This window comes from Streptomyces sp. F001 (genome assembly GCF_004187715.1).
GTDB classification, from domain to species: domain Bacteria; phylum Actinomycetota; class Actinomycetes; order Streptomycetales; family Streptomycetaceae; genus Streptomyces; species Streptomyces flavusporus.
On record NZ_QZWF01000010.1, the window covers coordinates 171,985 to 229,655 of the forward strand.

Sequence of the window (57,671 nt, forward strand, 5' to 3'; positions counted from 1 at the left end):
CGCCGACCCGGGTGCCGTGCGCACCGCACGGCACAACGTCCGCCGCCAGTTGCACGGCTGGGGTCTCGACAGCGTCGGTGACCTCACGGCCCTGCTGGTCAGCGAACTCGTGACCAACGCCCTGCGGCACGCCACCGGCCCCATCGGCGTCCGCCTGGTACGCCCCCCGGACCTGCCCGACGTGCTGCTGGTGGAGGTCTCCGACCCGTTGCCCGACCCGCCCCGCGAACGGGCCGCCCGGCCCGAGGACGAGCACGGGCGCGGCCTGCAACTGGTGGCCTCCTCCTCGCGCCGCTGGGGCACCCGGCCCGGGGAGTCCGGCAAGACGGTGTGGTTCGAGCTCGCCGTACCGACCTGAATCCGGACCGGACTTGCCGGAAGGCGTGATTCGAGGGCGTGTCCCCTGGTTAGAAGAGTGGAAGTGTTCTCGCAGGACGGTCCGAAAACCAACTGGACCGTTCTGTGATCGTGAACACCGTGTTGTGCGGCACCGTAGTGCTGGATACTGCGGGCAGCCGCCCCCGGTGACCGGTGCCGGGCGCGGTGAGCTGGAGGGGACGGTTCGCGTGAGCGAGATACCAGCGAAGGCCACGGAGTCCGAGGACCCGTCGGACGGCGCGAGGACGGAGGCCGCGGGTGCCTCCGGTGAGGTGCGGCCCGGCGACCCCATGTGGCAGAGCAGTCCGCCCGGCTCGATGTACGACTACATCAAGGTCGCGTCCTTCTCCATCGGCCCCGACGGGCTCGTCGACCAGTGGAGCCTGCGCGCCGAGCACCTCTTCGGCATCCCGGCGGAGCGGGCCGTCGGCATGGACCCCATCGCGGCCTTCATCGACCCCGATCTGCTGGAGCAGGGCCACCGGAAGATGGCCGAGATTCTCGACGGGCGGGAGTGGACCGGCGTGGTCCCCTTCCGGCTGCCGGAGACGGCGGACGGCGGCGGGGGCGAGGGTCTCGCCGAGGTCTATGTGATGCCGACGCGCACCGAGGACGGCGAGAAGGCGGCCGTCTGCATAGTCGTCGACGTCCGGGTGCTGCGGCGCATCGAGACGGATCTCGCCGCCTCACAGGCCATTTTCGGTCAATCACCGTTCGGGTTCCTGCTGATCGACGCCGAACTGCGGGTGCGGCGCGCCAACCAGCGGTTCGCCTCGATCTTCGGCGGCACACCCGACGACCACCGCGGCAAGGGCGTCCACGACTATCTGCTGCGTGGCGAGGCCGAGCGGGTCGCCGCGACGCTGCGCCGGGTCCTGGAGACCGGCGACAGCATCACGGACATGCACGTCACGGGCTTCGTGCCCGGTTCCGAGGACCGCCGTCACTGGTCGGTCAACCTCTACCGCGTGCACAGCGGAAGCGGGCGCCCCATCGGGATCGCCTGGCTCGGAACCGACATCACCGCCCGCCGCGCCGCCGCCCGCGAAGCAGCCGCCGCCCGGCGCAATCTCGCCCTTCTGAACGAGGCCGGCGCCCGCATCGGCAACTCCCTCGACCTGGAGACCACCGCCCGCGAACTCCTCGACGTCGTCGTCCCCGGCTTCTGCGACCTGGCCACCGTCGACCTCTACCAGGGCCTCCTGGCCGGCGACGAGACTCCGCCCGGCCTCGCCGACGGCAGCGCCGAACTGCGCCGCGTCGCCTTCGCCAGCGCCGTCTCCGACATCCCCTTCGCGGGCACCGGCACGCCGGTCAAGGTCGGCGCGGTCCACCACTACCCCTTCAACTCGCCCTGCGCGGACGCCCTGCGCACCGCTCGCCCGCAGACCGTCCCCGCCGAGGAGGGCGGCCTCGTCCAGTCCACCCTCGCGGTGCCGATGGTCGCCCACGACACCGTCGTCGGGCTCGCCCAGTTCTCCCGTACGAAGGGCAGCGAGCCGTTCGGCGACCGGGACCGCGCCCTCGCGGTCGAGCTGGCCGCGCGGGCCGCCGTCTGTATCGACAACGCCCGCCTCTACCGGCGCGAGCACGAACGCGCGTTGATACTGCAACGGTCCCTGCTCCCGCCCGGCGACCCGGTCGCCTCCGGCCTGGACATCGCCTGCCGTTACCTTCCCGGGAACGCCTCCACCGGCCGCCCCAGCGAGGTCGGCGGCGACTGGTTCGACGTCATCGAACTGCCCGGCCACCGCACGGCGTTGGTCGTCGGCGACGTCATGGGCCGCGGTCTGCGCGCCGCCGTCGCGATGGGCGAACTCCGCACGGCGGTACGGACGCTGGCCCAGCTCGATCTCGAACCGGCCGAAGTCCTCTCCCAGTTGGACGAGATCGCCCGCGGCCTCGGCACCCCCGGAGGCATCCAGCAGGCCACCCGCGCCGCCCGCCGCCCCCGCGAGGCGGACCTGTCCGAGGTGTATCTCGCGACCTGCGTGTACGCGGTCTACGACTCCGTCACCCGGCGCTGCACCTTCGCCAACGCGGGCCATCTGCCGCCGGTCCTGGTCGAGCCCGGCGAGCCGGCCCTGATGCTGGACGTGCCGCCCGGCATGCCGCTCGGTGTCGGCGGGGAACCCTTCGAGGAGGTCGAGGTCGAACTCCCCGAAGGTGCACTGTTGGCGCTCTACACGGATGGACTGGTCGAATCCCGCGACCACCCCCTCGACGAGGGCCTGCAGGCCTTCGTGGGCGCGCTGACCGACCCGTCCCGCCCGCTGGAGGACGTCTGCGACCACGTCCTCAACACCCTCGACAGCCACCACGGCGAGGACGACATCGCCCTGCTCATGGCCCGCGTCCAGGGCCTGCCCGCCGAGTCCGTCGGCGACTGGACGCTGCCGCGCGAGCCGCGCAGCGTGGGCCGCGCCCGCGAGTACGCGCGCGGCCAGCTGCTCAGCTGGGACCTGGAGCCGCTGGTCGACACAACGGAGCTGCTGGTCAGCGAGCTGGTGACGAACGCCCTGCGGTACGGCGAGGGCGAGATCCGGCTGAGACTCCTGCTGGACCGCACCCTGGTCTGCGAGGTCTGGGACTCCGGCCTCGTCCAGCCCCGTCGCCGCCGCGCCCGCGACACCGACGAGGGCGGCCGCGGCCTCCAGCTCGTCGGCCTGCTCTCGGCCGCGTGGGGCTCCCGCCGCACACATCGCGGCAAGACGGTGTGGTTCGAACTCCCGCTGCCGGACGGCGAGAACGGCGTGGCGGATCCGGCGGAGGCCCTGCTGAGCCTGTTCTGAGCGCCGGAACGGCCGCATCGTGCCGACGTGGCTGCGGGCAGTCGTGCCTCCCCCAGTGCCTTAAGGGCCTGGGGGACCCCCAGGGCGATGGGGGTCCCCCCGCTCATGGGGGTCCCCCCGCTCGAGCGAAGCCGAGAGTGGGGGAGAAGCCGAGAGTGGGGGAGGGTGGGCGCAGCGGCACCCCTCCAGGGTGCGGCCGCGACGAGTCCGGAGGCTTGGCGCCGGCCACAACAGGGCGCGCGACCGCGGCCGCCAGAGCGCCAGGGCCTACGGGGGATTCGGCCGCCTGCGTGCCCGGGTGCGCGGGCCTCCGAAGCTCGCGGGCGGGCCGCCGTCCGGGTCGCCGCCCAGGAGGATCCCGCCGAGGACCGCCCCGCCGACGCCGATCGCGTGCGCGCCTGAACCGGCGTACGGCGTGCCGTGGGCGCGTACGTCCTGCTCGGCGAGATGCCGGGCCTCCCCGGCGCGGGCGTCGGCCGCCAGGTGGTCGTCGTCCGCGAGCAGCGCCTCGGCTGTCGCCAGCCGGGTCCGGGCCGCGGCGCCCACCGCCCCCCGGTGCGTGCTGACGAAGTCGGCCGCGGCGCCGGTGCTGCTGCGCGCGACCAGCAGGGCGGCGGCCGGAATCACCCCGGCCCGCCCGGCCGCGAGCGGCGTGACGGCCTGCGCGATCCGACGCAGGGCGTCGAGCGGGTCGTAGGGCCCGGCGGTCAGCTCCTCCCGTACGGCGGCCAGGACGATGTCGGCGCGCGCGAGACGGGCGCGCACCTCACCCAGGGGAACATCCGGCCCGCCGCCCGCTCCCCGCTCCCCCCTGAGCCACTCCCGCACGCCCGCGAGCTCCGCCTCCGCCCCCGTGAGCGCCCCTGGCACCAGGCCCGCAGCCCTCGTCAGCTCCTGCGCGAGCCGGTCGACGCCGTCCACGAAGACAGCGGCCTGAGTGATCGCGCCCTCGGCGGCGCGCAGGTGGGCGGCTGCCAGGTCGGCGTTGCCCAGGTCGGCCTGCTGGCGGGACTGGTTGAGACGGACCGTGGCGAACACCAGGCGGTCCTTGGCCTGTTCGACGGACCCGACGACCGAGGCGGTGGCGCCGGGCGGGTACCGCTCGGCGAGGTCGCCGAGGATGGCCTCCGTCGTCCCCGTACGCCCCGCCAGCTCCCGGAAGCGCGCCTCCGCGACCTCCAGCGCCGCACCGATGCCCAGCTCCAGGCCGCGCAGCACATCGAACCCGGCGGCCTCCGTGTCCAGCCGTCGCCCCGCCTCCGCGCACCGCCCGACGATCCCGGCGAGCACCTGCCGACGGGCCGACTCCTCGCCCGGCACTCCGTCGTCGTAGCGCTGCCGCATCCGGAAGGCGGCCGACAGCTCGGCCTCGGCCTCCCGCAGGGCCCGCCCGAAGGGTTCGGCGTCCGCCGCGTCGCACCGGGTCCCGGCGAAGGCGAGTTCCTCCCGGCTGGTGCGTACGCAGTCGTCCGCCTCGACCAGCGCCGCCCGGGACTGCCGGTCGAACCGGTCGAGCGTCGGCTGGGGCGGCGGGCCGGGGAGGGCGCCGCCGGGGGTCGTCCGGGTGCGGGTGCGCCGGGTGCGCCGTACGTACCCGTACGCGGCGAGCGCGACCGCCGTGACCGCCGCGATCAGCGGCAGCACCAGGTCGGCGGTGTACGTCCCGTCCCCCTCCTGCGCGACCGCGCCCGGCCCGGGCCCGCCCCTGGCGCCGGTGTCCGTCGCCGGCACCAGCAGACACAGCCACATCACCGCGATCGCCCCACCGAGCACCGCCTGCGCCAGGCGCGCCCCTGTGGGGGGCCCGGCCTGCCGCGGCCGGCCCCGGAACCGGGATGACGTCACGTTTCGGAGCGTATGGCCGGGAATACGGGCCCGCGACCGGGGTGCGTCCGATGCGGTCACCGACTTGTTGTTCGGATGTCACACGGGCTTTCCCTCTACAGGTGCCCTAGTTTGTTGTGGACCACCTGTGGGAGGCCTAGGGTCCACTTCTCCTATTCCTGTGAGGGTCAGACATCCATGCGAGCGTTACTCACCAGCAAGGCGGCCCGGCGTGCCCTGCGTCCGATCGCCGACCTCATAGACCAGCGCATCGAACGGCAGGTCCGCCGGGCCGTCGGGCAGGCCTCCCACGACGCCTCGCAGCAGGAGCTGAAGCGGCTGCGCGCCCGCCAGCGCCCGCTGGAGCTGTTCTTCGACGGGACCGGCCGGGGTGCGTCGCGGCTGCCGTCCGCCCCCCATCTCCACCGCACGATCAAAGAGCTGACCGACGTGACCGGGGACGCGGACGGCGCGGAGCGGACCGTCGCCCAGGCGTTCCGGCTGCTCATCGCGATGGAGGCGCTCGGGGTCGGCCGGATCGCCGGCGGCACCATGAACATCTGCGGCAAGCTCTCCGCCGTACCGCTGCTGGACCCGCCGAACGACGACATCCTGGAAATCGGCACCCTCTACGGGATGTTCGGCGCGGCCCTGATCCGGATGATGGAGCGCGCGGGACGCGACCCGCGCCTGACGATCGTCGACCCGCTCGCCGGGACCCAGCTCCAGCCCGGCGCCACCATGGGCAAGGACGCCTCGGGCACCCCGGTGCGCGAGGCCGCGGTGCGCACCAATCTGGCGCTGGTGGGCGCACCGGGTGCCGGGGCCCGGATACAGCAGGGTTTCTCCGAGGACCCCGAGGTGCGTGCCCTGGTCTCCGACCGCTCCTACGGCGTGATCATCGTCGACGGCGATCACTCCGCCGAAGGCGTCGCCAAGGACCTGGAGTGGGCCGAGCAGATCGTCGCGCCCGGCGGCATCGTCGTCCTGGACGACTTCGGGCACCCCAAGTGGCCCGGCATCAAGGAGGCCTTCGAGAAGCACATGACCACCGACACCCGTCTGGAGTTCCTCGGCCAGGTGGCCCACTCGGGGTATCTGCGAGCCTCACGCTGACCAGTGCCGCGGCAGGCGACGTTCGCCCCGTCGCGACGGGCAGAACGTCGCCTGCCGCGGCACCTAGGACCGGCGACGGATCTTGTCGCCGAGCCACACGAGCGGGTCGTACTTGCGGTCCACGGCCCGTTCCTTCAGCGGGATCAGCGCATTGTCCGTGATCTTGATGCCCTCGGGGCAGACCTCCGTACAGCACTTGGTGATGTTGCAGTAGCCGAGGCCGTGTTCGTCCTGGGCGGTGCGCTTGCGGTCGAGCCCCGTGTCCGCCGCCGCGTCCAGGGGGTGCATGTCCAGTTCGGCGACCCGCATCAGGAAACGCGGCCCGGCGAACGCCTGCTTGTTCTCCTCGTGGTCCCGGACCACATGGCAGGTGTCCTGGCACAGGAAGCACTCGATGCACTTACGGAACTCCTGTGACCGGTCCACGTCCTCCTGCATCATGCGGTACTCGCCCGGCCCGAGCCCGGCGGGCGGCACGAACGCCGGGACCTCACGCGCCTTGGTGTAGTTGAAGCCGACGTCGGTGACGAGATCCCGTACGACCGGGAAGGCCCGCAGCGGAGTGACGGTGATCGTCTCCTCGCGGTCGAACACCGACATCCGGGTCATGCACAGCAGCCGGGGCCGTCCGTTGATCTCCGCCGAGCACGAACCGCACTTGCCCGCCTTGCAGTTCCAGCGCACGGCCAGGTCGGGGGCCTGGGTGGCCTGGAGGCGGTGGATGATGTCCAGGACCACCTCTCCGTCGTTCACCTCGACCTTGAAGTCCTCCAGGCCGCCCCCGTCGGCGTCCCCGCGCCACACCTTGAAGCGCGCCTCGTAGCTGCTCATTCGTAGAGCTCCTCTTCGGCGAGGTACTTGACCAGCTCCTCCTTGTCGAAGAGGGCGAGCAGGTCGGGACGGATGGGTTCGGTGGTCTCGCGGGTGAGGGCGATCTGGCCGCGGACGGGGTCCGTGGCCGCCAGCCCGCCCGTGGGGTCGGTGAGCTGACAGAGCAGGTTGATACGGCGCCATCTGCGGTCCATCGTCGGGTGGTCCTCGCGGGTGTGCCCGCCGCGCGACTCCGTGCGCTCCAGCGCGGCCCGCGCCACGCACTCGCTGACCAGCAGCATGTTCCGCAGGTCCAGGGCGAGGTGCCAGCCCGGGTTGAACTGGCGGTGACCCTCGACGCCCGCCCGCCGGGCCCGTACCCGCAGCTCGGCCAGCTTCTCCAGGGCCTGCTTCATCTCCGCGTCACGGCGGATGATGCCGACCAGGTCGTTCATCGTCTGCTGGAGTTCCTGGTGGAGCGTGTACGGGTTCTCCGGCGGCCCGCCGGCCGGCTCCTGCGCCTCCGCCTCGGCCGAGAACGGGCGCAGCGCCTCCGCGGCCGCGGCGTCCACCTGGACGTCGTCCACCCGCGGACGATCCGCCGCCCCCGTCGCGTACTCGGCGGCGTGCAGTCCCGCCCGGCGGCCGAACACCAGCAGGTCGGACAGCGAGTTGCCGCCGAGCCGGTTGGAGCCGTGCATCCCGCCGGCCACCTCACCGGCCGCGTACAGCCCCGGCACCCCGCGTGCCGCCGCGGTGTCGGAGTCGACGGCGATACCGCCCATCACGTAGTGGCAGGTGGGCCCGACCTCCATCGCCTCGGCCGTGATGTCGACGTCGGCCAGCTCCTTGAACTGGTGGTACATCGACGGCAGCCGGCGTTTGATCACCTCGGCGGGCATCCGTGTCGACACGTCCAGGAAGACACCGCCGTGCGGGGAGCCGCGGCCCTCCTTGACCTCGGAGTTGATGGCCCGGGCGACCTCGTCGCGGGGGAGCAGCTCCGGGGGACGCCGGTTGTTGTCCGGGTCCTCGTACCAGCGGTCGGCCTCGTCCTCGGTCTCGGCGTACTTCTCCTTGAAGACGTCCGGGATGTAGTCGAACATGAACCGATTGCCGTCGGAGTTCCTGAGCACCCCGCCGTCGCCGCGCACCGACTCGGTGACGAGGATGCCCTTCACCGAGGGCGGCCAGACCATCCCCGTCGGGTGGAACTGCACGAACTCCATGTTCAGCAGGGGAGCGCCGGCGAGCAGGGCCAGCGCGTGGCCGTCGCCGGTGTACTCCCATGAGTTCGACGTGACCTTGAAGGACTTGCCGATGCCGCCCGTGGCGATCACGACCGCGGGGGCCTCCAGGACGAAGAAACGGCCGGACTCACGCTCGTAGGCGAAGACGCCCGAGACCTTCCCGCCGTCCTTGAGGACCCTGGTCACCGTGCACTCCTGGAACACCTTCAGCCGGGACTCGTAGTCCCCGGTCTCCTTGAAGTCCTCCTGCTGGAGCGCGACGATCTTCTGCTGGAGGGTCCGGATCAGCTCGAGACCCGTGCGGTCGCCGACATGGGCCAGCCGCGGGTACTCGTGGCCGCCGAAGTTGCGCTGCGAGATCCGGCCGTCCTTCGTACGGTCGAACAGGGCGCCCCAGGTCTCCAGCTCCCACACCCGGTCGGGAGCCTCCTGCGCATGCAGCTCGGCCATCCGCCACTGGTTGAGGAACTTGCCGCCGCGCAGGGTGTCACGGAAGTGCACCTGCCAGTTGTCGTGCGGGTTCGCGTTGGCCATCGCGGCGGCGATGCCGCCCTCGGCCATCACCGTGTGCGCCTTGCCGAACAGCGACTTGCAGATCACGGCCGTACGGGCGCCCCGCTCGCGCGCCTCGATCGCGGCCCGCAGCCCGGCGCCGCCCGCGCCGACCACGACGACGTCCCACTCCTGTCGCTCCACCACGGACATCAGAAGGCCCCACCCATCTAGAAGAAGCGCGGATCGTCGAAGACACCGGACGCGACGAGATAGACGTAGAAGTCGGCGAGCGCCACGCTCACCAACGACGTCCAGGCGAGCAGCATGTGGCGGGCGTTCAGCTTCCCGACCCACTGCCACATCCGGTAGCGCACGGGGTGTTTGGAGAAGTGCTTGAGCTTGCCGCCCACGATGTGCCGGCAGGAGTGGCAGGAGAGGGTGTACGCCCAGATCAGCACGATGTTGACCAGGAACACGACGGTGCCGAGGCCCATGTGGCCCCAGTCGTAGTGCTCGTCGCGGAACGCGAGCACGGTGTCGTAGGTCAGGATGCCGGCCACCGGGATCGCCGCGTAGAAGAAGTACCGGTGGATGTTCTGCAGGATCAGCGGGAAGCGGGTCTCACCCGTGTACTTCTTGTGCGGTTCGGCCACCGCGCAGGCCGGTGGGGACGCCCAGAAGCCCCGGTAGTAGGCCTTGCGGTAGTAGTAGCAGGTCAGGCGGAAGCCGAGCGGGAAGATCAGGATGATGATCGCGGGGGAGATCCCCCACCAGCTGCCGAAGATCTCCCAGTTGGGGCCCGCCTTCATCGGCTCGCAGTTCTCCGCCAGGCAGGGGGAGTAGAAGGGCGAGACGTACGGGGCCGCGTAGTAGTGGGTGTTCGCGAAGGCCCGCCAGGTCGAGTACACGACGAAGGCGAGCAGCCCGGCGGCCGTGGCGGCCGGCGCCAGCCACCAGCGGTCGGTGCGCAGGTGCGGGGCGGCGATCGCGGCGCGGGGGGCGGCGCGGACGCCGCCGCCGGGCGGATGGGGATCTGTGGTTGTGGGTTCCGTACCAGTGGCCAACGTATGACTCCGGTCGGTTCGGGATGCTGAGGCGGCTCAGGGTGCGTGCCGGTCGCGGGCGCCGAGACCCTCGTCGTCCGAGTCCGTCCACAGGGAGTAGTCGTAGGGGGCGTCGGAGATCGTGACGAGCTCGGGGCGCCGGGCCGAGGGCGAGGCGTGCGTCGCCTCGCGCAGCAGCGCGACGCTCTCACGCAGGTGCTCGCAGTCGGTGCGGACCCGCCGTATGTCGAGCCCGCCCCTGCCGAGCTGCTGTTCCAGGCGGTTCACCGACCGGGACATGTCGTCGAGACACCGCTGGACTGACATCAGTTCGTCGTGCACGGACATGACGTGACCTCACTTCCGTCGGCTGTGCGGCCGTGGGTGGCAACGGTCATGCGCCTGCGAGTGTTGCGCGTCACACCGGCCGGTGGGAAGGGATGTGCACCGATTGGCCGAGGCGTGTGGGTGCACCCCGTGGTGCATTGCGCCACATGGGTGAGCTTCCGGGCCGTCGCCGCCGTGTCGCCCTGTGTTGCCGAACCCTTTCCTCTTCAGTGACGGCATACCGCTGAATACATCTGATCAGCACCATATACCGCCAAAAGTGATCGTAACCCCCGCGGCTCCCGGAGGTAACCAGAGATGTCCCACGACGGCGTCGGACCCAGGCCCGCTCGTCAATCTCCCGCCTGCCGTGCGACGCGAGGGCCCGGCGCGGTCATGCGCTCGCTCGCCTTCCTCACCGCGGGAGCGCTCGCGGCGCCCGCTCTGGCCGCGTGCAGCTCCGAGGACCCGGCCGGCAAGCCCCTGGCCGGCCAGGACATCGCCCCCGCCGCCCGGTCCCAGGTCGCCGACGGCGGCACCCTGCGCTGGGCCGTGGACGCCGTACCGGAGACCCTGAACACCTTCCAGGCCGACGCCGACGCGACCACCAGCCGTATCGCCCAGGCCGTCCTGCCGTCGATGTACCGGCTGAACGAGCGCGGCCGGCCGGAGATCAACCCCGACTACCTCGAATCCGCCGAGGTCGTCGACACCGAGCCCCGGCAGGTCGTCCTCTACAAGCTCCACCAGCAGGCCGTCTGGAGCGACGGCCGCGAGATCGGCGCCGCCGACTTCGCCGCCCAGTGGCGCGCCCTGTCCGGCAAGGACACCGCCTACTGGACCGCCCGCAACGCCGGGTACGACCGCATCGAGCGGATCGAGCGCGGCGCCAACGACCTCGAGGTCAAGGTCACCTTCGCCCGGCCCTACGCCGACTGGCAGTCGCTGTTCTCGCCGCTGTACCCCAAGGAGGTCATGGGCACGCCCGACTCCTTCAACGACGGGGCCCGCAAGAAGCTCAAGGTCACCGCCGGGCCCTTCACCGTGCAGGAGGTCGACCACAAGGACGACGAGGTCACCCTCGCCCGCAATCCGCGCTGGTGGGGCGACCCGGTCAAGCTCTCCGAGATCGTGCTGCGGGCCGTACCGCGCGAGGAGCGCGCCGCCGCGCTGGCCGCCGGCACGATCGACCTCGCCGAAATCGACGCCCCCGTGGCCCGGCGCATCGCCCTCGCCGCCGGGCCGGGCGGCACCGGCGCGGCCCGCCAGGGCGGCGACCGGAACACCGACGACCCCAAGGCGCCGAGCCCCTCGGCCGACCCGAGCGGCTCCGACGGGAGCACCGCCGACGGGAGCACCGCCGACGGAAGCACCGGCGACGGGAGCGCCGGCGACGGGAGCGCCGGCGACGGGAGCGTCGCCGACGGGAGCGTCGCCGACGGGAGCGTCGCCGACGAGGAGAGTGGCGGCGCCCGTGCGGGGGGCAGCCAGTCCGCCGCCGACGCCACGCGGGCCCTGCGCGGCTTCGAGGTCCGCAAGTCCCTGGAACCGGCCTACACCCAGCTCGCCCTCAACGGCGCCGACGGTCCGCTCGCCGACGAGCGGGTGCGCCGGGCCGTGGCCCGCGCCCTCGACCGGGAGGAGTTGGCGAAGGCCGTCCTCAAGCCGCTGGGCCTGCCCGCCGAGCCGGTCGGCTCCCACCTCGCCCTGTCCGGCCAGGCCGCCTACGCCGACAGCAGCGGCGCGCTCGGCGGCCAGGACACCGACGAGGCGCAGGCGCTGCTCGCGGACGCCGGATGGGTACCGGGCGGCCCGGTCAAGAAACAGAAGAAGGAGAACGCGGCGGGACCGGAGGGGGAGCCGGCCGAGGGGAACTCCACGGACGACGGTACGTACATCGTCGGCGAGGACAACAAGGGCCGCACGGACGCCGAGCTCGAGGAGGCCGAGGAGTACCGCCGGCAGCTCGCCCAGGACGGAAAGCAGCACCACCAGGGCGGCGGGGCACCCGGCGCGTACGCCCCCAAGGGCACCGCCGCCCCCGCGGGCGCACCGGCCGGTCCCCTCGCCAAGGACGGCCGCCCGCTCACCCTGCGCTTCGTGCTCCCCTCCGGGCCGGGCTCCCGGGCTCTGCACACGGTCGCCGACCGCATCTCACGCATGCTGGAACGGCTCGGCATCCACATCGAGACGAGGAAGGTCCCCGAGGAGAGCTACTTCAAGGACCACATCGCCTCCGGCGAGTACGACCTCGCCCTGTACTCCTGGCCCGCGTCCGCCTTCCCCGCCACCGACGCCCGCCCCATCTACGCCAAGCCGGTCCCGGCCGCCGACGGCTCCCTCACCGTCGAGCAGAACTACACCCGGGTCGGCACCGACCAGGTCGACCAGCTCTTCGACCAGGCCGTCGCGACCCTCGACCAGGAGGAGTCCCGCGACCTGGTCCGCAAGGCCGACGCCCGCATCTGGGCAGCCGCCGGCTCCATCCCCCTCTACCAGCGGCCCCAGCTGATCGCCGCGCGGAAGAACCTCGCCAACACGGGCGCCTTCGGCTTCGCGACGCCGGTGTACGAGGACATGGGCTTCCTGAAGAAGGGCGCGGGGCGGGCAGCCGGCCCGTCGGCGTCGTAGCGACCCGTCAGTCCGCCGGCAGTCGTGCCGCCCAGGGCGGCACGACTGGGCGCTGGGGTCCCCCCTCTGGGGAGGCACCCCGTAAGCGCCGGGCCGCGCGACCGCCCCCTGCACCGGCGTCGGCGGCCAAAGCCCACCTGACCTGCACCGACGCAACCCGTCCAGCCCCCACCCCGGCGGCCCCGTACCATGGGGTGAGGCCGTGGCGTGTCAAGCCCGGCAGGGCCCGCGTAACACAGATGTACGCGCAGGCCGTCCTCACCACTCCGGGAGTACGCCACACCATGGCCACGCGCCACGACATCCGCAACGTCGCCATCGTCGCCCACGTCGACCACGGCAAGACCACCATCGTCGACGCGATGCTCAAGCAGGCCGGTGCCTTCGCCGCGCACCAGCTCGACTCCGTCGACGACCGCATGATGGACTCGAACGACCTGGAGCGTGAGAAGGGCATCACGATCCTGGCCAAGAACACGGCGGTGAAGTACCACCCGAAGGACGGCGGGGACCCGATCACCATCAACATCATCGACACCCCCGGCCACGCCGACTTCGGCGGCGAGGTCGAGCGTGGTCTGTCGATGGTCGACGGCGTCGTCCTGCTGGTGGACGCCTCCGAGGGCCCGCTGCCGCAGACCCGCTTCGTCCTGCGCAAGGCCCTCCAGCAGCGGCTGCCCGTCATCCTCTGCATCAACAAGACGGACCGCCCGGACTCGCGGATCGACGAGGTCGTCAACGAGACCTACGACCTCTTCCTCGACCTGGACGCCGACGAGGACCAGATCGAGTTCCCGATCGTCTACGCCTGCGGCCGCGACGGCATCGCCTCCCTGACCAAGCCGCAGGACGGCACGGTCCCGGCCGACAGCGACAGCCTGGAGCCGTTCTTCTCCACGATCCTGGAGCACATCCCGGCCCCGACCTACGACGAGGGCGCCCCGCTCCAGGCCCACGTCACCAACCTCGACGCCGACAACTTCCTCGGCCGTATCGCGCTGCTGCGCGTCCAGCAGGGCGAGCTGCGCAAGGGCCAGACGGTGGCCTGGATGAAGCGCGACGGCAGTGTGCACAACGTCCGCATCTCCGAGCTGCTGATGACCGAGGCGCTCACCCGCGGCCCCGCCGAGATGGCCGGCCCCGGTGACATCTGCGCCGTCGCCGGTATCCCGGACATCATGATCGGCGAGACCCTGGCCGACACCGAGAACCCGGTCGCGCTGCCGCTGATCACGGTCGACGAGCCCGCGATCTCGATGGTCATCGGCACCAACACCTCCCCGCTGGTCGGCCGCGGCGCCACCGGCAAGGGCGCCGACAACAAGGCGGCCGTGAAGGACCGCAAGGTGACGGCCCGGCAGGTCAAGGACCGCCTGGACCGCGAGCTGATCGGCAACGTCTCGCTCCGCGTCCTCGACACCGAGCGGCCGGACGCCTGGGAGGTGCAGGGCCGCGGCGAGCTGGCGCTGGCCATCCTCGTCGAGACCATGCGCCGTGAGGGCTACGAGCTGACCGTCGGCAAGCCCCAGGTCGTCACCAAGGACGTCGACGGCAAGACGTACGAGCCGGTCGAGCGGATGACGATCGACGTGCCCGAGGAGCACATGGGTGCCGTCACGCAGCTCATGGGTGTCCGCAAGGGCCGGATGGACAACATGTCCAACCACGGCTCGGGCTGGGTCCGTATGGAGTTCGTGGTCCCGTCCCGTGGCCTGATCGGTTTCCGGACGGAGTTCCTCACCCAGACCCGCGGTACGGGCATCGCCCACTCGATCCACGAGGGCTTCGAGCCGTGGTTCGGCGCCCTGCAGACCCGTAACAACGGCTCGCTGGTCGCCGACCGCTCCGGTGCCGTCACCGCCTTCGCGATGACGAACCTTCAGGAGCGCGGCGTGCTCTTCGTGGAGCCGGGCACCGAGGTGTACGAGGGCATGATCGTCGGCGAGAACTCTCGCTCCGACGACATGGACGTCAACATCACCAAGGAGAAGAAGCTCACCAACATGCGCTCTTCCACGGCCGATGTGACCGAGTCGATCGTCCCGCCGCGCAAGCTGTCGCTGGAGCAGTCGCTGGAGTTCTGCCGCGACGACGAGTGCGTCGAGGTGACCCCGGAGGCCGTTCGCATCCGCAAGGTGAACCTGGACGCCCGCGAGCGGGCCCGCGCCGCGAGCCGCGCCAAGCACGGCTGACACGCCCTCACCGGCACGTCAGGAAGGCCCGGCCCTTCCCCTCTCGGGGAGGGCCGGGTCGTCGCGTTCAGACGGCTTTCAGATGCCTTTGGGGGGCTGTTCGCATATCGGTGCCTCGGCGATCAAGTTTCGGACATGTAAACAAAAATCCCTCCTGGTATGTCCGATTCGCCGATTTACCGTCCCACCTGTCAAGCGCGCGCAGGTGTCAATCTTTGCAATTTTTGCTCAAAAAATGGGCGGTAGGGAGATCCCTGTGTCTTCCGCCCTTGACGCGCGTTGATGCACTTGGCGAAAGTTCCCCCAAACCACAGAACCTGCCGGTATCTGTGCTGCGCTCAACTCTCCAACCCCCCGGGGGAAGAACACACATGACCAGTCCAACCAAGGCCGAGGACTCGGGGTCCGCGGTCGCCTTGGACCCAGAGCTCGCGGCGACCTCGGAAGTCGCCAAGGGTGCCAAGAAGCTTGAGGGTCGTTCCCCCGGGCAGTTGATGTGGCAGCGCTTCAAGCGTGACCGTACAGGGATGTTCTGTGCCGGCGTAGTGATTTTCTACTTCGTCGTCGCGCTGTGCGCCCCGCTGCTCACCGCGATCAGCGGCACCAACCCGTACACCCTGTACGGCCAGGACCCCACGTACGCGGACCAGCCCGTGCTGGACGACTTCGGGCTGCCGCTGGGCTACTTCGGCGGAGTCTCGGCGGACCACTGGTTCGGTGTGGAGCCGCAGTACGGCCGTGATCTGTTCGCCATGCTGGTGTACGGCATGCGCACCTCGCTGCTCATGGCGCTGGGCGTGACCACGCTGCTGATGCTGACCGGCATCATCATCGGCATGGTCGGCGGCTACTTCGGCGGCCGGACCGACTACTGGCTCGGCCGGGTCACCGACTTCTTCCTCTCGTTCCCGCAGCAGCTGTTCTTCATCGCCTTCATGCCCGTCGTGACCGCGTTCTTCGTGGACCCGCGGGAGGAGACCCCCACGTACTTCCGCGCGTTGGCGATCCTGATCGTGCTGTGGCTGCTGGGCTGGATGGGCATGGCGCGTATCGTCCGCTCCACCGTGCTGTCGCTGCGTGAGCGGGAGTTCGTCGAGGCCGCCAAGGTCGCCGGCGCCTCCCCGGGGCGGATCGTCCGCAAGGAGATCCTGCCGAACATCGTCTCGCCGATCCTGATCCAGTTCACGTACCAGCTGCCCAGCACCATCCTCACCATCGCGTTCCTCTCCTTCGCCGGTGTCGGTTTCGTCGAGCCGACCCCGGACTGGGGACGACTGTTCGCCGCCGGCGCCAAGTACGCCGAGCAGGACCCGGCGTTCATGTTCTTCCCCGGGGTGGCGCTGGTGATCTTCATCCTGTGCTTCAACCTCCTCGGAGACTCCGTACGGGATGCCTTCGACCCCAAGTCCGGGCGGTAATCGTCCATTGGTGGGGGGTGACTGCCGCCCCCGCGACGGCCTACCAGCCGCGTCAGGCAGTACTCATGGATAACAACCGACAGGTAGGTGCATTCACCGCTATGAAGTCGTTCACCTCGCGCAGAGCGCGCGCCATAGTGGTCGCGATCGCGGCCGGCTCCCTCGCGCTCACGGGCTGCTCGGAGAACAAGGGCACGAACTCCAACAAGGACTCCAAGGAGGACCAGAAGGAGGCGGCCACCCAGTCGAAGGCCGTCACCTACGCCGACGCCGCGGCCTCGACCGGCCCGGCCGAGGAGGTCCCCGGCGCCAAGAGCGGCGGCACCATCCAGGTCTACCAGGAGCAGGGCCTGTCCCACCTGGACCCGAGCCAGATCTACGTCTCGGACGCCGGCCAGGTCGCCAACCTGCTCTTCCGCGGACTGACGAACTTCCAGGAGGACGGCAAGGGCGGCGTCTCGGTCGTCGGCGACCTCGCCACCGACTCCGGCAAGTCCTCCGACGGCGGCAAGACCTGGACGTTCACGCTCAAGGACGGCATCAAGGACCAGAACGGCAAGGAGATCACCTCCGCCGACGTCCGCCACACCGTCGAGCGCCAGTACGCGGAGTTCATCTTCGACGGCCCGACGTACCTGCAGACCTGGCTGAGCGGCGCGGACTACCGCAAGGCGCTGCCGGACGGCGGCTACGGCAAGAAGCACCTGCCGGACTCGGTCCTGGAGACCCCGGACGACAAGACCGTCATCTTCCACTTCGACACCGCGCGTCCGGACCTGCCGCAGACGCTGGCCATGCCGGGCTACTCCGTCGTGCCGGAGGAGTCCGACACGAAGGAGAAGTACGACAAGGCCCCGGTCGCCACCGGCCCGTACAAGATCGCCGAGTACAAGATCGGCAAGTCCCTCAAGCTCGTCAAGAACGACCAGTGGGACCCGAAGACCGACGTCGTGCGCCACCAGTACCTGGACGGCTGGAACTTCGACTTCGGTGTCACCGAGTCGACCCAGACCAAGCGCCTGATCGCCGACCAGGGCGACGCCAAGAACGCCATCCAGCTCACCGGCAGCGTCGAGTCCACCCAGATCCAGGACGTCGTCGGGGACGCGGTCGTCAACAAGCGCACGATCAAGGGCTACCAGCCCTACGTCCAGGTGCTGAACTTCAACCTGGACAAGGTCAAGAACAAGAAGGTCCGCGACGCCATCACCTACGCGGTGAACTCCAAGTCGCTGATCGCCGGTGAGGGCGGCGCCTACGGCGGCGACGTGGCCCCGAACCTGTTCGCCCCGACCCTGCCGGGCTACGAGGCCGACTACGACCCGTACGGCCGTCTGAAGACGCCGCAGGGCAACATCGCGAAGGCCGAGGAGCTCCTGAAGGACGTCCCGGCCGCCGAGAAGAAGCTGGTCTTCGCCTACGCCAACAGCGAGGCGGGCCAGAAGCGCAAGGTCGCCATCGAGGACGCGCTGACCAAGGTCGGCTTCGACGTCGTCTCCAAGGAGGTCGACGCCGCCAGCTACTACGAGCAGATCGGCAAGCTCGACAACCCGTACGACATCTACATCTCCGGCTGGGGCCAGGACTGGCCGTCCCCGGCCACGGTCGTCACGCCGGTCTACGACGGTGACCAGATCGCCGAGGGTTCGCCGAACTACTCGCACATCGACGACCCGAAGGTCCAGGAGCTGATCAAGAAGGCCCTGACCCAGGAGCCGACCGAGGCGGCGAAGACCTGGATCGAGGCGCACCACTACATCCTGGAGGAGGTCAACCCGGCCGCTCCGCTGTGGTACACCAAGCAGCTCCAGCTCTACGGCTCGAACATCGGCGGTGCTCGCTACAGCACCGAGTCCAGCTACATCGACGTCACCCGACTGTTCCTGAAGTCGTAACTCTCTACGGCTGATCGCGGGGGTGCGCACCAGGCGGAGCGCACCCCCGCGGTTCCGCGCAAACCTCCCACCGTCTCCGCAGAGAGCAGCCTTCCCGCCATGCTTCAGTTCATCATCCGGCGCACTGTCGGTGCTGTCGTCACCCTGTTTCTCATCGGCGCCGCAACCTTCTTCCTCTTCGTCGCGGCGCCATCCGACTACGCCTCTCTGGCCTGTGGCAGGGACTGCTCGCCCGCGAGACTGGAGGACATCCGTGAGGCGCTCGGCCTCAACCTGCCAGTGGCCCAGCAGTTCTGGGACTTCATGTCGGGAATCGTCGTCGGCCGTGACTTCCCCGACGGCCACTGTGCCGCCCCGTGCCTCGGCCAGTCGTTCTACTCGGGCGACATGGTCTGGGACACGATCATGGACCGCTTCCCGCTGACCATCTCGCTGACCGTCGGCGCCATGGTTGTCTTCCTCACCGTCGGCATCGGCGCGGGCATGCTCGCCGCCTACCGGCGCGGCTCCGCGATCGACAAGGTCGCCACCGGCGCGTCCATGGTGCTCAGCTCGTTCCAGATCTACTTCCTCGGCCCCATCGTGCTGCTGATCTTCGTGTACAGCACCGGCTGGGTGGAGGACCCCAAGTACGTGCCGTTCACGGACGATCCGTTCGGCTGGCTCGCCGGGCTGTGGATCCCGATGGTCGTGATGGCCACCATCTTCACCGCGCAGTACACGCGTATGGCGCGCGCCTCGCTCGTCGAGCAGCTCGCCGAGGAGCACGTGCGCACCGCCCGGGCCAAGGGCATGCCGAAGCGGTACGTCTTCTTCCGCTACGCCTGGCGCGGTTCGCTCATCCCGATCGTCACCGTCCTCGGCATCGACCTCAGCTCGCTGCTCGGCGGCGGTGTGGTCACCGAACTGACCTTCTCCCTCCAGGGCATCGGCCGCCTCGCGGTGGACGGCGCGGTCAACAAGGACCTCCCGCTGACGATGGGCGTCATGCTGGTCGGAGCCTTCGTCATCCTGCTCCTGAACATCCTCGTCGACATCGTGTACGCCTGGATCGACCCGCGCGTCCGGCTCTCCTAGGAAGAACGAACCACCGTGACCACACTGACCAAGACCGAGGACGCCCCGGCCCCGACCGGGCCCGAGAGCTTCCTCTCGGTCCGTGACCTGCGGGTGCAGTTCTCCACCGAGGACGGCATCGTCAAGGCGGTCGACGGACTGTCCTTCGATGTCGAGCGCGGCAAGACCCTGGGCATCGTCGGCGAGTCCGGCTCCGGCAAGTCCGTCACCAACCTGACGATCCTGGGTCTGCACAACCCGCGGACCACCACCATCGACGGCGAGATCGTCCTCGACGGCAAGGAACTCGTCACCGCCACCGAGAAGGAGCTGGAGCAGCTCCGTGGCAACAAGATGGCGATGATCTTCCAGGACCCGCTGACCGCCCTCTCCCCGTACTACACGGTGGGCCGCCAGCTGTCCGAGCCGTACCGGAAGCACACCGGTGCCTCCAAGAAGGAGGCCAAGGACCGGGCGATCCAGATGCTGGAGAAGGTCGGCATCCCGCAGCCCAAGGTGCGCTTCGACGACTACCCGCACCAGTTCTCCGGCGGTATGCGCCAGCGCGCGATGATCGCCATGGCGCTGATGTGCGACCCCGACCTGCTGATCGCCGACGAGCCGACCACCGCGCTCGACGTGACCGTGCAGGCGCAGATCCTGGACCTGCTCAAGGACCTCCAGCAGGAGTTCGGCTCCGCGATCATCTTCATCACCCACGACCTCGGCGTCATCTCCAACATGGCCGACGACCTGCTGGTGATGTACGCCGGCCGGGCCGTGGAGCGCGGCAGCGTCAAGGAGGTGCTGCGCACCCCGAAGCATCCGTACACCTGGGGCCTGCTCAGCTCCATGCCGCGCCTGGACGGCGACATCCACACCGAGCTGACGCCGATCCCGGGCGCCCCGCCCTCCCTGCTCAACCCGCCGTCCGGCTGCCCCTTCCACCCGCGCTGCGCCTTCAAGGACAAGGTGTCGGGCACGCTCTGCACGGACGTACGGCCGCCGCTGGGCGAGGGCCGTGACTCCGCGTGCCACCTCACGGCCGAGCAGAAGCAGACCATCTTCATCGACGAGATCCAGCCCCGGCTGCGCTAGGGAGAACCGAGATCATGAGCGAGAACCTCACCCTCCCCGCACAGCAGGGCTCCACCGATCCGACCCCGACGGAAACCCTCCTCGAGGTCAAGGGGCTCACGAAACACTTCCCGATCTACGGCGGCTTCCCGATCAAACGGAAGGTCGGCGCGGTCCAGGCCGTGGACGGCGTCGACCTGACCGTCGGCGTCGGCGAGAGCCTCGGCCTGGTCGGCGAGTCCGGCTGCGGCAAGTCGACCACCGGCCGGCTCATCACGCGCCTGCTGGCGCCGACGGCCGGACAGATCACCTACGCCGGGCAGGACATCACGCACGCCTCCCGCAGGCAGCTCGCGCCGGTGCGGTCCGAGATCCAGATGATCTTCCAGGACCCGTACTCCTCGCTGAACCCACGGCAAACCGTCGGCACGATCATCAAGTCGCCGATGGAGGTCAACGGGATCAACCCCGAGGGCGGCCGGGAGAAGCGGGTCCGGGAGCTGCTGGAGCTGGTCGGCCTCAACCCCGAGCACTACAACCGCTTCCCGCACGAGTTCTCCGGCGGCCAGCGTCAGCGCATCGGCGTGGCGCGGGCGCTCGCGCTGAACCCGAAGCTGATCGTCGCCGACGAGCCGGTCTCCGCGCTGGACGTGTCGATCCAGGCGCAGGTGGTGAACCTGCTGCAGAAGGTGCAGCAGGAGCTGGGCATCGCCTTCGTGTTCATCGCCCACGACCTGGCCATCGTCCGCCACTTCTCGCAGCGTGTGGCCGTCATGTACCTCGGCAAGGTGGTCGAGGTCGGCGACCGGGACTCGATCTACAACCGGCCGCGGCACCCGTACACGCACGCCCTGCTGTCCGCGGTCCCCGAGGTCGAGATCAGCGACGAGAGCGAGAGCCGTGAGCGGATCCGCCTCGCCGGCGACGTGCCCTCGCCGATCCACCCGCCGTCCGGCTGCCGCTTCCGCACCCGCTGCTGGAAGGCGCAGGACAAGTGCGCCACCGAGGAACCGCCCCTGGTCCAGCTCTCCGGCAACCGGGCCGGCCACCTGACGGCCTGCCACTTCCCGGAGGACCCGACCACGGAGGCCCGCGACGAGGACGTCGTCCTCGACCCGGCGCTGAAGGCGCTGGAGGAGGACCAGGACTGACGCTCCTGGCTTGACGCTAGGCCCGCCGTACGACGTTGATGATCTCGGGGCTGGCGGGGGTGAACGGCCCCCGCCCCCAGTCCCCGAACCGCTGCCGTACGGCGAGCCCGGCCTCGTCCAGGAACCGGTCCAGGGCCTCCACGCCGAGGAACCTCAGCGTGTTACGGCTGACCTGGGGCTCGTCCCAGCGCGGACCGTCGAAGGTCCCGGTGAACGACACCCGGTCCCCGTGGACCGGCGTCTCGGCCTCGTGCCACAGGCGCACCACGTCCCCGTCCGGGCCGCGGGCCTCGTGGATCCGGTCCGGGGTCCAGGACTCCCAGGCGCGGGCGGCCGGATTGCGCGTCTCGAACACGAACGCGCCGTGCGGGGCGAGGCTCCGGCGGACCGCGGCGAGCGAACGCCGCAGCTCCTCGTCGCCGAGCAGCTCCTGAAAGGCGTGCCCGGTCATCACGACCAGGTCGAACTCCTCGTGCCACCAGGTGCAGGGCAGGTCCCCGAGCACCCACTCGACGTCCCGGGTGGCGCGTCGGGCCCGTACGAGCATGGCGGCGGCCGGATCGAGGCCGGTGAGCCGCCCTTGGTGCCCCGCCTCCCGCGCCTGCCGCAGCAGCCGCCCGGTTCCGCAGCCGACGTCGAGCACGGCGCCGGCGGACATCACCAGATCGAGGTAGAAGTCGTCACCCGCTCCCCACGGGTTGAGGGCCTCATACAGTTCGACGAGAGCGGCGTCACGGTAGGAACGATCACCCATCCGGGCAGTGTGCCTGCTGTACGGCGGATCAGTACACGAATCCGGGATTTACGCGGGAAGAACGAACACATCGCAACGGCTCGCAGCCCCATCACCCTCAGCCGCCCCGTATTTCACCCGCACCCCCTCCCTCACTAGCCCAAAAAGCCGCACGCCTATGCATGGCGCACCGTTTGGCCGGATATTGGCCGTTATGGGGCCGGCGTCCCGGCGACGGCGGTAGGGCACTGCATGAGGAGGGACTCCATGCGTAGAGCCACGCACGCCACATGGGCCGTGTATGCGGTCGCGGCAGCCCTCGTGGCGACCGCCTGCGGCGGGGGCGGCGGCAGTGCCGGTGACAGCGGTGCGGTGCTGAGCTCCTCCTGGGGCGACCCGCAGAACCCGCTGGAGCCGGCCAACACCAACGAGGTGCAGGGCGGCAAGGTCCTCGACATGATCTTCCGGGGCCTGAAGAAGTACAACCCCGAGACCGGCGACGCCGAGGACATGCTCGCCGAGAGCATCAAGACGACCGACTCACGGAACTTCACCGTCACCATCAAGGACGGCTGGACCTTCAGCAACGGCGAACCGGTCACCGCCCGGTCCTTCGTCGACGCCTGGAACTACGGCGCGAGCCTGGAGAACAACCAGCGCAACGCCTACTTCTTCAGCTACATCGAGGGCTACGACCAGGTCCACCCCGAGGACGGCGGTGACCAGAGCGCCGACACCCTGTCCGGCCTGAAGGTCACCGGCGACCGCACCTTCACCGTCCGGCTCAGCCAGAAGTTCTCCACCTTCCCCGACACCCTCGGCTACCCCGCCTTCGCGCCGCTGCCCCGGGCGTTCTTCGACGACCACGACGCCTGGCTCAGCAGGCCCGTCGGCAACGGCCCGTACAGCGTCGACTCGTACGTCAAGGGCTCCCAGATGTCCCTGCGCGCCTGGGACGCCTACCCCGGCCCCGACAAGGCCCAGAACGGCGGCGTCGACCTCAAGGTCTACACCGACAACAACACCGCCTACACCGACCTGATGGCCGGCAACCTCGACCTCGTCGACGACGTCCCCGCCTCCCAGCTCAAGAACGTCCGCAGCGACCTCGGCGACCGTTACCTCAACACCCCCGCCGGCATCCTCCAGACCCTCGCCTTCCCCTACTACGACAGGAACTGGAACCGGCCCGGCATGGACAAGGTCCGCAAGGGCCTGTCCCGGGCGATCGACCGCAAGCAGATCACCGAGACCATCTTCCACAAGACCCGCACCCCTGCCACCGACTGGACCTCCCCGGTCCTCGGCGAGGACGGCGGATACAAGCCCGGGCTGTGCGGGCAGTGGTGCGAGTACGACGCCGCCGAGGCGAAGAAGCTGGTCCGCGAGGGCGGCGGACTGCCCGGAGGCCAGGTCAGGATCACGTACAACGCGGACACCGGCTCCCACAAGCAGTGGGTCGACGCGGTCTGCAACTCCATCAACAACGCCCTGGACAACGACCACGCCTGCGTCGGCAACCCGATCGGCACCTTCGCCGACTTCCGCGGCCAGATCACCGACCGCAAGATGGCCGGCCCGTTCCGCGCCGGCTGGCAGATGGACTACCCGCTGATCCAGAACTTCCTCCAGCCGCTCTACTACACCAACGCCTCCTCCAACGACGGCAAGTGGTCCAACGAGAAGTTCGACGACCTCATCGACCGGGCCAACGCCGAGTCCGACACGGCCAAGGCGATCAGGACCTTCCAGCAGGCCCAGGAGGTCGTCCGGGACAACATGGCGGCCATCCCGCTCTGGTACCAGAACGGCAGCGCCGGCTACTCGGAGCGCCTGTCGGACGTGAAACTCAACCCGTTCAGCGTCCCCGTCTACGACCAGATCAAGGTCAGCTGAGGGGGCGCCATGGGACGGTATGTCGTCCGGCGCCTGCTGCAGATGATCCCGGTCTTCGTCGGGGCCACCCTGCTGATCTTCCTGATGGTCAACGTGATGGGCGACCCCATCGCCGGGCTGTGCGGTGAGCGGGAGTGCGACCCGGCGACGGCCGCCCGGCTCAGGAAGGAGTTCGGCCTCGACAAGCCGGTCTGGCAGCAATACCTGACCTACATGGGCAACGTCTTCACCGGCGACTTCGGCACCGCCTTCAACGGCCAGCCGGTCATCGAGCTGATGGCGTCCGCCTTCCCGGTCACCATCCGGCTGACGATCGTGGCGATCCTCTTCGAGATCGTCATCGGCATCACGCTGGGCGTCGTCACGGGGCTGCGCCGGGGCCACCCCGTCGACACCACGGTCCTGTTGATCACCCTCGTCGTCATCTCCGTGCCCACCTTCGTCACCGGCCTGCTGCTCCAGCTTCTGCTCGGCGTCCAGTGGGGCTGGATCAAACCGTCGGTGTCCCCCGAGGCCCGGTTCGACGAGCTGATCGTGCCCGGTCTCGTGCTCGCCTCCGTCTCCCTCGCCTACGTCACCCGCCTGACCCGCACCTCCATCGCGGAGAACCGGCGCTCCGACTACGTCCGTACGGCTGTCGCCAAGGGCCTGCCCCGACGCCGGGTGATCACCCGGCATCTGCTGCGCAACTCCCTGATCCCCGTGGTCACCTTCATCGGCACCGACGTCGGCGCGCTGATGGGCGGCGCGATCGTCACCGAGCGGATCTTCAACATCCACGGCGTCGGCTACCAGCTCTACCAGGGGATTCTCCGGCAGAACACCCAGACCGTCGTCGGCTTCGTGACCGTCCTCGTCCTCGTCTTCCTGCTCGCCAACCTCCTCGTCGACCTTCTGTACGCCGTACTCGACCCGAGGATCCGCTATGCCTGAAACCAAGGAACCCGACGGCGCGATCGCCGGCACCGGCATGGGAGGAGCGATGGACCTGGCCGCGAGCGAGGCGGAGACCCTGGAGAACCGTCCCAGCCGCCCCGACGGTGCGGGCACGTCCGGCAAACCCCGCTCCCTCTGGTCCGACGCCTGGCACGACCTGCGCCGCAACCCGGTCTTCATCATCTCGGGCCTGGTGATCTGCTTCCTGGTCGTCATCTCCCTGTGGCCGTCCCTGATCGCCTCCGGCAACCCCCTCAAGTGCGACCTCGCCAAGGCCCAGGAGGGCTCCCAGCCCGGCCATCCCTTCGGCTACGACGGCCAGGGCTGCGACGTCTACACGCGCACCGTCTACGGCGCCCGTACGTCCGTCGTGGTCGGCGTCTGCGCCACGCTCGGCGTCGCGATCCTGGGGAGCGTCCTCGGCGGACTTGCCGGGTTCTTCGGCGGGATGGGGGACTCGGTCCTGTCGCGGATCACCGACATCTTCTTCGCGATCCCCGTCGTGCTCGGCGGCCTCGTCCTGCTGTCGGTCGTGACCAGCAACTCCATCTGGCCGGTCATCGGGTTCATGGTGCTGCTCGGCTGGCCGCAGATCTCCCGGATCGCCCGCGGCTCCGTCATCACCGTCAAACAGAACGACTACGTCCAGGCCGCCCGCGCCCTCGGCTCCTCCAACTCCCGGCTGCTGCTGCGGCACATCGCACCCAACGCCGTGGCACCGGTGATCGTCGTGGCGACCATCGCGCTCGGCACGTACATCGCGCTGGAGGCGACCCTGTCGTACCTCGGTGTCGGCCTGAAGCCGCCCAGCGTGTCCTGGGGGATCGACATCTCGGCCGCCTCCCCGTACATCCGCAACGCCCCGCACGCGCTGCTGTGGCCCTCCGGAGCGCTGGCGATCACCGTGCTCGCGTTCATCATGCTCGGCGACGCGGTGCGCGACGCCCTCGACCCGAAGCTGAGGTGAGGTGCCGCCATGCTGCTCGAAGTGCGCGATCTGCACGTGGAGTTCCGGACCCGGGACGGGACCGCCAAGGCCGTCAACGGCGTCACCTGCAGCGTGGACGCCGGTGAGACCCTCGCCGTGCTCGGCGAGTCCGGTTCCGGCAAGTCCGTCACCGCCCAGGCCGTCATGGGCATTCTCGACATGCCGCCGGGCCGGATCACCGGCGGGGAGGTCCTCTTCCAGGGCCGGGACCTGCTGAAGCTCAAGGAGGACGAGCGGCGGAAGATCCGTGGCGCCGAGATGGCGATGATCTTCCAGGACGCGCTGTCGGCACTCAACCCCGTGCTGTCCGTGGGGGACCAGCTCGGCGAGATGTTCGTGGTCCACCGGGGCATGTCGAAGAAGGACGCGCGGGCCAGGGCCGTGGAGCTGATGGACCGCGTCCGCATCCCGGGCGCCAGGGAGCGGGTGAAGCAGTACCCGCACCAGTTCTCCGGCGGTATGCGCCAGCGCATCATGATCGCGATGGCGCTCGCCCTCGAACCGGCCCTGATCATCGCCGACGAGCCCACCACCGCCCTCGACGTCACCGTGCAGGCCCAGGTCATGGACCTGCTGGCGGAACTCCGGCGCGAACTGAACATGGGGCTGATCCTCATCACCCACGACCTCGGCGTGGTCGCCGACGTCGCCGACCGGATCGCGGTGATGTACGCGGGCCGGATCGTGGAGTCGGCGCCGGTGCACGACATCTACAAGGCGCCGGCCCACCCCTACACCAGGGGCCTGCTCGACTCCATCCCGCGTCTGCACCACAAGGGCCAGGAGCTCTACGCCATCAAGGGTCTGCCGCCCAACCTCATGAACATCCCGCCGGGCTGCGCGTTCCACCCGCGCTGCCCGATGGCCCGGGACGTGTGCCGCACCGACGTACCCCCGCTGTACGAGGTGACCCCGTCGGACGGGGCCCGGGGGAGCGCCTGCCACTTCTGGAGGGAGTGCCTGCATGGCTGAGCCGATTCTGGAGGTCAGCGGGCTCGTCAAGCACTACCCGCTGACGCGGGGCGTCCTCTTCAAGAAGCAGGTCGGCTCGGTGAAGGCCGTCGACGGTGTCGACTTCACCCTCGACCGCGGCGAAACCCTCGGCATCGTCGGTGAGTCCGGCTGCGGCAAGTCCACGGTCGCCAGGATGCTGGTCAGCCTGGAGAAGCCGACGGCCGGAGTGATCAGGTACCGGGGCGAGGACATCACCCAGCTGTCCGGCAGGGCTCTGAAGGCCGTACGGCGCAACATCCAGATGGTGTTCCAGGACCCGTACACCTCCCTCAACCCCCGTATGACGGTGGGCGACATCATCGGGGAGCCGTACGAGATCCATCCCGAGGTGGCCCCCAAGGCCGACCGGCGCAGACGCGTCCAGGAGCTGCTGGACGTCGTGGGCCTCAACCCCGAGTACATCAACCGCTATCCGCACCAGTTCTCCGGCGGGCAGCGCCAACGCATCGGCCTCGCCCGGGGTTTGGCGCTGCGCCCGGAGATCATCGTCGCCGACGAACCGGTCTCCGCGCTGGACGTGTCCGTCCAGGCCCAGGTCATCAACCTGATGGAGCGCCTGCAGAACGAGTTCGAGCTGTCGTACATCTTCATCGCGCACGACCTGTCGATCGTCCGGCACATCTCGGACCGGGTCGGCGTCATGTACCTCGGCAGGATCGTGGAGACCGGCCGGGACGCCGAGATCTACGACCACCCCACGCACCCCTACACCCAGGCACTGCTCTCCGCCGTCCCCGTGCCCGACCCGGAGGCCCGCGAACGCCGGGAGCGCATCATCCTCTTCGGCGACGTGCCCTCCCCGACGAACATCCCCTCCGGCTGCCGCTTCCGCACCCGCTGCTGGAAGGCGCAGGAGCGCTGCACGCTGGAGGTGCCGGCGCTCGCGGTGCCCGCGGAGTTCAGGCCGGCGGGCGGTCCTGCGGCCCACGACTCCGCCTGCCACTTCGCGGAGGAGAAACAGGTGGTGCCGCCGGAGGAGACGCGGTAACACGGAGGCAACTCCACTGACCCGATTCCGATATACGGACGCGTCAGTCTGTAGAGCGTACGGCCGTGCGGGTGCCGTAAACGGGCCGGGATGCCGCCATGTCATCCCGGCCCGTTGCTGTTCTTTGCGCCTAAACCGGCGCCGCTCTCGCGGACCTGGCTGGTGCTTCGTCGTGGTTCCTCAATTGATGGTTGCGGTGCTCTGTGGAGTGTCGCTGCTCAGCTCAGTTGCAGAGCGCGCCGAAGGAAGTCCAGCTGGAGCAACAGCAGGTTCTCCGCGACCGTCTCCTGCGGGGTCATGTGCGTGACGCCGGACAGCGGCAGGACCTCGTGCGGGCGGCCGGCGGCCAGGAGGGCGGTGGACAGGCGCAGCGAGTGGGCCACCACCACGTTGTCGTCGGCGAAACCGTGGACGATCATCATCGGCCGGGCCGGCTCGACGGCGTCCACCAGCCCGGCGTCGTCGACCAGCGAGTTGCGCCGGTAGACGTCCGGCTGCTCGTGCGGGTGGCCGAGGTAGCGCTCCTGGTAGTGGGTGTCGTAGAGCCGCAGATCCGTGACCGGCGCGCCCACGATCCCGGCGTGGAAGACGTCCGGCCGGCGCAGCACCGCGAGCCCGGCCAGATAGCCGCCGAAGGACCAGCCGCGGATCGCGACCCGGCCGAGGTCGAGCGGGAAGTCGGCGGCGAGGGCCTGGAGCGCGTCCACCTGGTCCTGGAGGACCACCGCGGCCAGGTCGTCCCGGACCGCCTTCTCCCAGGCGGGGGAGCGGCCCGGGGTGCCCCGTCCGTCGGCGACGACGACCGCGAACCCCTGGTCGGCGAACCACTGCGAGGTGAGATACGGGTTGTGCGCGGCGACCACCCGCTGGCCGTGCGGTCCGCCGTAGGGGTCCAGGAGGACCGGCAGGGGAGTGTCACCGGGGTAGTCCCGCGGCATAAGCACGGCGCACGGAATCCGCCGTGCGCCCCCCTCGGTGAGGGTCACGCGCGGGGACAAACCGGGATCCTCGGCGTACGAGGGGATGGTCGCCGCCGGCTTTCCGTCGTGCAGCACCTGCACCCGGGCCCCCGGCCGGTCGAGCGTCGCCGACACGAGGACGGTCACCTCCCCGGCGCGTACCGCCGAGTGCACGCCGGGCTCCTGCGACACGCGCTCCAGGCCGAGTTCGTTGACGCGGTAGACATGCACCTCGCCGATCTCCGGCGCGGTCGCGTCCTCGCCCGCCGAGGCCGAGACCAGCACGTCGTCGTCCGACACATCGAGCACCGCACGCACATGCAACTGCGGCCCGGTCAGCGGACGTTCACCCACCGCGAGCACCCGCGCGCCGCCCTCGTCGGCGATCCGCACCAGCTGCCCGGAGGGCGTCCAGCACGGCACTCCAGGGAAAAGATCCAGCCAAATCGGATCTTCGTCGGCGTGCACCATCCGGGTCGCCCCCGTGTCCGGATCCACCGCCAGGTACAGCTGGCTGCGCTGGTCACGGGCCTGCACCAGAACCAGTGGCGCACCCGCCGCTGACCAGTGCACTCGCGCCAGATACGGGTAGCGCGCCCGGTCCCAGACGACCTGAGTGCGCACCCCGTCGAGGCCGATCACGAACAGCTGTACGTCAGCGTTCGGGGTGCCGGCCGCCGGATAGGGGACGTGTTGTGGGTCACGCTCCGGATGGGCCGGATCGGAGATCCACCACCGCTGCACCGGCGTGTCGTCCACCCGCGCCACAAGCAGCCGGTCCGACTCCGGCGCCCACCAGAAGCCCCGGTCACGGTGCATCTCCTCGGCCGCGATGAACTCGGCCGATCCATAGGAAACCGACTCCGACTCCGGCTCGGCGAGCGCCCGGTCGCCCGCCCCCTCGGCACCCACGACCCGCAGGGCGCCGTCGGCGACGTACGCGATGTGCCGGCCGTCGGGGGCCGGGCGCGGGTCGATCACCGGTCCGGGGGCGGGGAGTTCACGGGCGGTGCCGGCCCGCAGCTCCGCCGCGAAAAGCCGCCCTGACAAGGCGAAAGACGCCAACTCCACGGCGGTGTCGGTGGCGTAGCCGACGATGCCGGCGCCGCCCTCACGGCTGCGTTCACGGCGCGCCCGCTCCTCGGGCGAGAGGTCTTCCGCGGCCCCGCCCAGCAGCGTGCGCGGGTCGGCCGCCGTGCGTTCCGCGCCGTCCGCGAGGTCGAGGACCCACAGCGCGTTGGCCCGGTCCGTACCGGACCCCGAGCGCAGGAACGCGACCCGGGAACCGTCGGGAGCCACGGTGAACGAACGCGGCGCTCCGAGCGTGAAGCGCTGGGTGCGGGCGTGCCGTCGGGGGAAGGAGACAGGCTCGGTCGTCATGCCACGACCATATTGGCCATGCGCCCCCTTGTGCGGCCGTGCGCCGATCGATGCGCACGCACGGATAGTTATGATCAATAGCGCTGCGTGGGTATGAACCTGCTGGCTGCTGTATGGATTTACAAGTTCCCCCGCACTGTTTCCCCGACGATCCCGGGTTCTTGGAGGTGAGCCGCCGTGGCACTCTCGATTTCGGCGGTGGTGCTGCTGGCGATCATCGTCTTCCTGCTCATCAGGAGGTCGGGACTGAAGGCCGGCCATGCGGTCGTCTGCGTCCTCCTGGGGTTCTACCTCGCCTCGTCCACCATCGCACCCACGATCAGCGAGCTGACGACCAACATCGCCGGGATGATCAGCAGCATCAAGTTCTGACCGGTCCGACACACGGGCTCCGGACCGCGAACGACCGGAGCCCGCCCCTGGCCGACCTGTTCTGCTCCTTCGGAGTACTTGGCTCCGTAAGCTTGGCGGATCCAGGACAAGCGAAGGCTGAGGCAGCGGCGCGTGGACAGAGACAGAGTTGACGATCGACTCCGGAAGCTGGCGAAAGCGTCGCCCAACTTCGGGCGGCTGTACGGGTACCAGCCCCTCCTGGCCATCTACGGCTCGCAGGCGGAACTCACCGTCCTGACCAACCCGAACGCCGCGTACGTGAGCGCCGGCCAGTTTGGCGAGGTCCTGGCCGAGGAGTTCGTCACCCGGACCGGCACTCGGGTCGAGGGCGCCACTCAGTTCGACCGCCTCAACGCGCTCACACGGGCAGGCGTACTCGTCGGCTGGAGCCGCGCCGCCTTCGACACGTTGCGTCGAGGCCGCAACGACGCCGCGCACAACCACCTCTTCGACACGACGAAGGCACTCGAAGCGCTGAGGCTGTGCTGGCAGCTGGGTGACCTCTTCGACCGGGCCATGGGTGGGACGCGGACCGTGTCCGCCTTCGTCCCGCCGACGCTCCCGGCCGACGTGTCCTCCGCCGACCCCGAGGAGATCGCGGAGCTCCAGGAGGCGCTGAAGGGCCATCGCCGCGCGTTGGCCGAGTCGCGCGTCAAACTGTCCGAGACCAGCGACCGCCTGGAGGCCGAGCGGCGGGCGCGTGCCGAGGCCGAGGCGCTCATCGCCAGCGCCCAGCAGTCGAAGTCGGCGTACGCCGCCGAGGTTGAGGAGCTGAGGGCGCAGGTTGCCGAGTTGCGCACGGCTCACCAGCAGCAGTACGACCGTGAGCGCCTCCAGCCCCGCAAGGTCGCCTCGGCCGCCCGCGAAGCCATCGTGGAGCGCGCGCAGCGCCCGGCGCCGCTCAACGAGGTGCAGGCGCGCGAGAAGATCGACGCGATGCTGGCCAAGGCGGGCTGGGTGATCCAGGACAAGGCGGATGCCAACCCGTTGGACAAGCGCGGCAGGGGCGTCGCCATCCGTGAGTTCACGCTGGCCACGGGCCGTGCCGACTACGTCCTCTACGTCGACGGCAAGATCGTCGGCGTCGTCGAGGCCAAGCGCGAGGGAACCGCGCTCGCCGGAGCCCTCGCCCAGAACGAGCGATACGCGGCGGGTGTGCTCAAGGAGCACACGATGGCCGTGTGGCGCAGGGAGGAACCTTTTGCGTTCCGCTACGTCAGCACGGGCGCGGAAACGTACTTCCTCAACCGCGTCGACCCCGATGCCCGCTCCCGTGAGGTCTTCGCCTTCCACCGCCCCGAGACCATCGCCGCGTGGATGAAGCGGGCCGACGAGGAACCGGACACGCCGACCTTCCGCGCGGCCCTCCGCACGGGCATGCCACTGCTGGAGACCCACGGCCTGCGTATGGCCCAGGTCGAGGCCATCACGGGCCTGGAGGGCTCTCTGGCCGCCGACCGGCCGCGCGCCCTCATCCAGATGGCCACGGGCGCCGGAAAGACGTTCACGGCCGTCACGGAGACGTACCGTCTGCTCCGCCACGCGGGTGCCCGCAGGGTCCTCTTCCTCGTCGACCGCAACAACCTCGGCCGGCAGGCGCACGCGGAGTTCGACAAGTACCGCACGCCGGACGAGAACCGGAAGCTCACCGACCTCTACAACGTCGACATGCTGGGCCGCGGTGGGATTCAGGACACTTCGGCGGTCGTGATCTCGACGATCCAGCGGATGTACGCGCTCCTCAAGGGCGAGGAGTTGCCGGAAGGGCCGGAGACGGACGAGCCGGAGACGAACGAGGTTGCGGTCAGCGAAGGCAAGGACGGCGAGGACAAGAAGGCCTCGAACCTGGACGAGACCTACGCGGCGGACGAGCCGATCACGGTCGAGTACAACCCGGACGTCCCGATCGAGTCCTTCGACGTGATCGTGATCGACGAGTGCCACCGCTCGATCTACGGGCTCTGGCGCGGCGTCCTGGAGTACTTCGACGCCCACCTGGTCGGCCTCACGGCCACGCCCACCCGCCAGACCAAGGGCTTCTTCGATAACAACATGGTGGCGCAGTACACGTACGAGCAGGCCGTGGCCGACGGCGTCAACGTCGACTTCGACATCGTGCGCGTCAACACCACCATCCGCGAGGACGGCGGCGCGAAGATCGAGAAGGGCACGACCGTCCGCATCCGCGACCGTCAGACGCGTGCCCAGCGCTACGAGGAGCTGGACGAGGACTTCGAGTACACCACCGCGCAGCTTGGCCGCACGGTGATCACCGAGGACGAGATCCGGGCGGTGTTGACGACGTACCGGAACAACTGGCAGCGGTGGTTCCCGGGCCGCGCGGAGTTGCCGAAGACGCTCGTCTTCGCGGCCGGCGACGACCATGCCGAAGAGGTACTGAAGCAGGTGAAGCAGGTCTTCGGCCGTGGCGACGAGTTCGCGAAGAAGATCACGTACCGTTCGCGGCAGAACGGGGACGACCCCGACTCGCTGATCAACGACCTGCGTAACTCGCCCCGGCTGCGCGTGGCGGTGACGGTCGACATGATCGCCACGGGGACGGACGTGAAGCCGCTGGAGTGCGTGATCTTCCTCCGGGCGATCAAGAGCCCGGTGCTCTTCGAGCAGATGAAGGGCCGCGGTGCCCGCTCTATCGACGCGGACGAGTTGAAGGCGGTGACGCCGGAGGCGGCGCCCGGCCTGACGAAGGACCGTTTCGTCCTGATCGATGCGGTGGGCGTCACGGATTCCCCTCTGGTGGACGCCCGGCCGCTCATCCCGGCAGGTGAGAAGAGCGTCTCGCTGGCGAAACTCCTCGACAAAGCCGGCACGCGGTCGCTGACGGCGGACGAGGCGGAGACGCTCGCGCGTCGGCTGGCCCGTATCGAGCGTCAGCTGGGGGAAGAGGAGAAGGGCCTGCTGGCGCAGACGTCCGGGGGAGTCAGCCTGGCCGACCTTGCGCGCAGGATCACGGACGCGGTCGATGTGGACACCCAGGACCGTGCTCGGCACGAGGGCGGCCCCGAGCTGGCCAAGAAGCTGGTCCATGATGCAGTGGCTCCTCTGACTGGCAGCCCGGAGCTGCGCAAGCTGATCCTGGAGATCCGCCACCAGCAGGACCTGACGTATGACGAGACGACCGAGGTGCGGGTCACTGAGGTTCGGGAGATACCGCGCTCGGAGCGGGCCCGCAAGGAGCTGGCTGAGTGGAACTCACTGCTGGAGAAAGCGCAGCGGGACGAGAACGCGGCGATCCGGGTGGCGCTGGGCAGCGGCGCGCGGGTGAGCCCGCGCGAGGCACGGGACGCGCTGAAGGAGCTGGCGGGCAAGATCCGCGCGACGAACCGTGCCTGGACGACGGGCGTCCTGTGGGACCACTACGAGCAGCTCGGCAAGGCGGCGGCAAGCCCCGGCAAGGAGGCGGGCCTCGGTGACCTGATGCGACTCATTCGCTACGAGCTCGGCGCGGACGACGAGCTGCGCCCGTACCGTACGGTGGTCGAGGAGCGCTTCGAGGGCTGGCTGCTGCGGCAGCGGCAGGTGGGTGTGGAGTTCACGGACGAGCAGCTGTGGTGGCTGGAGCGGATAAAGGACGCCATTTCCAACGACATCGGCATTGAGCCGGGAGACTTCGGAGTTGCGCCGTTCACCGAGCGCGGCGGAGGCCGGGGCTTCATGCGGGCGTTCGGGGACAAGGACAAGGCGTTGGAACTGTTGGATGAGCTGAATCAGGAACTGGCTTGAGTGTGAGCGTGGACGAGGAGAGCGAGCTTCCGGCGGGGTGGACTTGGGCCGCGCTGGCTGATTTGGTGGCGTCCGACGGCGTCTTCGCGGATGGAGACTGGGTCGAGAGCAAGGACCAGGATCCGGATGGCGACGTTCGTTTGATCCAGTTGGCCGATGTAGGTGAGGGGTCCTTCCGAGACCGGAGTAACCGATTCCTCACCTCCGCTACGGCTGACCGCCTGAGGTGCACCTACTTGGAATCGGGCGATCTGTTGATTGCGCGGATGCCCGAGCCGTTGGGAAGAGCGTGTTTGTTCCCCGGTAGTGACGGCCCTGCGGTGACCGTCGTGGACGTCCGGATTCTCCGTCCAGGCAAGTCCGGCGTGTCCAACCGTTGGCTCATGTGGGCTATCAACTCGCCTCAGGTGCGACAGCAGATTCGTGAATACCAGACGGGTACCACTCGCAAACGCATCTCGGGTAAGAACCTGGCCAAGGTGAGGGTCGCTGTACCGCCGCTTGCGGAGCAGCACCGGATCGTCGAGGCACTCGAAGAGCAGTTGTCGCGGCTGGATTCCGGTATCGGCACGCTGAGGTTGGCGCTCAAGCGGCTTGACGGGCTCAGGAAGAGAATCTTGGTCTCGTCAGTTCCGGATGAACTTCCGGAATCTTGGCAAATGGCCACGGTTGAGCAGGCGGGTACTCTCGAACTCGGGCGGGCACGTCATCCTGACTGGCATCACGGCCCAGAAATGCGACCGTACTTGCGAGTTGCCAACGTCTTCGAGGATCGAATCGATACCGCGGATGTCATGGAGATGGATTTCTCCGGAGTCTGGGACAAATATCGGTTGGAGCCGGGAGATGTGTTGCTCAACGAGGGACAGAGTCCGCACCTCGTTGGGCGCCCCGCGCTCTACCGGGGATTTCCTCGTGATGTCGCGTTCACGAACAGTTTGCTTCGCTTCAAGGCCAGTCAGCGAGTGCTTCCTCAGTGGGCCTTGCTGGTGTTCCGGAGACACTTGCATGCGAAGCGGTTCATGCGCGAGGTGCGGATTACCACAAATATCGCCCATCTCTCCGCCAAGCGTCTCAAAGCGGTTGAGTTCCCGATTCCGCCCTTGGATGTCCAGGAGAAACTCGTCCAGCGCTGCGACGAACTGTTGAGTGGCGTAGCCGCCATGGATCAGGAGGTCCAAAACGGCTTGAGGCGTGCCAACGGCCTGCGGGCTGCCCTGTTGGAGCGAGCCTTCAGCGGGAACCTGGTTCCGCAGCAGCCAGGAGACGAACCAGCGTCTGCTGTTCTGGCCCGCATCGCTGCTGAGCGAGCCGCCAAGCCGAAGGTGAAGCCCACCCGCAAGGCCACGGCCAAGAAGGTCGCCGTACCGCGAGCTGCCGCACCCGCCGACCCCGCCCCCGAGCCAACCCCCGCCCCCGCCCTCGCCGTACAGCAGGAGTTCGACCTGTGACCGCCCCCGTAGACGACCAGCAGCCTACCAACGAGCCCGCCAAGGCCGTCGCGCAGACGAACACTCTCGTCTCGAAGCTCTGGAACTACTGCAACGTCCTCCGTGACAACGGCATGTCCACCATCGAGTACGTCGAGCAGCTTTCCTACCTGCTCTTCCTGAAGATGGTCGACGAGATCGAGAGCGACCCGTGGGACGGGCAGGACATGAGTGCCATCGTGCCTGCCGACTACAACTGGAAGTCGCTCGTCGGTAAGCGCGGTGCCGCCCTGGAGAAGCACTACCAGGCCACCCTCCAGCACCTCCGCAGCAAGCCAGACACCACCATCGGCACGATCTTCGCCGACGCCCAGAACCGGATCACCAAGCCGGCCCTCCTGGAGAAGCTGGTCGTCGAACTGATCGGCCGCGAAGAGTGGACCATGACCGGCACGGACCTCAAGGGCGACGCCTACGAAGGCCTGCTCGCCAAGGGGGCCTCGGACACCAAGACCGGCGCCGGCCAGTACTTCACGCCCCGCGCCCTCATCGACGCCATGATCGACGTCACCCAGCCCGGCCCGGACGACACCATCACGGACCCGGCCTGCGGCACCGGCGGCTTCCTTATCGCCGCCCACGCCTACATCCGTGACCACCACATGAAGAAGATGTCGCTGGACGAGAGGAAGGCTTACGACGAGGGCCGCAAGATCTGGGGCAACGAACTCGTCACCGGCACCGCCCGCCTCGCCGCGATGAACATGCTCCTCCACGGCATCGGCAAGAGCGACGGGCCCAGCCTCATCCACGTCGGTGACGCCCTCGCCGACAAGCCCAGCGGCAAGCACGCCACCCTCGTCCTCGCGAACCCTCCCTTCGGCCGCAAGTCCGCGATCACGGTCATCGGCCAGGACGGCGAAGTCGAGAAGGAGGACATCCAGTACGACCGCGACGACTTCACAGCAACGACCACCAACAAGCAGCTGAACTTCCTTCAGCACATCATGTCGTTGACAGCGGTCAACGGACGTGCTGCCGTCGTCCTCCCGGACAACGTGCTCTTCGAGGGCGGCGCAGGTGAGAAAGTCCGCCGCAAGCTGCTCAACGAGTTCGACTTGCACACCATCCTGCGGCTGCCCACCGGCATCTTCTACGCCGGTGGCGTCAAGGCCAACGTCCTCTTCTTCGACAAGAGGCCCCCGCGCGCCGACGGCAAGCCCCTCACCACCGAGACCTGGGTCTACGACTTCCGTACCGGCCAGCACTTCACGCTCAAGCAGCGCCCGCTGACCCGTGCCCACCTCGACGACTTCGTGGCCGCCTACCGGCCCGGCGAGCCCCGGACTTCCCGCGTGGAGTCCGAGGACGAGAACGGGCCGTTCAAAAAGTTCAGCTACGAGGATCTGATCGCCCGCGACAAGGTCAACCTCGACATCACGTGGATGAAGGACCCCGCCCTCGACGACGCCGACAGCGGCCTGTCGCCCGAGGAGATCGCCGAGGAGATCGTCCGCGACCTCCAGTCCGCCCTGATCGAGTTCACGGCCATCGCCCGCTCCCTGGGCGGTGAAGTCGACGTACCAGAGGCCGAGGTCGAGTAGCCCGTCAGCGCTCGGACGCGTAGGTCACGAAGTCGGCCCAGGCCTCCGGCGAGAGCTGGAGGCGGGGGCCGGCCGTGTGCTTGGAGTCGCGGACGTGGATGGTGCTCGGGGTGTTGGCGACCTCGACGCAGTCGTTCGGGTTGCTGGTGTCGCTGTAGCTGCTCTTGAACCACACCAGGTCGGAAGCGTCTCCGGCAGAGGCCTTGCGGATCATGTTTCTCCCAGTAGTTGCTCGATGAAGGCCAGTGACTCCCGTACGGTCAGAGCCTCGGCCCGGATGATCCCATAGCTCAGTTCGAGGATCCGAAGCTGCCTCGGATCGGAGACTGGGCGGCCGTTGAACTCGTCGTCCATACGCCCAACTGCCGTGCCGTCCGCGAACTTCAGCACTTGGATCCGCCCTCCGGTACCAGGATGGTCCCAGCGTTCTGCCGGCATCACCTGAATTTTGACGTTCCGCAGCCGCGCCACCTCCAGGAGGTACTCGAGCTGTCCTCGATACACCATCCTGTCGCCGATCGGGCGTTTCAGCGTCGACTCTTCCAGGACAAAGCTGAGTTCTGGGGCAGGTGAGCGCTCGTAGATCGATTTTCGGGCCATACGAGCGGCTACTGCCTGCGTCAGCCGCTCCTCCGGGAGCGAGGGTCGTCGCGTCCTCAGCAGCGCGCACGCGTGCTCCTCCGTCTGCAGCAGGCCATGCAGGGCGTGGCTTCCGTACGAGAGCAACTCCACCGCCTTGGCCTCCAACTGCGCCAAGTCCCGCACCTGCTTGGGATACCGGACCTTCTCCACATCCTCCTTCATCGCCGAGAGCAACCCACCCGCCCTCAACACCTGGTCGGCCTTGTCTAGGAACTCCGGTCTGGGAATCCGCTTCCCCGACTCGATCTTGTAGATCATGTCCTCGCCGTAGCCGACCGCCTTGCCGAAGTCGGAGGCCCGCATTCCCACTGCCTCGCGCCGCAGCTTCAACTGCCGCCCCACCGTTGAGATGACCGCGAGCCCCCACTCGTCGTCCGGTTCCACCTCCCACCCCGGCTCGTCCGCCCCGCCCGTGCCGAGCTGTCCCGTGTCAGTGTCCACGCTCACCCCGCGCCCTCCCGTCGTACGACTTGGCAACGACGCCTTACCCGTACACGCCGCTCCGACGGCCTGGACAGCGCTGGACAAAGCCCCGGACAGTCACCATGCGTAGCAACGTCGTCACCTTTCACGGTAAGCAGGTGTGGCCGCTCCGCGTGACGTGATCCATGAAACCGGCGCCGCTGAAGGTGGGTCTTCCAGGTTGAGCGGTGCGCAGGGAACGCAGCTGCTCGATGTGTAGGGCGCCGACATGTGACACTCCACGCTGAAGTGTCACATCCCCGCGGACCTCTGAAGGCCCCGTTGGACCCCGTTCCGCCCTGCATGGCCGAAACCCGCACGCACCGTTGAACGCTCCTGTTGAGCCTCCGAAGATGGTCATGAGCGGATGACACGATGCCGGTCATTCGAGACCGATGGAACGGGGGCTGAGCGGTGCTGGCGGGTGGCGACGCGGTCGTGAGTGGTGCCCGATGAGGAACCATATGCAGGTCGCGCTCCAGATCATGCTGGCACTGGTCGCCTGCTTACTCGGCATCGCCACCAACTACGCGACCAGCACCGACGAGGTTCCCTGGGTGCTGGAGGTGATTCAGCAGGTTTCCGTTCCAGCTATCGGGCTGCTGATCGTGGCCCTGGTGGTTGGGCAGGTCGTCGTCTATCGGCTGGAGAATCCCGCGCCGCCCCGGAACGAGTGGCCGCGCGAGCGGGTTCCGTACCCGGGCCTCGACGCGTTCGACGAGGACGAGGCACCCGTCTATTTCGGCCGGGAGGCGCAGGCCGCCGAACTGACACGCAGGCTGCACACCACCGCGACCCGCCCCGCAGATCGGTTCCTGCTGCTGGTCGGGGCGTCTGGAAGCGGAAAATCCTCGCTGGTCAGGGCCGGGGTGATGCCCCGGCTTCGGGAACGCCGCTGGACCGTCGTACCGGCCTTCGCCCCCGGCCCCAACCCGCTGGGCGCCCTCGCGGGTGCGCTGGCGGCCGCCGCCGACGGGCAGGAGCCGGCGAGCGCCGTACTGCGCAGGCTGCGCCAGGGGCCAGACGCGCTGCGAGCCGAGCTGTCACGGCTGCGTGGCGGCCGGTTCCGGCGGATACTCCTCGTGGTCGACCAGTTCGAGGAGGCCGTCACACTGGCGGGGGAGCGCGAACGTGCCCAGTTCCTCGAAGCGCTGCGTACCTGCGTGGAACAGGACCCGGCGGTCCGCGTACTGGTCACCCTCCGGGTGGACCTGCTCGGCCGGCTCCTCGGCACCGGGCACGCGGAACTCCTCCAGCACCCCGTCGCCATCGGCACATTGGGCAGAGCACAGCTCGCCGAAGTCGTGGAGCGACCCGGGGCCCTCGTCGGCCTCAGCTTCGAGCCCGGAGTCGTCGACTCCATCGTGAGCGAGACCGGGACAGACGACGCACTACCGCTGCTCGCCTACCTCCTCCAGGAGTTGTACTTCGCCTCCGGGCCTGGCGGGACGGTCACCGAGGAGCTGTACCGGCGACTCGGCGGAGTACCCGGCGCGCTGGCGCGCCAGGCAGACAACACCGTGACCGGGCTCGGTGCGGGCGTGGGCATCGACTCCGCCCTCCGCGTCCTGCTCAGGTTCGTGACCGTCGAGGGGCAGGAGGTGGCCCGCCGCCATGTGCCGCTGTCCGAACTCGACGAACGGGACCGCCATGTCGTCGATGCCTTCGTTGAGGCGCGGTTGCTGCGCACCGACGTCAGGGGCGGCGACTCCGCAACCAGCAGCGAGCCTTATGCGCAGGTGACGCACGAGGCCCTGTTTCGCCAGTGGGCCCCGCTGCGGCAGGAGGTCGAGGCGCGGGCTGAGCGACTTCGCGAGCGCGCTGAACTGGAGCGGTGGGCGGCCGACTGGGAGCGGGCCGGACGCAGCGACGACTATCTCCTCACCGGGGAACGCCTCACGGCGGCCCGGCGCTGGCTCGAAGCACTGGAGGAATCCGGGCAGGCATCCACACCCACCCGCGCGCTCGTCGAATCCTCGCAACGCCGCGACCTGACCTTCCTGAGCCAGGTCTCCGACAGTATCGGCCGTCAGGTCCTCCTGAGCGCGGAGAGCGAACCGGAGCGCTCCCTGCTGCTCTCGCTCGCCGCGCTCGGCGAGTGCACGCCCACGCCCTCGGCAAGACGCGGGCTGATGGCGGCGCTGGCGGCGAGTCACCTCCGCGCCCGGCTCGACGGACACACTGACGCCGTCCGGCACATCGCCTGGTCCCCCGACGGGCGCATGCTGGCCACCGCGTCCAGGGACGGCACGGCCCGCGTTCACGACGCGCGGTCCGGACGCACACTGCTGGTGCTGCCCTGCGACGGCGTCATGGTCGAGTCCGTTGCGTGGTCACCGGACTCTGCGAGGGTGGCAGCCGCTGGCCGTGACCATGTCGTACGGATCTGGGATGCCGCCTTGGGGGAGCCGGTCCGGCTGCTCACCGGCGCCGGAGACCTCAACAGGCAGGTGGCCTGGTCGCCGGACGGTCGGCATGTCGCGGCGAGCTCCAAGGACCGGATCGTACGGGTCTGGGAGGCCGAAACCGGCCGGCTCGTACACGAGCTGCACGGGCACAGCGAGGATGTGTGGGGTGTGGCCTGGTCGCCGGAGGGCATCCGCCTCGCCTCCGCCGCACACGACCAGACCGCGATCGTGTGGGACCTGAGAACCGGGAGAGCGACCACCACACTCACCGGGCACTCGGACTTCGTCGAGGGTATCGCCTGGTCACCGGACGGACGGCACATTGCAACCGGCTCAGGGGACCATACCGCCCGCATCTGGGACGCCGGGACCGGCGACCTGCGGCTGCTGCTGCGAGGACACACTGACTACGTGTGGAACCTGGCCTGGTCGCCGGACGGACGGATGCTGGCCAGCGCCTCCTCCGACCGCACCGTGCGCATCGTCGGCACCGAGGATGCCAAGGTCCTGGCTGTGCTGCGTGGCCACGCCGACACTGTGTGGGGCGTCACCTGGTCACCCTGCGGGACCATGCTCGCCACCAGCTCCACCGACGGCACCGGCATGGTGTGGGACCTGCGCCCGCGTGGCGCAGAGGCCGTACTGGCCGACGGGCACCGCGGCCCGGTGAACCAGGCCACATGGTCCGGCAACGGCGGCCGTTTCGCCACGGCCTCGGACGACGGCACTGTACGGGTGTGGGACGCCGTCACCGGCGTTCTGGCCGGACCGGTGATCGGGTTGGAGGACCGGGTCTGGGCCGTCGCCTGTGATCCGCAGGGGGAACGGCTCGCGTTCAGCACCAACGACGGCCTGTTTCGGGTCGCCGACGGGCGCGGCGGCACGCTGTTCGAACGACACGGCGCGGTCGTCGAGGGGTGCGCCTGGTCTCCGAACGGCGGCCGGATCGCCACGGGTGGCCACGACGGCGCCGTGCGTGTCCTGTCCGCGCCGGACGGGACCGAGCTTCTGGAACTGACGGAACATCAGGACTGGGTCGGGCGCGTGGCCTGGTCGCCGACCGGACGACTGCTCGCCAGCTGTTCCGACGACCGTACGTGCCGACTGTGGGACATTGGGGAGGGGCGGCAGTTCACAGTGCTCCGCGGCCACGACAACTACGTGGAGGACGCGGCCTGGTCCCCGGACGAAACCAGGATCGCCACCGCTTCCGGCGACTGGACGGCCGCCGTGTGGGACATCGCCACCGGACGGCGCATCGAGGTGCTGAAGGGGCATGAGGGACGGCTTCGCGCCGTCGCCTGGTCACCTGACGGCCGGCACATCGCCACTGGCGCCGACGACCGTACGGTACGGGTCTGGTCCGCCACCACCCTTGAGGAGATCGCTGTCGTCGGTGTGCACCAGGACAAGGTGACCTCCGTGGCCTGGTCCCCGGACGGCACGAGACTGCTCACGGGATCGGCCGATGGGACGGCGCGTGTGTGGCGGGCGGAGCCAGACTACGACCGGCTGGAGGCGACCGCCCGAGGGAGGGTCTTCCGTACCCTTACCCGCGAGGAACGGCGGCAGCATCTGTTGCCGCTCGATCCCGCGTGACCGTGTGATCAGTAGGCCGATTCCACCGTGCGCTCTTCGGTGCGGACAAGGTAGTCGTCCGGGTTCAGGCCCATGGCCTCGCGCTCGGGCGACGACCAGTAAAGCGCGTTGCGCTCGGCGAAGGCTTCCGGGCCGTCGTACGAGATCAGCCAGACGAACTGGTTACGTTCGCGGTCCACCCAAGCTCCTCCGATCGTAAATCCCAACTCAAGCCGCAGCGGAACGATTTCGCCCCGCCACCGCTCCACCCACTCGTCAAGCAGGCCGTCCCGGACGGTGTACGTACGCAGTTGTGTGGTCTTCGGCATGGCATACATCCTCTCCGAGCGGCGAAGTTCGTGTGCCACCGGAGCCCGACCGCTCGTGCGTCGGTGCCAGGGGCGGTCTTTCCTAAGGACCACGACGGTGAAAGAACCTCACCAAGCCCCACCCCTCCCGCCCGCGGCGCCCGCTCACCCGTGCGAGTGAACATCACCAACTCGGCTGGATTCGCGGCACCTTGCCTGCCCTACGCTCGGCGCAACACAACCGCAGACATGCAACGGCCCTCGCCGGGACGGCAATCCCAGTGCGAGGGCCTGACCACCAAGGAAGGCGCAATCTTCCCGATGGATACGCAGCACCCTAGCGCGCCCCCGCACGCCCAGTCCCGCCCTGCCGCCAACAAACACCCGAACCGGCGGCCCCACACCGGCGGCGGTCTCAGTCACGACAACACCCGCCACACCGCCCGCTTCACGGTGATCGGCAACCACCTCACCCAGCACCCGGAGCTGTCCCTCCTCGCGATCGGTCTGGCCTGCCACATCCAGTCGCTGCCCAAGGGCGCCCGCGTCGACATCAAGACCCTCACCGCACGCTTCCCCGAAGGTGCCACCCGCATCGCCGCCGCCCTGCGCGAACTGGAAGCCCACGGCTACCTGCGCCGCGAGCGCATCCGCGTCCCCGGCGGCCGTATCGTCACCCGCACGGTCTCCTGCAACCAGCCAGGCAGTCGACGCCACACCGACGACAAGCCTGCCCGGCCGGCCCACCCGGCATCGGCGGAGAAGCGGGCTCCCCGCAAGAAACCCCTCCCTGTCGTCCCCCAGCCCGCCTGCCCTGCCCCGCCCTTCTCCAGCAGGCCACCGACCTCCTCGCCGACCTCCGCCGTCACGACCCCGCCTGCTGCTCTCCACCTGCGACACCGCCCACCTCGCCCCGGAGTCGCCGCCTGGCTGGAACGCGACGTCACCCCCACCGTCGTACGCCACGCCCTGACCACTGACCTGCCATCCGAGCCCCTGTGCCGCCCGGCAGCCCTCCTGGCCCACCGCCTCGCCGCCCAGCTGCCACCCCCGCCGTTCGCGCCCCGGCCCGCCACCACCGTCCGACACCCTCTCCAGAACTGCGACGGCTGTGACCGCGCCTTCCGCTCCCCGACTCCAGGACGCTGCCATGACTGCCGTACTCCCGTTGCCGCCGCCGCCTGAGACCGCTCCGTCCCGCTCCCTGCCCTCAGGGTCGATACTCTGGCCGGGGCACCCTCTGGAGGACACCATGAGCACTCAGGCCGACCATGGGCACGAGCTGATCCCCCGCCCCGAGCTGACTCCCGATGCCCTGCGGGCCGCCCTTGCCGACGTCGCTCCAGGGCGCCTTGACGAGATGCAGGCCATGAAGGACGAGGCCTTTGCCAAGGCCGTCGAGTGGCAGTCGCTCAGCCCGGTACAGAGCTGGGTCCTGATCTGGGCCAAGGAGATCGAGATCGCCCGCCGCCCGGACCTCTCCACCCGCTACGCCCAAGCGCAGAGCGATCTGGAGCATGAAGATCCGGACATCGCGCGGGAAGCCCTCCGCGAGCTGAGTGCGGTCCTCGACGAGGCCCTGAAAGCAGTGCGCGAGTGAGCTGGAAGTGGGAATACGCCTTCGGCGCCGAAGAGGCAGCCCGAACCGTTCCCGCAGACTTCCTCGCCGCCGTGGAGCGCAAGGCCGGCGAACTGGTCAGAGCGGCTGAAGCCCTCCATATTCACGGTCGGGCCTATGAAGGGATCGACCCGAAGGGCGGCGAAATCATCGTCTCCGGCGGCTGGTTCGGATACCAGGTCGTCGTGCGCAGCGAGCGCGTCTACGTCGTACAGATCACGTATCTGGGCTTCTGAGAGTCCGGAGGGCCGGAGGCGCATGATCCGGAAACCGACGGGCCGGAATCGGCCACCTTGCTCCAAGCCGGTCGCGCCCGGCTTGACTCAACCCCGTCTGTCTCGGGAATCGTGCACGTAGAGATCGTGACGGAGAGTTCCCCCGGGGGTTACCCATGGCCGTTCCCAGACCACAGACGCGTCAGTTCGAGGCGTTCATGACGAACCTGTCGTACGCGCGGCGCATGGTCGAAGCGGGCCGGATGCTGACCCCTTTCAATTCGCCCACGATCGACATCGACGACTTCTACCGAGCCGCCTGGGTTCAGGCAGTTGCCGCCATCGATCACTGGCTCCATGAGGAGGTGCTGCGCCGGGTCGCCGAGCTGGCGGCCAAGGACAGCCCCGAGATGCCGTACCAGCTGAGGGTCTATGAATTGCCGCTGCACAGGGTCGAGGCTGTGCAGCGAGGGGACGTCACCCTTCCCGAAGCTGTCGTCGACCACCTGCGCGACAAGCTCGCGGGCCAGTCCCTTCAGCATCCCGGAAAGATCTCCGAGGTGCTCAAGCTCGTGACGGACAAGAAGGTCTGGTACCTGTCCGCAGGGTGGATCAACAAGACCTTCTTCCAGGGACGCACCTCGCTGAACGAGAAGACGCTGCGCAGCCGCTACCTGGAGATCACTCAGCGACGCAACAAGATCGCGCACGACGCCGACCTGATCGATGGCGATCTCAAGCAGCGCCGCCCCATCGACGAGGCCGCTGTGAACGACGCCATCGACTGGATCGAGCGCATCGCGCTCGCCATCGCCCATGTGCTCGACGACGAGGGGTGACGGGGGTGGGGAGGTGACTGGGCGGTGGCTGTCACTCGTAGGCTGGCCCCATGACGGAACTGCCCGCCCGGCGTCTGCTGCTGGTGCATGCGCACCCGGACGACGAGTCGATCAACAACGGCGCGACCATGGCCAAGTACGCGGCCGAGGGTGCGCATGTGACCCTGGTCACCTGCACTCTCGGTGAACTCGGCGAGGTCATTCCGCCGGAGCTCGCCCATCTGACCGGCGTCGCCCTGGGCGAGTACCGCCTGCGCGAGCTCACCGCCGCGATGCGTGAGCTCGGCGTCGAGGACTTCCGTCTGCTCGGCGGCGTGGGCCGTTACCGGGACTCCGGGATGATGGGCCTCGCCGACAACGACGATGCCGCCTGCTTCTGGCAGGCCGACGTCGACGAGGCCGCCGCCCACCTCGTCGAGGTGATCCGTGAGGTACGCCCCCAGGTTCTGATCACGTACGACCCCGACGGCGGCTACGGCCACCCCGACCACATCCAGGCCCACCGCGTCGCCCAGCGCGCCGCCGAGCTGGCGGCCGCCGAGGGCCTGCCGATCGCCAAGGTCTACTGGAACCGCGTACCGCGCACGGTCGCCGAGAAGGCCTTCGCCGGCCTCCAGGAGGACCTGTCCCGCATCCCCTTCCCCCGGGCCGCCACCCTCGACGACGTACCGGGCGTCGTGGACGACGAGCGCATCACCACCGAGGTCGACGGCACCGCGTACGCCGCCGCCAAGGCCGCCGCGATGCGCGCGCACGCCACGCAGATCGACGTCGCCGAACCGTACTTCGCGCTCTCCAACGAGCTTGCTCAGCCCGTCTTCACCACGGAGTACTACGAGTTGGTGCGCGGCGAGCGCGCCCAGGCGCGGGAGACGGATCTGTTCGCCGGGATCGAGGAGGCGTCATGAAGGACCAGGGCTCGATGCTCGCCCAGCCGCTGCAGCGCCCCTCCGCCGGGCGGATCGTCGCCCACCTGGGGCTGTTCGTGCTCGGCCTGGTGATCGGCGCCGCCGGTTCGCTGGTGCAGGCCGGCTGGTTCCCCGGCGGGCTGCTGCTCGCGCTGCTGGGCGGGGCCGGGCTGTTCCTGGGCGGGGCGTGGGGCACCGGAGGCAGAAGCGGAGCGGTTTCGTCCGCCGCGGGCTGGCTGCTCGCCGTCATCCTGCTCACCACCAGCCGTCCCGAAGGGGACTTCCTGTTCGCCGCGGGAGTCGGCTCGTACCTCTTCCTCCTCGGCGGCATGGGTGTGGCTGTGATGTGCGCCACCCTCGGTCCGGGGCGGCAACCAGGTGGCCGGGCCGTCCGACTTGGCAAGTGACGTACCACTTCGCCGTCAGACGCTCGTGCGAGTCCCGTGTGGGTTTCCCCAGCGGTCGCGGGATACGCGACGGAGGTGGCCAGTATGGTGGTGCAGCCGCCGAGCTGCCCGAGCATGTGAGGTCGTAACGGGCGGCGGAGCCAACCGGGAGAACCTGCCTTGAGTCGTGAAACTGACAGTCCGTCCTCCGGGCCCAACGGGCGCGGCGGAGCCGCATACCCTTCGGGCACGCCGCCCTACGGCACCCCCACGGCTTCCGACAACGGTGCTGGAGCGGGCCGTTCGGCCGCGCAGCCGGAGGAACGCAAGACCGAGACCACGCTGACGACGCGGATCCGGATCAACATCCCCGGGTCACGGCCCATCCCGCCGGTCGTCGTGCGCAAGCCCGTCGCGGACACCGAGGCCGCCGACGACACCGCCGCCGAAGCACCCCCGGAGAACCCGGCCACCACGACCGGCACGGTCGAGGCTCCGGCCGAGCGTCCCCAGCAGGGCGAGGAGAAGACCAGCGACTGGTTCGCGCCCCGCAAGTCAGGGCCGGCCAAGGCCGGTCAGGGCGGCGGTTCCGCCAACGGGGCCGGGCAGCCCAGCGGTTCCGGCCCGGCCACCGGCGCCCCCACTGCGGGCGCCGTCGCTCCCGGCGCCCCCACTGCGGCGCGTCCGGGCAGTGGCCGCCCCGGTGGCGTGGTCGGCTCCATGAACATGCCGGGCGGCTCCCGGCCCGGTGACGCCGCCCGCTCCGGCGGAGGCGGTACGAACGGTGCCGGGCTGCCCGGCGCCACCGGCGGTCCCGTGGCTCCCGGGCACGGCGGCGGTACCGGCTCCTTCGACGTCACCGAGGCGCTCTCGGCGGGCCCGCTGGGCAATGGCTCGCCCGCCGCGCCGGGCGGCCCCGGCGAACCCCGCCGCGACGACCTGCCGTACTTCACGGAGAACGGCCAGGGCGGATACGGGCATCAGTCCACGCCCAACGGCCAGAACGGCCCCAACGGCCTGAGCGGCCCCAACGGTCAGAACGGCTCCGTCGGCCTGAGCGGTCACGGCGGCCTGGGCGGACCGGGCGGCCCCGGCGGCCAGGGCAGCCCGCAGGGCCCCGCGGGCCCGACCGGCGGCCCCGTCACCGGCGACGGCCCGCTCGTCCCGCCGCCCACCGGCCGTCCCGGCGGTCCGGGCACCGCTCCCGGTGGCCTGGGCGCTCCCGGCGCCCCCGGCAGGCCGGGCACCGGTCCCGGCGGTCCTGGCGCACCCGGCGGTCTGGGCGCACCCGGCACCTCCGGCGGCCCAGGCACCGCCCCGCACACCGGTCGCGGCCCCGGCGGCGGTATGAGCGACGACACCGCCATCCTCACCCCCCAGAAGCAGGTCCCCGAACCGCCCCCCGGCAGTTCCTTCAGCGCCCCTGGCAACGTCTCCGGGGACACCCTCACCAGCGGCATCCCCGTCGTGCCGTCCGCCGGCCGCGGCACACCCTTCGGTCCCGGCGCGCCCACCGACGGGCCGCTGCCGCACACGCCGCCGAAACTGCCCGAGCCGGTGCAGCAGAACGTGCCCGCCGCCGCGCCCAAGAAAAAGAAGGGCCGCAACAAGCTGGTCCTGCTCGGCGGCGGCGTGTTCTTCGTCGCCGGAGTCGCCTACGGTGCCGGTCTGCTGATGAACCACTCCGACGTGCCCAAGGGCACCACCGTGCTCGGCGTCGACATCGGCGGCGGCACCCGCGACGACGCCGTCAAGAAGCTCGACGAGGCCCTCGGCGACCGCATCGACAACCCGCTGAAGCTGTCCGTCGACGGCGACACCGTCTCGCTCAGGCCGGATCAGTCGGGGCTCCAGTTCGACGTCGACTCCACGGTCGGCGCCGCCGCGAAGAGCGACTACAACCCGGTCTCCGTGATCGGCTCGCTCTTCGGCCAGGAACGGGTCGTCGAACCGGTCATGCCGGTCGACGAGGAGAAGCTGAAGGCGTCCCTGGAGGACGCGGCGGGCGGCGCCGGCACCGCGACCGACGGCACGATCAGGTTCGAGTCCGGCAAGGCCGTCGCCGTCTACGGCAAGGCCGGCAAGGGCATCGCCGTCGACCAGGCCACCGACGCCGTCGAGGAGGCCTACCGCACCCAGGTCGAGACCGGCACGTCCACGCCGGTGCAGCTGCCGACGACCACCCGGCAGCCGACGGTCTCCGATGCCGAGGTCGACCGGATGGTGAAGGAGTTCGCCGAGCCGGCGTTGTCCGCCCTCGCCACGGTCCAGACCGACGCGGCGCACAGCATCGACTTCGGCCCCGTGTCACTGCCCAAGATCCTCGGCTTCAAGGCAGTCGACGGCAAGCTCGTGGAGACGTACGACCTCAAGGCGCTCGAGGAGGCGTACGGCAGCACCTTCGACGGTGTGCAGATCGAGGGCGCGAGCGGGAAGCGTGCCGTCCAGCCGGCGGACGTCGCCTCCGCGCTGCGCAAGGCTCTGCGCGGCAAGACGCCGGCGGAGCGCACCGCAGTCATCGACACCACCCCCAACTAGGGGCTCGCTGACGCAGAGGAGGGGGTGCCCGGCGACCGCCGGGCACCCCCTCCGTCGTATGCCCCCGCGGCAAACCGCTAATTGAGCATCGCCCGAGCCGCCGAAGCCTCCCCCCGCACCCGCTCGGCCGCCCCTCGTCCACCGCACCCACCACCTCCGCATACGCGTCCAACTCCTGCGCCCCTTCCAGGAAATCCCCCCGCCGCACCAGCAACTGCGCCCGCTCGTACCGCAACCGCGCAGGATGCGCCGGCAGCAACAGCGACAGCTCGACGGCCCACAACGCCACATCCGTCCGCTCGGCCCGCGCAGCCGCCCACGCCCGGATGTTGTTCAGGATCCGCAGCACGACGTCCAACGGCGCCGCGGCACCAGCATCGAGGAATCCAACGGCGCCCCGTGGCCCCCACGACCAGCAGCTCCGCGTCGTTCCCGGTCAGCACCCGCCCACCCTCGAACGGGTCGGCGAGCACCTGCTCCTCCGGCTCCCCGAACCCGACCACGAAGTGCCCCGGCAGCGCCACCCCGTACACCGGAGCCCCTGCTCGCCGCGCCACCTCCACCCACACCACCGACAGCAGAATCGGCAGCCCGCGCCGCCGCCGCAGCACGGCATGCAGCAGCGAGGACTCCAGACGCTGGTAATCGCCCGGTGTGCCATGGAACCCGCACCGCTCCCCGAGCAGTTCACGCAGCGCCTCGGCCCAGGCGCGCGGCCCGCCCGGCCGGAAGGGCAGCCGCCCGGCCAGCTCGTCCAGCTCCACCTGCGCGGCGTCGATCCCGAGGTCGTCCAGCGCCCCGTCGGCCTCCGCGCCGACGAGCAGACACAGCGTGGCCAGATCGGGCCGCTCGGCCCGCGCCTCCTCGGCGAACCGCCGCCGCAGCTCGGCGGACCGCTCCGGCGGTGGGGGGAAGGGGGGTTGCATGACCACCTGCCGACCTCCCGCTGTCAGTGCCCAGGCGCGCCGGACGCCTGTGGCTCCCGGTAGTGGTGGTACGCGTGATGCGCAGTGAAGCCCATCCCGGTGTACAGCGCCCGTGCCCCCACATTGTCCGTCTCGACCTGGAGCCACGCCGCCGATGCGCCCTCGTCGAGGGCCTGCCGGGCCAGCGCGGCCATCACGGCGCCGGCCAGTCCCCGCCGCCGTAGCGCCGGATCGACCTCGACGGCGGCGAACCCGGCCCACCGTCCGTCGACCACACACCGCCCGATCGCGGCGGGCGGGGCCCCCGCGCCTGCACCGGGCACGGTCGCGAACCACACCGAGGGCCCTCCCCCACGCTCGGCTCCGCTCGCGCGGGGGGACCCCCCTCCCAGCACCTTCAGCGCCACCTCGCTCACGCCCTTGCGCTGATACCGCGCCAGCCAGGCCGCGTCCGCCTCCCGGGACAGCACGACCCCGGCCCCCTCGGCCCGGTCGGCGACCGGCGCGAGTGCCCCGATCCACAGCTCGGCGGTCACCTCACGCACCCAACCGCGCTCCTCCAGCTCCGCGCACAGCAGCTCCTGCGTGCCCTCGGCGCCGGTGGCGGTCTGGACGTACGCGGGCAGGCCGCGGTCGCGGTACCACCGCCGTACGACGGTCAGCGCCTCGTCGAGCGGCATGCCGGGGTCGCCGAGCGGCAGCACGGAGTTGGCCCGCCGGGTGAAGCCCGCCCGTCGCCCGGCCACCACCCCCCATGGACGCGCTTCGCGCGACACCTCCTGCACTGCGGCCCGCAGCTCCCACTCGCCGAGCCGTTCGCTCTCCACCGGCCGCCACGCCCGGGCCGCGACCCGCGCGAGCTCCTGGTACGACGCGGACGGCCCACGCCGCCGGGCTGGTGCCGCGGGCACCACCTTGCCCGCGACCAGCGAGGATTCCTCGATCCGGACGCTTTCACCGTCCCGTCGTGTGATCACCAGCACCCCGTTGTTCCAGGATGTGAGAACCCCCACCGTGTCGGTGAATTTCTCCTGCGTGACACCAGGGTGGCCCAACCGCCGTACGGAGACCCGTTTGCCCACGTCAGCAGCGGTGATACGGACCTCAAGGCGTCCTATCGGCGAGAATTCCACAGGTCAGTCCACCCCTCCTGTTCGGATCATGCCCAAGAACGGAGATACTAGGGGCGGGCATCGACGACGCCGCGCTCCCGCGCGCCAGGCGGCGGAGCCTGAGGAGGCCCGCCAGCGCCCGTATCGAGGAGGAACGACAGCGTGACCTACGTCATCGCGCAGCCTTGTGTCGACGTCAAGGACAAGGCGTGCATCGAGGAGTGCCCGGTCGACTGCATCTACGAGGGCTCCCGGTCCTTGTACATCCACCCGGACGAATGCGTCGACTGTGGTGCCTGTGAGCCGGTCTGCCCGGTCGAGGCGATCTTCTACGAGGACGACACTCCCGAAGAGTGGAAGGACTACTACAAGGCGAACGTCGAGTTCTTCGACGAGCTCGGCTCGCCCGGCGGCGCCAGCAAGCTCGGCCTGATCGAGCGTGACCACCCCTTCATCGCCGCGCTTCCGCCGCAGAACCAGTAAGCGGCCCGCTGGGCGAACCCCAGCCGTCGCTTGAGGAGCGTCGCCTCGGTCCCGTACGGCCTGATCGCCCTCGCGGCGGTCACCGCCGTACGGGACCGAGGCGTTTGCCGTCCCGTACGGCTCGTACGCACGAGAAAGTGAGCCAGAACCGTGTCCGCAGTCTCCGACCGCCTGCCCACCTTCCCCTGGGACAAATTGGCGCCGTACAAGCAGACGGCTGCCGCCCACCCGGACGGCATCGTCGACCTGTCCGTCGGCACCCCGGTCGACCCGGTCCCCGAGCTGATCCAGAAGGCGCTCGTCGCGGCGGCCGACTCCCCGGGCTACCCGACGGTCTGGGGCACGCCGGAGCTGCGTGACGCGATCACCGGCTGGCTGCGCCGCCGCCTCGGCGCCCAAAACGTCACTCACCATCACGTCCTGCCGATCGTCGGCTCCAAGGAACTGGTCGCCTGGCTCCCCACCCAGCTGGGCCTCGGCCCCGGCGACAAGGTCGCCTACCCGCGCCTCGCCTACCCGACCTACGAGGTGGGCGCGCGCCTGGCCCGTGCGGACCACGAGGTCTACGACGACCCGACCGAGCTCGACCCGGCGAACCTGAAGCTCCTCTGGCTCAACTCACCCTCCAACCCGACGGGCAGGGTCCTGTCGAAGGAGGAACTGACTCGGATCGTCGCCTGGGCCCGCGAGCACGGCGTGCTGCTCTTCTCCGACGAGTGCTACCTCGAACTGGGCTGGGAGGCCGACCCGGTCTCCGTCCTCCACCCGGACGTCAACGGCGGCTCATACGAGGGCATCGTCGCCGTTCACTCGCTCTCCAAGCGCTCCAACCTCGCGGGCTACCGCGCGGCCTTCCTGGCCGGCGACCCGGCCGTCCTCGGCCCCCTCCTGGAGATCCGCAAGCACGGCGGCATGATGACGTCGGCGCCCACCCAGGCAGCCGTGGTGGCCGCCCTCGGCGACGACGACCACGTCCGTGTCCAGCGCGAGCGCTACGCGGCCCGCCGCACGGCGCTGCGCGAGGCGCTGCTGAACCACGGCTTCCGCATCGAGCACAGCGAGGCGAGCCTGTACCTCTGGGCCACCCGCGACGAACCCTGCTGGACCACGGTCGCCCACCTGGCCGACCTCGGCATCCTGGTGGCCCCCGGCGACTTCTACGGCCCAGCGGGCGAAAACTTCGTACGCGTGGCCTTCACGGCAACGGACGAGCGGGTACGAGCAGCGGTGAAGCGCCTCGCCTGACACCGATACCGCTGACCGCTGTGGGCAATCGTTCCGCAGGGCGATGGGGGAGGGTGGGCACAGCCTGCAGCGCCGGGCACCGCTGCAACGGGCCCCGGCTCCTGCCCACGCAAGCACACGCAAAACGACGGGGGCCCAGGGAACTCCCTGGACCCCCGTCGCCGTACAACCCGGCGTCAGCCGATCGGCAGCCCCGTAGCCGGCAGCGACTTCTTCGGCAGAGTCTGCGTCGGCAGCCCACCCTTGGCCAGCCCATCCGTCGGCAGCCCACCCTTCGTCGCCGTCGAAGCGGTGTCACCCACGACGTCCCGGCCGCCCCGGCAGCGTCACCCGCAGCCTTCTGCACCGCCGGCGTCGCCTTCTTGGCAATCTGGCCACCGGTCTTGCCGGCGGTCGGCACCGACTGCTTGACCGCCTTGCTGCCGGTGTCGCCCGCGGCACCGGTGACGTCCTTGGCCGCGCCGTCGACGGTGTTGCCGACGCTCGCCCCGTCCAGGGCGGTCAGCCCGCCGACGTTGGGGGTGGCGGGCTTCTCGGGGGCCGCGCTGGCGGAGCCGGCCGCACCGACCCCGGCAGCCGCTCCCGCTGCGACGAGCAGCGCGGCACGGGCGATCCGACGGGTCAGAGGGAGGGACATGGTGCTCCTTTGACGGGAGGAAACGATGAAGTGTCCGGCCGCGCCCGGCTGTTGATCTCCGGGCTCGGACGCAGTGACTACCGCTCGAAGCCCCCGAAGGTTGCGGCGGCCCAGTGTAAAGAATTGGCAATGTGTCGCATTATCGGCTCCGGATAAAAACGGGCAAAGGACGCCCGGCTGCAAAGTCTGCCGAATCCTTACCGCCCTTTGTTTTCAAGGGTTTTGATGGATGTGAGGGTGAGGTCACGAAAACCTGATCACACCGTCACCGGCCGTCCACGCACGTAACCCCTGAGGGGGAAGCCCCGCACTACTGTGCAGCGACGATCCGGACGGCGCTCGCGGCGCTCTCCGCCCCGTCGGTGCCCTTCCCGTCGCCGGACGCCGGACGCCACCGGCTGTCGGTGTTCCCGGCCGTCCACTCCCGGCCGGCGTACGAGACGCGCTCGATGTGCAGTGCGGAGGCGTTGGCGACCGCCCAGTGCGCGAGCTGCCAGCCGCGCTCGCGGACGCTGCGTCCGTCGGCGCCGGTGTCCGCGGTCACCGGTACGGTCACCGTGCGCCCGCTGGTCTCGGTGATCAGGTCGCTCGGCGCGGGCGTCGGCGTCGCACCCACCTCCGCGCCGGCCTGCGCCACCGCGTCCCGCCCGAAGTCCCGTACGAGCGCGGAGCGCACCGTGTCCGGACCGGCGGTGGGGGCTGCGCCCGGCCGGCCCTGACAGGTCAGCGTGGCCGCGGCCCGCCCGGTGAGCGCGGCGGCGAGCAGGGTGGCGTCCGGCTCGTGCTTGGCGTAGGCCTCCGGAAACCCGCTGCGCTGCACACGCTGCGCGGCCACGGTGAGCGGCAGCCGGGTGTAGTCGGGCACCTTGACCAGGTGGTCGTAGAACATGCCCGCCGAGTAGATCGGGTCCATGATGTCCTGCTCCGTGCCCCAGCCCTGTGACGGCCGCTGCTGGAACAGGCCGAGCGAGTCCCGGTCGCCGTGGTCGATGTTGCGCAGCGCCGACTCCTGGAGGGCGGTCGCCAGCGCGATCGTCACGGCCCGCTCGGGCAGACCGCGTGCGGTGCCGACGGCGGTGATCGTCGCCGCGTTCACCGCCTGCTCGGGCGTGAACTCGTACGTCGCCCCGTCGGCGTCGGCCGACACGACCTTGCACTGCGGACCGCCGGGGCCTCCGGTGACGTACTGCACCACGAGATAGCCCGCGACCGCGAGCAGGACCACGAAGGCCGCCCCGATACGGAAGAGGCGGCCACGACGCTGAGGAGTAGGGGACGGCTCTGGCATCCGTACAAGGTACTGGAGAGTACGGTGTGCCCGGTGTGAGTGTGGGAACTCGTGCGAGGTTGGGCGCGCGTTAGGGTCGACGGCATGGCCGACACCCCGCTTGACCTCACCCTGGACGCCGCACGGCTCACTGCCCGGCTCGTCGACTTCCCCTCCGAGAGCGGCAGCGAGAAGCCGCTCGCGGACGCGATCGAGGGTGCCCTGCGCGCCCTGCCGCACCTGACGGTCGACCGCTACGGCAACAACGTCGTCGCCCGCACGAACCTGGGCCGGGCGGAGCGTGTGATCCTCGCCGGTCACATCGACACCGTGCCGATCGCCGACAACGTGCCGTCCAGGCTGGACGACGAGGGTGTGCTGTGGGGCTGCGGCACCTGCGACATGAAGGCGGGCGTCGCGGTCCAGCTGCGCATCGCGGCCACCGTCCCGGCCCCGAACCGCGACCTGACGTTCGTCTTCTACGACAACGAGGAGGTCGCTGCCGAGCTCAACGGCCTCAAGCATGTCGCCGAGGCCCATCCGGAGTGGCTGCGGGGCGACTTCGCGGTGCTGCTGGAGCCATCGGACGGCCAGGTCGAGGGCGGCTGCCAGGGCACCCTGCGCGTGCTGCTGAAGACCAGGGGCGAACGGGCCCACTCGGCGCGCAGCTGGATGGGCTCCAACGCGATCCACGCGGCGGCGCCGATCCTGGCCCGCCTGGCCGCGTACGAGCCCCGCTACCCCGTGATCGACGGTCTGGAGTACCGCGAGGGCCTGAACGCTGTGGGGATTTCGGGGGGTGTGGCCGGAAATGTCATCCCGGACGAGTGTGTCGTGACGGTCAACTTCCGTTACGCCCCGGACCGCACCGAGGAGGAGGCGATCGCCCACGTCCGCGAGGTCTTCGCGGACTGCGGGGTGAGCGACTTCGTCGTCGACGACCACAGCGGAGCCGCCCTGCCCGGCCTGTCCCACCCGGCCGCGGCGGCCTTCATCGAGGCGGTCGGGGGCACCCCGCAGCCGAAGTACGGCTGGACGGACGTCTCCCGGTTCAGCGCGCTGGGCATCCCCGCGGTCAACTACGGTCCCGGCAACCCGCACTTGGCGCACAAGCGGGACGAACGGGTCGAAACGGCGAAGATCCTGGCGGGCGAGGAGCGCCTGAGGTCCTGGCTCACGGCGTGAGACCGGCCGGTGCTGTGGCGCTTCATGGCGGACACGCACACGTACCCCGTCCTTAACCCGCGTAGATCTACGCTGAGGTGGAACGACCCCGCAACGGAGGGAGCGCACATGGCCACCGGCAACCCTGAGGGCAAGAAGCAGCCGCCGGAGGAGCAGCGCCTCGGCCCGGTCCTCCGTCGGCGGAGCCAGGTGACGGCGAGCACGACGGACCAGCGACTGCTGGACGCGGGCGGCCCGTCGGACTGGGTCCACACGGACCCCTGGCGAGTCCTGCGCATCCAGTCGGAGTTCATCGAGGGATTCGGCACGCTGGCCGAACTCCCGCCCGCCATCAGCGTGTTCGGCTCTGCTCGTACGCCGGTGGACTCCTCGGAATACGACATCGGTGTCCGCCTGGGCCGAGGCCTGGTCGAGGCGGGCTTCGCGGTCATCACGGGCGGCGGCCCCGGGGCGATGGAGGCCGCCAACAAGGGCGCGTGCCAGGCGGGCGGCATCTCGGTCGGCCTCGGCATCGAGCTGCCCTTCGAGCAGGGCCTGAACCCCTACGTCGACATCGGCCTCAACTTCCGCTACTTCTTCGTCCGGAAGATGATGTTCGTCAAGTACGCGCAGGGCTTCGTGGTCCTGCCGGGCGGCCTCGGCACCCTGGACGAACTCTTCGAGGCGCTCACCCTCGTCCAGACCCAGAAGGTCACCCGCTTCCCGATCGTCCTCTTCGGCAGCCAGTACTGGGGCGGCCTCGTCGACTGGCTCCGCAGCACCCTGGTCGCCCAGGGCAAGGCCTCGGAGAAGGACCTGCACCTCTTCCATGTCACGGACGACGTGGAGGAGGCGGTGGCGTTGGTGTCGAAGGAGGCGGGGCGCTGAAAACCAGCCTCTCCGGCGATTGAGGAGCGGGGGTCCAGGGGCAGAGCCCCTGGCGGGGTCGAAGGGCGGAGCCCTGGGATGGGACGGAAGGCGGCGGGGGCGAGAAACGGCTACGCCAGCCCCCGCCGGGCCACCGCCGGAGGACGATGCCCGGCGATCGACGCCACCATGTCGAGCACCTGCCGCGTCTCCGCCACCTCGTGCACCCGGTACACCTGCGCCCCGAGCCACGCGGACACCGCAGTCGTCGCCAGCGTGCCGATCACCCGCTCCTTGACGGGCTTGTCCAGCGTCTCTCCCACGAAGTCCTTGTTGGACAGCGACACCAGCACCGGCCACCCGGTCTCCACCATCTCCCCGAGCCTGCGCGTCGCCTCCAGACTGTGCCGGGTGTTCTTCCCGAAGTCGTGCCCGGGATCGATCAGCACCGACTCCCGCGGTACCCCCAGCGACACCGCCCGCTCGGCCAGCCCGACGGTCACCCGCAGGATGTCGGCCATGACGTCGTCGTACGTCACCCGATGCGG

Annotated in this window: 43 protein-coding genes and 3 pseudogenes (2 of these 46 only partly in view); 31 read left to right on the forward strand and 15 right to left on the reverse strand. The window is 69.8% G+C overall.

Translation table 11 applies throughout. The annotated features are described in order from the left end of the window. On the forward strand, positions 1 to 358 hold the 3' portion of the coding sequence (locus StrepF001_RS29780) for an ATP-binding protein (protein ID WP_129801299.1). The gene continues 71 nt to the left of window position 1, outside the view; only the last 358 of its 429 coding nucleotides appear in the window; the start codon falls outside the window, past its left edge; the stop codon is at positions 356 to 358. A 208-nt stretch (positions 359 to 566) separates the two neighbouring features. Then, positions 567 to 3,170, forward strand: a complete 2,604-nt coding sequence (locus StrepF001_RS29785; protein ID WP_129801300.1) for a SpoIIE family protein phosphatase — start codon at positions 567 to 569, stop codon at positions 3,168 to 3,170. Between the two features lie 267 nt (positions 3,171 to 3,437). Here the strand turns inward: StrepF001_RS29785 and StrepF001_RS29795 are convergent, their stop codons facing one another. After that, entirely contained in the window at positions 3,438 to 5,015 is a 1,578-nt protein-coding gene (locus StrepF001_RS29795; protein ID WP_129801301.1) for a hypothetical protein, read from the reverse strand. A gap of 177 nt (positions 5,016 to 5,192) precedes the next feature. Between StrepF001_RS29795 and StrepF001_RS29800 the strand changes: the two genes are divergently transcribed. Next, positions 5,193 to 6,110, forward strand: a complete 918-nt coding sequence (locus tag StrepF001_RS29800) for a class I SAM-dependent methyltransferase (protein ID WP_129801302.1) — start codon at positions 5,193 to 5,195, stop codon at positions 6,108 to 6,110. A 63-nt stretch (positions 6,111 to 6,173) separates the two neighbouring features. Here the strand turns inward: StrepF001_RS29800 and StrepF001_RS29805 are convergent, their stop codons facing one another. Genes StrepF001_RS29805 through StrepF001_RS29820 form a run of 4 tightly spaced genes read right to left on the reverse strand, consistent with a single transcriptional unit; the run spans position 6,174 to position 10,056 of the window. Beyond that, positions 6,174 to 6,941, reverse strand: a complete 768-nt coding sequence (locus tag StrepF001_RS29805) for a succinate dehydrogenase/fumarate reductase iron-sulfur subunit (RefSeq protein WP_129801303.1) — start codon at positions 6,939 to 6,941, stop codon at positions 6,174 to 6,176. Further along, positions 6,938 to 8,875 (reverse strand): fumarate reductase/succinate dehydrogenase flavoprotein subunit, encoded by a 1,938-nt coding sequence (locus StrepF001_RS29810; protein ID WP_129801304.1) that lies wholly within the window; start codon positions 8,873 to 8,875, stop codon positions 6,938 to 6,940. The genes StrepF001_RS29805 and StrepF001_RS29810 overlap by 4 nt, the downstream gene beginning before the upstream one ends. 17 nt (positions 8,876 to 8,892) lie before the next feature. Next, positions 8,893 to 9,729 (reverse strand): hypothetical protein, encoded by an 837-nt coding sequence (locus StrepF001_RS29815; protein ID WP_129801305.1) that lies wholly within the window; start codon positions 9,727 to 9,729, stop codon positions 8,893 to 8,895. 36 nt (positions 9,730 to 9,765) lie between these two features. Beyond that, positions 9,766 to 10,056 carry a hypothetical protein gene (locus tag StrepF001_RS29820; protein WP_129801306.1) on the reverse strand — a complete coding sequence of 97 codons (291 nt, stop codon included), beginning with the start codon at positions 10,054 to 10,056 and terminating at the stop codon, positions 9,766 to 9,768. A gap of 375 nt (positions 10,057 to 10,431) precedes the next feature. Between StrepF001_RS29820 and StrepF001_RS29825 the strand changes: the two genes are divergently transcribed. From StrepF001_RS29825 to StrepF001_RS29855, 7 genes are all read left to right on the forward strand, one after another. Next, positions 10,432 to 12,666: an ABC transporter family substrate-binding protein gene (locus StrepF001_RS29825; protein ID WP_240797740.1), complete on the forward strand. Its 2,235-nt coding sequence runs from the start codon at positions 10,432 to 10,434 to the stop codon at positions 12,664 to 12,666. A gap of 284 nt (positions 12,667 to 12,950) precedes the next feature. Beyond that, positions 12,951 to 14,858, forward strand: a complete 1,908-nt coding sequence (gene typA, locus StrepF001_RS29830; protein ID WP_129801308.1) for a translational GTPase TypA — start codon at positions 12,951 to 12,953, stop codon at positions 14,856 to 14,858. A gap of 371 nt (positions 14,859 to 15,229) precedes the next feature. Then, the gene (locus StrepF001_RS29835; RefSeq protein ID WP_129801309.1) at positions 15,230 to 16,276 is read left to right on the forward strand and encodes an ABC transporter permease; all 1,047 of its coding nucleotides are present in this window, start codon (positions 15,230 to 15,232) and stop codon (positions 16,274 to 16,276) included. 101 nt (positions 16,277 to 16,377) lie between these two features. Then, positions 16,378 to 18,171: an ABC transporter substrate-binding protein gene (locus tag StrepF001_RS29840; RefSeq protein ID WP_165396411.1), complete on the forward strand. Its 1,794-nt coding sequence runs from the start codon at positions 16,378 to 16,380 to the stop codon at positions 18,169 to 18,171. Between the two features lie 99 nt (positions 18,172 to 18,270). Then, positions 18,271 to 19,248, forward strand: coding sequence for an ABC transporter permease (locus StrepF001_RS29845; protein WP_129801310.1), 978 nt, complete (start codon positions 18,271 to 18,273; stop codon positions 19,246 to 19,248). 15 nt (positions 19,249 to 19,263) lie between these two features. Beyond that, positions 19,264 to 20,325 (forward strand): ABC transporter ATP-binding protein, encoded by a 1,062-nt coding sequence (locus StrepF001_RS29850; RefSeq protein ID WP_129801311.1) that lies wholly within the window; start codon positions 19,264 to 19,266, stop codon positions 20,323 to 20,325. A 14-nt stretch (positions 20,326 to 20,339) separates the two neighbouring features. Further along, a complete protein-coding gene (locus tag StrepF001_RS29855; RefSeq protein WP_129801312.1) occupies positions 20,340 to 21,455 on the forward strand; it encodes a dipeptide ABC transporter ATP-binding protein in 1,116 nt (371 codons plus the stop codon). Positions 21,456 to 21,471: 16 nt separating this feature from the next. Here StrepF001_RS29855 and StrepF001_RS29860 read toward each other — a convergent pair whose 3' ends face one another. Continuing rightward, positions 21,472 to 22,209 (reverse strand): class I SAM-dependent methyltransferase, encoded by a 738-nt coding sequence (locus StrepF001_RS29860; RefSeq protein WP_129801313.1) that lies wholly within the window; start codon positions 22,207 to 22,209, stop codon positions 21,472 to 21,474. Between the two features lie 246 nt (positions 22,210 to 22,455). On the opposite strand from StrepF001_RS29860, the gene StrepF001_RS29865 reads away from it, so the two are divergent. The 5 genes from StrepF001_RS29865 to StrepF001_RS29885 are packed head-to-tail and all read left to right on the forward strand — an operon-like array spanning position 22,456 to position 28,010. Then, positions 22,456 to 24,084, forward strand: coding sequence for an ABC transporter substrate-binding protein (locus StrepF001_RS29865; protein WP_129801314.1), 1,629 nt, complete (start codon positions 22,456 to 22,458; stop codon positions 24,082 to 24,084). A gap of 9 nt (positions 24,085 to 24,093) precedes the next feature. Further along, positions 24,094 to 25,017, forward strand: a complete 924-nt coding sequence (locus StrepF001_RS29870) for an ABC transporter permease (protein ID WP_129801315.1) — start codon at positions 24,094 to 24,096, stop codon at positions 25,015 to 25,017. Further along, entirely contained in the window at positions 25,010 to 25,987 is a 978-nt protein-coding gene (locus StrepF001_RS29875) for an ABC transporter permease (protein ID WP_129801316.1), read from the forward strand. Before StrepF001_RS29870 ends, StrepF001_RS29875 begins: the two co-directional genes overlap by 8 nt. Positions 25,988 to 25,996: 9 nt before the next feature. Continuing rightward, complete coding sequence (locus StrepF001_RS29880) at positions 25,997 to 26,980, forward strand: ABC transporter ATP-binding protein (RefSeq protein WP_129801317.1); 984 nt, start codon at positions 25,997 to 25,999, stop codon at positions 26,978 to 26,980. Continuing rightward, positions 26,973 to 28,010, forward strand: coding sequence for a dipeptide ABC transporter ATP-binding protein (locus StrepF001_RS29885; RefSeq protein ID WP_129801318.1), 1,038 nt, complete (start codon positions 26,973 to 26,975; stop codon positions 28,008 to 28,010). The genes StrepF001_RS29880 and StrepF001_RS29885 overlap by 8 nt, the downstream gene beginning before the upstream one ends. Before the next feature lie 218 nt (positions 28,011 to 28,228). On the opposite strand, the gene StrepF001_RS29890 is transcribed toward StrepF001_RS29885, so the two are convergent. Beyond that, entirely contained in the window at positions 28,229 to 30,349 is a 2,121-nt protein-coding gene (locus tag StrepF001_RS29890) for a prolyl oligopeptidase family serine peptidase (RefSeq protein WP_129801319.1), read from the reverse strand. 177 nt (positions 30,350 to 30,526) lie between these two features. Between StrepF001_RS29890 and StrepF001_RS29895 the strand changes: the two genes are divergently transcribed. The 4 genes from StrepF001_RS29895 to StrepF001_RS29910 all read left to right on the forward strand — a co-directional run bounded on the left by StrepF001_RS29895 (position 30,527) and on the right by StrepF001_RS29910 (position 37,520). Then, positions 30,527 to 30,721, forward strand: coding sequence for a hypothetical protein (locus tag StrepF001_RS29895; protein ID WP_129801320.1), 195 nt, complete (start codon positions 30,527 to 30,529; stop codon positions 30,719 to 30,721). Positions 30,722 to 30,853: 132 nt separating this feature from the next. Continuing rightward, positions 30,854 to 34,486 (forward strand): DEAD/DEAH box helicase family protein, encoded by a 3,633-nt coding sequence (locus tag StrepF001_RS29900; protein ID WP_129801321.1) that lies wholly within the window; start codon positions 30,854 to 30,856, stop codon positions 34,484 to 34,486. A gap of 8 nt (positions 34,487 to 34,494) precedes the next feature. Beyond that, on the forward strand, positions 34,495 to 35,937 hold the full coding sequence (locus StrepF001_RS49650) for a restriction endonuclease subunit S (RefSeq protein ID WP_129801322.1): 1,443 nt from the start codon (positions 34,495 to 34,497) through the stop codon (positions 35,935 to 35,937). Continuing rightward, complete coding sequence (locus tag StrepF001_RS29910) at positions 35,934 to 37,520, forward strand: class I SAM-dependent DNA methyltransferase (RefSeq protein ID WP_129801323.1); 1,587 nt, start codon at positions 35,934 to 35,936, stop codon at positions 37,518 to 37,520. Before StrepF001_RS49650 ends, StrepF001_RS29910 begins: the two co-directional genes overlap by 4 nt. Before the next feature lie 4 nt (positions 37,521 to 37,524). Here the strand turns inward: StrepF001_RS29910 and StrepF001_RS29915 are convergent, their stop codons facing one another. Both StrepF001_RS29915 and StrepF001_RS29920 read right to left on the reverse strand, forming a co-directional pair. Continuing rightward, a complete protein-coding gene (locus StrepF001_RS29915; RefSeq protein ID WP_129801324.1) occupies positions 37,525 to 37,734 on the reverse strand; it encodes a DUF397 domain-containing protein in 210 nt (69 codons plus the stop codon). Continuing rightward, positions 37,731 to 38,609 carry a helix-turn-helix transcriptional regulator gene (locus tag StrepF001_RS29920; RefSeq protein WP_206306982.1) on the reverse strand — a complete coding sequence of 293 codons (879 nt, stop codon included), beginning with the start codon at positions 38,607 to 38,609 and terminating at the stop codon, positions 37,731 to 37,733. Before StrepF001_RS29920 ends, StrepF001_RS29915 begins: the two co-directional genes overlap by 4 nt. A gap of 479 nt (positions 38,610 to 39,088) precedes the next feature. On the opposite strand from StrepF001_RS29920, the gene StrepF001_RS29925 reads away from it, so the two are divergent. Further along, positions 39,089 to 42,631, forward strand: a complete 3,543-nt coding sequence (locus StrepF001_RS29925; RefSeq protein WP_129801325.1) for a WD40 repeat domain-containing protein — start codon at positions 39,089 to 39,091, stop codon at positions 42,629 to 42,631. 8 nt (positions 42,632 to 42,639) lie between these two features. On the opposite strand, the gene StrepF001_RS29930 is transcribed toward StrepF001_RS29925, so the two are convergent. Then, positions 42,640 to 42,939, reverse strand: coding sequence for an NIPSNAP family protein (locus StrepF001_RS29930; RefSeq protein ID WP_129801326.1), 300 nt, complete (start codon positions 42,937 to 42,939; stop codon positions 42,640 to 42,642). 300 nt (positions 42,940 to 43,239) lie between these two features. Between StrepF001_RS29930 and StrepF001_RS29935 the strand changes: the two are divergent. From StrepF001_RS29935 to StrepF001_RS45820, 7 genes and pseudogenes are all read left to right on the forward strand, one after another. Beyond that, positions 43,240 to 44,103, forward strand: a pseudogene (locus StrepF001_RS29935) (helix-turn-helix domain-containing protein). Between the two features lie 67 nt (positions 44,104 to 44,170). Continuing rightward, complete coding sequence (locus tag StrepF001_RS29940) at positions 44,171 to 44,518, forward strand: hypothetical protein (RefSeq protein ID WP_129801328.1); 348 nt, start codon at positions 44,171 to 44,173, stop codon at positions 44,516 to 44,518. Next, positions 44,515 to 44,772, forward strand: a complete 258-nt coding sequence (locus StrepF001_RS29945) for a hypothetical protein (protein WP_129801329.1) — start codon at positions 44,515 to 44,517, stop codon at positions 44,770 to 44,772. Before StrepF001_RS29940 ends, StrepF001_RS29945 begins: the two co-directional genes overlap by 4 nt. 155 nt (positions 44,773 to 44,927) lie before the next feature. After that, on the forward strand, positions 44,928 to 45,590 hold the full coding sequence (locus StrepF001_RS29950; RefSeq protein ID WP_129801330.1) for a hypothetical protein: 663 nt from the start codon (positions 44,928 to 44,930) through the stop codon (positions 45,588 to 45,590). 50 nt (positions 45,591 to 45,640) lie between these two features. Next, entirely contained in the window at positions 45,641 to 46,498 is an 858-nt protein-coding gene (gene mshB, locus StrepF001_RS29955) for an N-acetyl-1-D-myo-inositol-2-amino-2-deoxy-alpha-D-glucopyranoside deacetylase (RefSeq protein ID WP_129801331.1), read from the forward strand. Further along, positions 46,495 to 46,905, forward strand: coding sequence for a DUF6113 family protein (locus StrepF001_RS29960; RefSeq protein ID WP_129801332.1), 411 nt, complete (start codon positions 46,495 to 46,497; stop codon positions 46,903 to 46,905). The genes mshB and StrepF001_RS29960 overlap by 4 nt, the downstream gene beginning before the upstream one ends. A gap of 159 nt (positions 46,906 to 47,064) precedes the next feature. Next, the gene (locus StrepF001_RS45820; RefSeq protein WP_165396406.1) at positions 47,065 to 49,422 is read left to right on the forward strand and encodes a hypothetical protein; all 2,358 of its coding nucleotides are present in this window, start codon (positions 47,065 to 47,067) and stop codon (positions 49,420 to 49,422) included. A 77-nt stretch (positions 49,423 to 49,499) separates the two neighbouring features. Here StrepF001_RS45820 and StrepF001_RS29990 read toward each other — a convergent pair. Further along, positions 49,500 to 50,348: pseudogene (locus StrepF001_RS29990) on the reverse strand (transglutaminase-like domain-containing protein). Positions 50,349 to 50,371: 23 nt separating this feature from the next. After that, positions 50,372 to 51,481 (reverse strand): GNAT family N-acetyltransferase, encoded by a 1,110-nt coding sequence (locus tag StrepF001_RS29995; RefSeq protein WP_129801336.1) that lies wholly within the window; start codon positions 51,479 to 51,481, stop codon positions 50,372 to 50,374. A 141-nt stretch (positions 51,482 to 51,622) separates the two neighbouring features. Between StrepF001_RS29995 and fdxA the strand changes: the two genes are divergently transcribed. Next, positions 51,623 to 51,943 carry a ferredoxin gene (gene fdxA / locus StrepF001_RS30000; protein ID WP_018089397.1) on the forward strand — a complete coding sequence of 107 codons (321 nt, stop codon included), beginning with the start codon at positions 51,623 to 51,625 and terminating at the stop codon, positions 51,941 to 51,943. Positions 51,944 to 52,093: 150 nt separating this feature from the next. Further along, positions 52,094 to 53,188 carry a bifunctional succinyldiaminopimelate transaminase/glutamate-prephenate aminotransferase gene (locus tag StrepF001_RS30005; RefSeq protein WP_129801337.1) on the forward strand — a complete coding sequence of 365 codons (1,095 nt, stop codon included), beginning with the start codon at positions 52,094 to 52,096 and terminating at the stop codon, positions 53,186 to 53,188. A 176-nt stretch (positions 53,189 to 53,364) separates the two neighbouring features. Here StrepF001_RS30005 and StrepF001_RS48485 read toward each other — a convergent pair. Further along, positions 53,365 to 53,825: pseudogene (locus StrepF001_RS48485) on the reverse strand (ATP-binding protein). A 310-nt stretch (positions 53,826 to 54,135) separates the two neighbouring features. Further along, positions 54,136 to 55,113, reverse strand: a complete 978-nt coding sequence (locus tag StrepF001_RS30015) for a heavy metal transporter (protein ID WP_129801338.1) — start codon at positions 55,111 to 55,113, stop codon at positions 54,136 to 54,138. An 84-nt stretch (positions 55,114 to 55,197) separates the two neighbouring features. Here StrepF001_RS30015 and dapE point away from each other — a divergent pair, with 84 nt between their 5' ends. Then, a complete protein-coding gene (gene dapE / locus StrepF001_RS30020; RefSeq protein ID WP_129801339.1) occupies positions 55,198 to 56,277 on the forward strand; it encodes a succinyl-diaminopimelate desuccinylase in 1,080 nt (359 codons plus the stop codon). Between the two features lie 108 nt (positions 56,278 to 56,385). After that, positions 56,386 to 57,144 (forward strand): TIGR00730 family Rossman fold protein, encoded by a 759-nt coding sequence (locus StrepF001_RS30025; RefSeq protein WP_129801340.1) that lies wholly within the window; start codon positions 56,386 to 56,388, stop codon positions 57,142 to 57,144. A gap of 110 nt (positions 57,145 to 57,254) precedes the next feature. Here StrepF001_RS30025 and folP read toward each other — a convergent pair whose 3' ends face one another. Then, positions 57,255 to 57,671 carry the end of a dihydropteroate synthase gene (gene folP / locus StrepF001_RS30030; RefSeq protein WP_129801341.1) on the reverse strand. The gene runs 444 nt beyond the window's last position, so the window shows 417 of its 861 coding nt (coding positions 445-861); the start codon falls outside the window, past its right edge — the gene reads right to left on this strand; its stop codon occupies positions 57,255 to 57,257.

What these genes read in the sequence shown, in the direction of transcription:
- StrepF001_RS29800 (WP_129801302.1), top strand. Translation starts at nt 5,193, where the DNA reads ATGCGAGCGTTACTCACCAGCAAGGCGGCCCGGCGTGCCCTGCGTCCG.
- StrepF001_RS29805 (WP_129801303.1), bottom strand. Translation starts at nt 6,941, where the DNA reads ATGAGCAGCTACGAGGCGCGCTTCAAGGTGTGGCGCGGGGACGCCGAC.
- StrepF001_RS29810 (WP_129801304.1), bottom strand. Translation starts at nt 8,875, where the DNA reads ATGTCCGTGGTGGAGCGACAGGAGTGGGACGTCGTCGTGGTCGGCGCG.
- StrepF001_RS29820 (WP_129801306.1), bottom strand. Translation starts at nt 10,056, where the DNA reads ATGTCCGTGCACGACGAACTGATGTCAGTCCAGCGGTGTCTCGACGAC.
- StrepF001_RS29825 (WP_240797740.1), top strand. Translation starts at nt 10,432, where the DNA reads ATGCGCTCGCTCGCCTTCCTCACCGCGGGAGCGCTCGCGGCGCCCGCT.
- typA (WP_129801308.1), top strand. Translation starts at nt 12,951, where the DNA reads ATGGCCACGCGCCACGACATCCGCAACGTCGCCATCGTCGCCCACGTC.
- StrepF001_RS29835 (WP_129801309.1), top strand. Translation starts at nt 15,230, where the DNA reads ATGACCAGTCCAACCAAGGCCGAGGACTCGGGGTCCGCGGTCGCCTTG.
- StrepF001_RS29840 (WP_165396411.1), top strand. Translation starts at nt 16,378, where the DNA reads ATGAAGTCGTTCACCTCGCGCAGAGCGCGCGCCATAGTGGTCGCGATC.
- StrepF001_RS29845 (WP_129801310.1), top strand. Translation starts at nt 18,271, where the DNA reads ATGCTTCAGTTCATCATCCGGCGCACTGTCGGTGCTGTCGTCACCCTG.
- StrepF001_RS29855 (WP_129801312.1), top strand. Translation starts at nt 20,340, where the DNA reads ATGAGCGAGAACCTCACCCTCCCCGCACAGCAGGGCTCCACCGATCCG.
- StrepF001_RS29860 (WP_129801313.1), bottom strand. Translation starts at nt 22,209, where the DNA reads ATGGGTGATCGTTCCTACCGTGACGCCGCTCTCGTCGAACTGTATGAG.
- StrepF001_RS29865 (WP_129801314.1), top strand. Translation starts at nt 22,456, where the DNA reads ATGCGTAGAGCCACGCACGCCACATGGGCCGTGTATGCGGTCGCGGCA.
- StrepF001_RS29870 (WP_129801315.1), top strand. Translation starts at nt 24,094, where the DNA reads ATGGGACGGTATGTCGTCCGGCGCCTGCTGCAGATGATCCCGGTCTTC.
- StrepF001_RS29875 (WP_129801316.1), top strand. Translation starts at nt 25,010, where the DNA reads ATGCCTGAAACCAAGGAACCCGACGGCGCGATCGCCGGCACCGGCATG.
- StrepF001_RS29880 (WP_129801317.1), top strand. Translation starts at nt 25,997, where the DNA reads ATGCTGCTCGAAGTGCGCGATCTGCACGTGGAGTTCCGGACCCGGGAC.
- StrepF001_RS29885 (WP_129801318.1), top strand. Translation starts at nt 26,973, where the DNA reads ATGGCTGAGCCGATTCTGGAGGTCAGCGGGCTCGTCAAGCACTACCCG.
- StrepF001_RS29890 (WP_129801319.1), bottom strand. Translation starts at nt 30,349, where the DNA reads ATGACGACCGAGCCTGTCTCCTTCCCCCGACGGCACGCCCGCACCCAG.
- StrepF001_RS29915 (WP_129801324.1), bottom strand. Translation starts at nt 37,734, where the DNA reads ATGATCCGCAAGGCCTCTGCCGGAGACGCTTCCGACCTGGTGTGGTTC.
- StrepF001_RS29925 (WP_129801325.1), top strand. Translation starts at nt 39,089, where the DNA reads ATGCAGGTCGCGCTCCAGATCATGCTGGCACTGGTCGCCTGCTTACTC.
- StrepF001_RS29930 (WP_129801326.1), bottom strand. Translation starts at nt 42,939, where the DNA reads ATGCCGAAGACCACACAACTGCGTACGTACACCGTCCGGGACGGCCTG.
- StrepF001_RS29940 (WP_129801328.1), top strand. Translation starts at nt 44,171, where the DNA reads ATGAGCACTCAGGCCGACCATGGGCACGAGCTGATCCCCCGCCCCGAG.
- StrepF001_RS29950 (WP_129801330.1), top strand. Translation starts at nt 44,928, where the DNA reads ATGGCCGTTCCCAGACCACAGACGCGTCAGTTCGAGGCGTTCATGACG.
- mshB (WP_129801331.1), top strand. Translation starts at nt 45,641, where the DNA reads ATGACGGAACTGCCCGCCCGGCGTCTGCTGCTGGTGCATGCGCACCCG.
- StrepF001_RS29960 (WP_129801332.1), top strand. Translation starts at nt 46,495, where the DNA reads ATGAAGGACCAGGGCTCGATGCTCGCCCAGCCGCTGCAGCGCCCCTCC.
- StrepF001_RS30015 (WP_129801338.1), bottom strand. Translation starts at nt 55,113, where the DNA reads ATGCCAGAGCCGTCCCCTACTCCTCAGCGTCGTGGCCGCCTCTTCCGT.
- dapE (WP_129801339.1), top strand. Translation starts at nt 55,198, where the DNA reads ATGGCCGACACCCCGCTTGACCTCACCCTGGACGCCGCACGGCTCACT.
- StrepF001_RS30025 (WP_129801340.1), top strand. Translation starts at nt 56,386, where the DNA reads ATGGCCACCGGCAACCCTGAGGGCAAGAAGCAGCCGCCGGAGGAGCAG.